Origin of the sequence: Acinetobacter sp. AOR14_HL (assembly GCF_027855175.1) — a bacterium.
GTDB classification, from domain to species: Bacteria; Pseudomonadota; Gammaproteobacteria; order Pseudomonadales; family Moraxellaceae; genus Acinetobacter; species Acinetobacter calcoaceticus.
In genome coordinates this window covers 1-57,671 of record NZ_JAKTII010000015.1, presented here as the reverse complement: position 1 = coordinate 57,671, position 57,671 = coordinate 1, and the positions used below count along the sequence as shown (strand labels likewise).

The window sequence follows — 57,671 nt, the reverse complement described above, 5'->3', positions numbered from 1 at the left end:
TATCAATCAGTTCAGCACATGGTCACCTATCATCAAGGTACTGGTACCTGAGTATGTAGAGTCACTGGCCAAAATTACTTCCTCAGTGCTTGGGTCGCGTTTTTTCTTAAGAAATGCATATGCTGATGGAATGTACCAGAAAGCTTTCAGAGATCATCTGATCGTTAGTGTATTTGACGGCAGTAGTACCGTCTGTCTAGACAGCTTAAGTTTTCAGCTCAAATCTGCCAATAAAGGGCGTAGCAAAAAAGCCGACCATCTCGACCAAGCCGAAGCTAAAGCACGCTATCGCCAGTTGTATGACTTGCAGGTGGAAACCGATGCTATTGATTTCCGCGAGCTTGAGATTTTCAACCGAGATGGTGACTTGGTGATGGAGTCACTGGGAACGATCATCGAGATGCTCAACGATGCTGACGTTACAGGAGGGCTGGCTACTGAGACCCTGTCCACGCTACGTGAGCGTGCTGATCAGCTTCTTATCGAGCAGCGCACGCTAGATCAAAAAATTCAGGATTATTTCTCAAGTTCAGAGGCGGCCAAAGAGTTTGAAACTTTGCGTTTTAGTCTCGCTCGAGGCTACGCAGAACTGTTTGCCCGCATTGCTGTGCTGGGTTTTTGGGTCTTTAACCGTCATGGCTTAAGACCTGCTTTGCAGGATGGTGCATGGCTGATCATTTTCCTAAATGCTGCTGAAGGGCAGACGTCCCCTCCAATGACATCACTACGTGAAAACACATTGGCAGATCTGCTAGACCGAATTTCAAACAACCATATGTTATCTGTCATCGATTTTGCACTGGCACCGCGTGATGCCAAACCGGTTAAAGAGGATATTACCCCATGAATAAAGATAAAGCTTACTGGAGCGAAATCATTCGTACGCTAGTAGCTAAAGAAATGCGTGTCGAGCCCCAGACTCTTGATCCACAGCAAAAATTTACCAGTTACGGTCTTGATTCTATCGTCGCTTTATCGGTGTCTGGGGATCTAGAGGATCTAACACAACTGGAACTTGAGCCGACACTACTATGGGATTACCCAACCATTAATGCGTTGGCTGAATATATTGTTTCTCAGTTGGAGCAGGGAGTTGCTTCGTGAACAACCTTGTACGACTGGAACCTGCAATTCTATCGCGCCATGCGATTTCTGCAGAACAGCTCGGCATCTGGTACATCCAGCGGCTTGAGTCAACTTGCAGTGCCTACAATATGGTGGTGGCCTTTGATGTCAAGGTCAACCAACCGTTGGGCAATAAGCCGATGGAGATTCTAGAGGCGGTAATGCATGATTATCCGCTGCTGCGTGTAAGCATGCCTGCCAATGATCAGGGTATTGAGCAACTTATCTGGGATCGTATCTATCCTAATATTATCGTGTCGGATGCCCGCCATGTCGATGCATCTGATTTGACGCAATTAGTCGAGCAGGATACGAAGCAGCCCTTTGATCTGACCCAGCCACCGCTGTGGCGTATTCATTGCTATGAGCGCGGTCAAAATCACTATGTGATTGCGGTTGTGATTCATCATGCCTTAATGGATTTCTGGTCGATTGGTCTCTTATTGCGTGATGTCTGCAAACGTTTTGGACTAGTTACAGAGTCAGACGTAGTGAACGGAATCGAGTTCGCACAGTATGCAGATAAGCAGCAGAGTACTGCGATTGACGATGCTGATGAGAGTCTACTTTTCTGGAAAAATGCGTTACAACATGCACCACACGTGCATAGCATTCCGCTTGATTATCCTCGTCCGGCTGTGCAGCAACATAAAGGCAGCTCACAGGTTTTCCGTGTGCCTGAGTCAGTGTCATCTGGTCTTGTGAACTTGGCGAAAGATTATGAGATCACGCTGTTTGGACTCGTACTATCTGGCTTTTATATCCTGCTACACAAGCTATCGAATGAAAATGATCTTGTTATTGCCACACCAGTAGCTGGTCGACTTGAACGTTCTCTGCGCAATGCACTGGGGCAGTTTGTCAATACGATTGCTATTCACATGAACATCGATGCTGATCAGACTTTACGTCAGTTTACACAGCAGGTGCAGGAACAATTAAGACAAAGTCTCAAGCATCAAAAAGTTGCCTTTTCCAGAGTGGTTGAGGCTGTTTCACCAAAGCGTGATGGCAGTATTAATCCATTGGCACAGGTGGGAATGTTCTGGGAACGTCTAGGTGGTATGGATGAGTTTAAAGAATTACTCTTACCAATCCAGACCCCAGCGACTTTGGTTGGTCAAGAGCTGACGTTAGGAAGTTTTCCGGTTCGCCAGCAAGAAGGTCAATTGGATCTTACGCTGGAAATGGGCGGTGAATATCAAGGCGAACTCGTTGGCGTACTGAAATACAACTCCGAGCTATTTTCTGCACAATCTGCCGATAATATGGTGCAACTGCTGCAAGCTGTACTATCAGAAATGGTGGCTCATCCTGAGCGTAAGATCGTTGAGTTAGATATCGCACCTGATTATAAGGATGGTATCCAGTTCGATGCCCTACGTGGACAGGCTACTGATTATCCTCAACATGATCTATTGGGAATGATTCTAAAGCAGATCGATGAGCGTGGTGATCATCATGCTCTGACCTCGAAGGATCATGCGGTTAGCTATCGTGAGTTAGGTCAACATATCGCTGGTATTGCTGAATATTTGCGTGCGCACGACGTTACCCGTGGTGATCGTGTAGGTCTGATGTTAGACCGCACAGCTTTATTGCCAGCAGCAATCCTCGGGATCTGGGCGGCAGGAGCAGCTTATGTACCGCTAGATCCTAATTTCCCAAGTGAACGTCTACATAACATCATCGAAGATGCTGAACCTAAAGTCATCTTGACTCAAACCGAGTTGATGGATGCTCTTAACGTTTCTGTACCGCGTTTAGATATCAATCAAGCTGGCGTTGTGCCCCTTGAGCAAGTGCGCGAGACGCTGGCCTTTGGTGAAACCGCTTATGTGATGTACACCTCTGGCTCGACAGGTAAGCCTAAAGGTGTGCGTATTGGGCATCCTTCAATCATCAATTTCTTGCTATCTATGAATGATAGATTGCAAGTAACGACTGAGACTCAGTTGTTAGCAATCACCACTTATGCATTTGATATTTCAATTCTTGAGTTACTGATTCCGCTGATGTACGGCGGTGTTGTACATGTTTGCCCACGTGAGGTATCACAAGACGGCAATCAATTGGTGGATTATCTAAATACTAAGTCTATCAATGTTTTGCAGGCAACACCGGCTTCTTGGAAAATGCTCTTAGACAGTGAGTGGAGCGGCAATGTAGGGTTGACTGCACTCTGTGGCGGCGAAGCACTAGATACTATTCTAGCAGAAAAACTGCTGGGTAAAGTTGGCTGTCTCTGGAATGTTTATGGCCCGACTGAAACTACGGTATGGTCAAGTGCGGCTCGTATCACTGATGCAAAATTTATTGATTTAGGCGAACCACTGGCGAACACCCAGCTTTATGTCCTTGATGAACAGCAGCGTTTAGTCCCGCCAGGCGTTATGGGAGAGCTTTGGATTGGAGGTGATGGTCTGGCAGTCGATTACTGGCATCGACCTGAACTGACAGATGCGCAATTTAGAACTTTGCCATCTCTACCAAATGCCGGTCGACTCTATCGCACCGGAGATAAAGTCTGTCTGCGTACGGATGGACATTTAACTCATCATGGACGTCTAGATTTCCAAGTCAAGATTCGTGGATTCCGTATTGAACTAGGCGAAATCGAGAATGTTCTCAAACAGATCGACGGTATCACAGACGCAGTTGTGTTGGTTAAGACGACTACCAGCAATGATCAGAAACTGGTGGCCTATTTAATTGGACATGAGATTGACATTGCTAATCTGAAAAAGACGATGCAAATCCATCTACCAGCTTACATGGTGCCAAATACGTTTATTACATTGGACCAGTTTCCAATGACGGCTAACAATAAGCTAGATCGTAAAGCGTTTCCTGAGCCTGTGTTTGAGCAAAGTAACGATTATGTTGCGCCACGTGATCCGATTGAAATTGAACTCTGTACTACCTTTGAGCAGATTTTGTCGGTTAAACGGGTTGGTATACATGATGACTTCTTTGACTTGGGTGGACATTCATTACTGGCTGTGAAGCTTGTTAATCACCTCAAAAAAGCTTTTGGTACTGAACTATCAGTTGCTTTGCTGGCCCAATATTCCACTGTGGCGAGTCTGGGCGAGATCATTCGTGAAAATAAAGAAATTAAGCCTTCCATCGTAATTGAACTGCGCCGTGGAACTTACGAGCAACCTTTGTGGCTCTTCCATCCAATTGGTGGCAGTACCTTCTGTTATATGGAACTTTCGCGTCATCTTAATCCGAAACGTACCTTGTGTGCTATTCAGTCTCCTGGACTAATTGAAGCAGATGCTGCAGAAGTGGCAATCGAAGATATGGCGACGCTCTATATTGCTGAAATGCAAAAGACGCAGCCTGAGGGACCTTATTTCCTCGGTGGCTGGTGCTTTGGCGGTGCGATTGCATACGAGATCAGTCATCAGTTGCGTCAAATGGGGCAGCAGGTCACAGGGATTGTCATGATCGATACCCGAGCTCCAATTACAGAGAATGTGCCTGAAGATGCCGACGATGCGATGCTTTTGTCTTGGTTTGCCCGTGATCTGGCTGCGCCTTATGGTAAGAAGTTGACGATACCAGCGCAATACTTGCGTGAATTGAGTCCAGATCACATGTTTGATCATGTGCTTAAAGAAGCCAAGGCCATCAATGTGCTACCTCTAGATGCAGACCCATCAGATTTCCGACTTTACTTTGATACCTATTTGGCGAATGGCATCGCACTCCAGACCTATTTCCCAGAGCCTGAAGATTTTCCGATCCTCTTGGTTAAGGCTAAAGATGAGCTGGAAGATTTTGGCGAAAGTCTAGGCTGGGACCAACTGGTCAAAGACACATTTACACAGGTGGATCTGCCTGGTGACCATTCATCAATTATGTACGCTGAGAATGTCGTGGCTGTTGCCCAGACAATTGATCAGATGTATCCAATTCCCGCATAAGAAATACAAGAAGGTAGAACCACTATGGTGACCATAGAACATGCTTTCCTCATACCGGCCGAGATTGACAAGGTTTTCAACTATCTTGCAAACCCGGCCAATGATGCAGGCTGGCAATTGTCGTGTAAGCATTCTGAACTGCTAGACAATACTCCGCGTGTGGGCAGCAAGTACGAAATCGGTTTTAGCTTTATTGGACGTGAGATGTCCTTTAAAGGTGAAATCACCCATCTAGTACCGAACGAATTGTATGCGTTTAAAGTAGTGGAAGGACCTTTCCACTACACAGGTACTTACCGCTTCAAACCACATCCAGAAGGTACATGGATTGAGTGGGTATTTGAGGCAGAGCCAGGTAGCTTTTTTGGTGTATTGCCCCCAGCGCTGCTAAAAAAAATGGTCCTCGCCCAGTTCAAGAAAGACGTTGCTAATCTTGAAGCATTGGCTCAGAAGGGCGAAGCCTATGAGTCGGTTGGTAAGCAGACGCACGAGACCAATAAACCACGCCGCAAGACTCATCAGGTGATGGAACAATATGCGCGTTGGATTCTCAAACATCGCCGTATCGTACTGACGGTGGTGATGCTTTTGACGATTGCACTGGCGTATCTCGCATCTGGCGTGAAAATTATTATTGACCCAGATGCGCTTGCGCCCAAAGGACATCCTTATATCACCTCGACCAAGCTGATAGAAAAGAAATTCGGCTCTAAGTATATGGTCGTGATTGGTATTACACCGAAGCAGGGTGATATTTATCAGCCGCAAGTGTTAGAAAAAGTCAAACGCATTACCGAAGAAGTGGATAATGCACCGGGTGTGGTTCGATCTACTCTGATGAGTCTGGCTGCACGTCAGGCCAAAGGGATCACCGCCAATTCGGATGGCTTTGATGCCAAGAAATTACTGCCGAACAGTTCTGTGACCGAAGGTGATGTCGATCACCTGAAAAAACTGTTGGCGCTGAATCCAATCTATATGAATTCAGTCGTATCTAAAGATCAGAAAACTGCTGCTATTTTGCTTGAGCTTGAGGAAAGTCCAGAGGGCTTCCAAAAGATGATGGGCCCAATCAACAAAATCGTAGCGGCTGAACAGTCTAAGGATATGACTATCAGTGTCGGCGGCAATCCTGTTTATTTGGATAAAGCCGAAGATTACTCTAAACGGATCAATATCTTGTTCCCGATTGCCATACTGGTCATTGGGTTATTGCACTTCGAAGCATTCCGCAGTAAGCAGGGTTTGATCCTTCCACTAGTTACAGCTTTACTGGCTGTGGCATGGGGTATGGGTATGATGGGTCTGTTCAAACAGCCAATGGATATCTTTAACTCTCCTACACCTATTCTGATTCTGGCCATTGCGGCAGGGCATGCCGTGCAGTTGCTCAAGCGATACTATGAAGACTTTGATCGACTGACTGCCCAAGGTATGGAACCTAAAGCTGCGAATAGCGAAGCCGTGGTGCAGTCTATGGTTCGTGTTGGTCCGGTTATGATATTGGCTGGCGGAATTGCAGCGGCTGGATTCTTCTCGCTGTTGACCTTTAATATTCCGACCATCCGTTCATTCGGTATTTTTACAGGAATCGGGATCATCAGTACGCTGATTATTGAGATGACTTTTATTCCTGTACTTCGCTCGATGCTACCACCGCCTTCGGTTACCAAGGTCGCACGCAAAGGTTTACCGATCTGGGACTGGATTCCAAAACGCATTGGCGATGTCATTTTGTCAGTTCGTCCGCGAATGATGCTAATGACTGTGATTGCAGTACTGGGTGTTTTTCTTGCTATTGGCACAAGCCGTATTGTGGTAGATAACGATAGCCGAAACTTCTTCTCGCGCGACCTACCAATGCAGCAAGATGACAGATTTCTGAATCAGTCTCTTGGCGGTACAAACAGTCTCTACATCATGGTCGATACTAAGGTTCGTGATGGTATTGAAAATCCAGAAATCCTAAAAGCGATTGATAATACAGAAAAGTTCGCGAATTCAATTCCAGAGGTCGGTAAAACTATCTCTATCGTGGACTATATCAAGAGAATGAATCAGGCAATGAATGCCGATCAGCCACAGGCATTTCAGGTTCCAGCAACCAAAGATGTCGTTGCTCAGTATCTGCTGTTGTACTCAATGTCTGGTGAGCCGACTGATTTTGAATCTTACATTGATACGACTCAGCGCTATGCCAAGATCACGATTCTGCTGAAAACGGGTAGTAATCACCGCATCAAAGAAATCCTTGAGTCGCTAAAAACGTATATGGCGGGTCAGTTGGGCGATAAAGCTGTCGTAAGTTTTGGTGGTGATGTGACTCAGACCATTGCTTTGACTGAAACAATGGTTCACGGCAAGCTCATGAATATTCTACAGATTTCATTTGCTGTATTCTTTATCTCAGCGCTGGTTTTCCGCTCACTTTCAGCGGGACTAATTGTCCTGACACCACTTCTATTCTCGATTCTTGCAATCTTTGGTGTGATGGGCTGGCTCGACATTCCGCTCAATATTCCGAACTCCCTCATCTCGGCCATGGCTGTCGGTATTGGTGCAGATTATGCCATTTACTTCCTCTATCGCTTGCGTGAAATCTTGCGCGAAGAAGGGGGCGATATCAAAGATGCTATTCGTAAAACTTTAAGTACTGCTGGTAAGGCTTCACTTTTTGTCGCGACTGCGGTTGCTGGTGGTTACGGTGTGCTGTCCTTGTCGCAAGGCTTCCACGTCCATCAATGGCTAGCGATGTTTATTGTGATTGCGATGCTTTTCAGTGTATTTGCAACCTTAATTATGGTACCTACAATGATTCTAATGTTGAAACCTCGTTTTATCTTTCCCTCAAATAAAAAGAACATTACCGTTGCACAAACTGTTGTGACAAGTCTTTTGTTGGGTACTGCACTCACCATGTCGATGCCTAAAACATCTTATGCAGATGAAGTTCAAGACATTGTTAATCGTAGTGATGATGCCTCTAAGTTCTTGTCTTCAAGTGCTAGTGCTAAATTTGTGCTGACGTCTAAAAGCGGCGAGCAACGCGTGCGTCTGACTAAAAATATGACTAAGCTTGCTGGAAATACTCAGAACAATATGCGTTTGACTGAATTCATCTCACCAGCAGATGTACAAGGTACCACGACGCTGTTGATTGAGAACTCAAAAGGCAGTGATAGCATGTTTGTCTATTTGCCTGCATTGAAAAAAGTGCGCCGTCTGGCATCGGCGAATAAGGGCGATGCTTTTATTGGTACGGACTTTAGTTATGGTGATGTACTTGGCTATAAGCTAAGTGACTGGAAATACACGAAACTGGCAGATGGCAAATTTAATGGCAAAGATTGCTACATGATTGAAGCAACGCCAATCAATAATACTGTGAAGAGTGACTTTGGTTATAGCAAACGTCGCATGTGCATACTCAAAGACAACTTTGTTACAGCAACCATCGACATTTGGGATACAGCAGGTAAGCCGTTAAAACATATTGAGTTCACGGATATCCGTCCTTACGGCAAAGTGAAACCAAGATGGCAGGCCATGAAATCTATGGCAAAGAATCTGCAAACTCAGCATATGACACAAGTTATCGTCAGTGATTTTGTCGCAGAAAAAACCTTATCTGATAAGATTTTCTCACCGCAGAGCCTTGAAAAATGACGCAAGGTGCCTATTGGGTATTTGCATGCTGCAGTAGCTTTATGCTACTGCAGCATGCTTATGCAGATGACAGCGAAATTAGTTTTGTGAGCCAGAACTCAGCCAGATTAGATGTGTGGTCATCGGATCGTGATCTAAGCTCGTTAAAAAACATTGGGCAAGCAAGTTTCTGGTCCAATGGTACGCTCAAGTTTAACCCTGAGTTTAAGATCCATTACGACATAAATATTGGAGACGAAACGGACCATACTGTAAACCCAGATCAGGTAAGTAAGGTGAATCGCAACTTACGTGAGTTGTACGCATCTTATAACTGGGATCAGACGGTTTATCTCGACTTTGGTCGCCAGATTGTAGTCTGGGGGAGAGCTGACGGGATTAACCCAACAGATAACCTATCGCCCCGTGACTATACGCGTCTAGTGCCAGATGAGACAGATCAACGTCTTGGAAATGATGCTCTCAAATTGACGTATATTCCTGAATCTGGAACCAATAAATGGACGGCATTGTGGTATCCGCGTAGTCGTTCAGATGTGATTCCATTACGTCAAATTGCTGGTGTTCAGTATGACATAGACCGTAAGAGCCGTCCTGCGTTTGCAATGCGTTGGGATTATTCCGTAGATGGTCTAGATGTTGGGGCATCGTATTTCTCAGGTTTGGATCACATGCCCGATCTGTCAGTTCTTTCAGCGTCTCCAACAGGGGAGGCAACATTGCAACTGAAAAATAATCCTATGTCCGTCTATGGCTTTGATTTCAGTTATAACCATAACGATCTCGTGTGGCGAGGTGAAGCTGCGTATACAAAGACAGACTCGGATGGTAGTGAAGATCTTACGCACAAAAAAAATAATCTGACCGTGGTCATGGGTCCAGAATTAGCATTGAAGAATTCCACGCTAAGTTTAGTAGGCGTGTACAAACATACGGAGGACTTTAGATCTGCCGACAGTCTAACAAATCCATTATTGAGAGAAGTTTACCGTTATCAGCAAACAATCAGTGACCAATATGAGCAGGATCAGTATGGAGCTATGCTGCGCTATGCACTTAACTTGCTGAACGATAATCTAAAGCTGGAAGTAACAGGATTCTATTTTGCACCAGAGCCTAATGAATTGTTGAGAGTACGTATTAATTACAGCCTCAATGATCACTGGCAGTTGAATGCAGGTGGAGATCGCTTCTGGGGTAAAAATGATACGGTGTTAGGACAATTTAGAGATAACAGTCTGGTGTATGCCCAGATTCGATATAATTTTTAAGATAATTCGCTCCAAAACAATGCTGGAGTGCCCAGTCCCTAATAAGGTGATTTATGGATAATTTAAATAACGCAAAAAAAGATAATTTTTCACGGAAGACCATATTAGTAACAGGTGCAGCAGGTTTTATTGGCAGCAGACTGATCGTTGAACTTTTACGTGAAGGTCATCAGGTGATTGCTGCGCTGCGTAATGCCGCAACCAAGAAAGATAAGCTGTTAGGTTTCATTGCAACGCAAGGGCTAGTTGATCCATCTATTTCGTTTGTTGAATATGATTTAAGCCGTGACTTTAAGCTGGACTCTCTGCTAGCGGATGCTCAGGCAAAGATCCATGTTGTCTATCATCTTGCTGCTTCATTTAATTGGGGCATTAGCAAAGCTGAAGCTGAGCGTACGAACATTAAATCAGGACTTGCCTTAATTGAATGGGCTGCAACATTGAAGCAGCTTGAGCGATTTATCTGGATTGGCGGATATCGTGTGGCTGCTCCACCGCAAGAATCGGCTGATGAGTTGTATTGCAAACATGGTGGCTATGAGGCTTCGAAAATTTTGGGTTATCAAGCCTTCATTGAGGCCTGTAAGCGTTTAAATGTGCCATGGACTGCAATAAATCCAGCGACAGTCATTGATGGTTTCTATACATATGGCGATATGCAGTATATAGGTGTCGCCGACATGATTGATAAGCTATATCAGGGCCGCTTGCTGGCATTGCCAGGTGGGCGTGACACATTCCTGCCGCTGTGCAATATGCAGTATATCGTGAGCTTTCTGATCCGAACGATGTCTTATCCTGAGACCATTGCTCAGGAGTATATGCTGCTTGATCCTGCGACACCGAAATTTCATAGCCTAGTTCACCTAGCTGCTGAGCACTTAGGAGTCAGCTCACCACATTTACAAGTACCCAAAGGTCTACTCGAGAAATTACCTGAGGTATTGCTTGACGGTTCTAAAGAACAACTCTCTTTCATTTCTACCGAGCACTATCATGTTGCTGGGGCAGAGGCGATGGCAGCGAAGATGGGTATCGCTGACCTGATCAATATCAGTCCTTATTTCTCGCGCTGGATTGATCGCTTGGTTCTTACACGTTTTGGTCGCATGCAAGTACCTACACCTAGTGGTTTTGGCTATCAGAATCGATATTGGACAGAAATTTATACTAAACAGCCAGTTAAATCAGAAAAATCATCTGCATTATTTTTACATGGGATTCCATTCGATAGTGCATGCTGGTCTCCAATCATCAATAAAATCACATACGATCAAGTCGCTATGATGGACTTGCCGGGACTTGGGCGTTCAGGCAGTTATGAGGTGGTGGAGGATAACAACCGTCAGTTTATCGACACTGCTGCAAAGCTTTTAGCGCCAAATAGTGTTGTTATTGCACACTCGCTAGGGTGTCTCTTTGCATTGAATTTTGCAAAGAAATATCCAGATAAAGTTGCACGCCTTATCCTCATATCGCCTTATTTTGTTCAGGCGCAGGCTGCTAAAATGTTTCAGATACAAGCCATATCTAAACTAATTTTCCGTTTTGTACCGAAAGATATGATTGCTAAAGATCTACATCCAGATGGACAGCAAAATCCGTCTGTTGGTTATGCGATGGATTCATTACGTCGGGTGTCTGTAGCCAAGCATATTAGTGAGTATATGCATCGCATTAGTTTGCCGCAGCAGCGTGCAACTCAAACAGCTTTGTTAAATGAGCTTGGATCTAAAGTTGAAATCGTTGTGGGAGATAAAGACCCAATTGTTACTACAATAAGCTCAGATATCCCTGTACATATCATAGCTGGTACAGGCCATAATCCACACGTCACACATGTAGAGGCAGTTTCTGACTATCTCGCACCTGTTCTGACGAAATACAGCAGCACTACAGCTTCCTAATGTCTGATAGTGCCCAAGTACAGGTTTATGTCTGCCCAGTTTCACGGGTACCACAAGACCATTTGGTATTGAGTCATTATCTCGGCTTTCTCAGTTCGGCAGAGAAGCTGAGATATGATCAATATCATCCTAAGGCGGCTCGTCTTTTCTTAATCTCTCGCGTATTAGTGAAGACTGTCTTGGCAGATAAGCTAGGTATCTCGCCCCATGAAGTTAATATTGAATTACATCCCAATGGTAAGCCTTTTGTAGAAGGTAGCAAGGCTGTGTATTTTAATCTTACTCACTCAGCGGACGTTATTATTCTTGCTGTGACTGAAGAAGGGGAAATAGGAGTTGATATTGAAGAAGTGGATCGTGAGTTCGAGTGGATGCGTGTCGATAGTGTGTTAGCACCGACTGAAATTGAATGGATTAAAGAGAATGAACTCACTGATCCATTCAGTGTATTTCAGCGGTTTTTTCAAATATGGACATTAAAAGAGGCTTATATTAAATGTACTGGCGATGGAATGAGTCGTCATTTAAAGATGCTCAACTTTCATGTGTTGTCCGAATGTATACAGTTTCTCGACTCAACCAATAATGCTCAAAAAACAGAAGAGTATTATTTTGAAAGTTATATATATGATTCTAACTTCATCTTTTCTATCTGTTTACAACAAAGCCATAACCTAGAAAGATTTAATTTGGACTGTTTTCAATTATTACCCTTTATATCTACGCATCGAATAACTCCAACGCCTTGTACATATAACTAGATTGAATCGTTATAACTGACGATTTAAAAATGTGAATCTAGTAGTGAAATGTTTAGCTTTGAGCTTGAGCCATTCTCAATGAATTACGCTGTGAATAGATAGACCGTAAAAAATTATGAATCAATGAAAAGAAAAAGGCCCCAGTCTTTCGACTAGGGCCTTTTAAATTTGGAGCGGGAAACGAGACTCGAACTCGCGACCCCAACCTTGGCAAGGTTATGCTCTACCAACTGAGCTATTCCCGCATATATAAGCAGTTTTTACGAAAACTTTCTCAAAAAAAACCAATTTGGAGCGGGAAACGAGACTCGAACTCGCGACCCCAACCTTGGCAAGGTTATGCTCTACCAACTGAGCTATTCCCGCGTGCCGCTTATAATACATTAAGCGAAACATGGGTCAACAACTTTATGCAAATAAATATGCTGATTGCATAAAATAAAAACAGAAATGAGTATTTAGAAGTATTTTTATCGATAAGTTGCCGAATAAATAGACATTTTGTTTGAAGCTAAAGCGTACAAGAGCAACTTTTGTTTGTATGCAGACAGGGTATACTAGGTTCAAATATACGAATAATCGTAAAAGGAAAAGCTATGAGCCTTGAACAACAATTGATTGAACGGTTACAGACCCTTGCACCCAGCCATTTGGAAGTCATCAATGAATCTGCCGGACACGGTGGTTATTTCCCGGGTAAAGAATCACATTTTAAAGTGATTGTGGTGAGTGATGAATTTAATGGATTACGTTTGGTTCAACGTCATCAAAAAGTTTATGCCTTAGCTTCAGACTTAATGAATCCAGGGCAAATTCATGCTTTAGCAATTCATGCTTATTTACCAAGTGAGTGGCAAGGTCAGGCACCTGCTAGCCCAGAATGTGCACATGCACCTAAAAGCTAAGGGTTAATTCCATGGATGCACATTTACTGACTAAAATTATTCACATGACCGCGGTGGCTGCCGCCCTTATGGTTTTTGTATTACGCGCTTCGACTTTGTTTGTGGGTGTGCAAGGCGAACAACCAAATCCGACGGGACGTAAAATATTAGTTGCCTTACAACATCTATCCTTTACCGTAGTTTTTATTACTGGCGCAATTTTATTGGTCATGAAAGACTTTCAGGTACAGCCGTGGTTTTACGCTAAAATTATTCTATTTTTAGTCTTATTATCTTCCCTTATGAAAGCCTTTAAAAAAGATGACACTCTTTTATTGGCGCAACGTAGGGCCGGTTTAATGATTAGCGCTATCGCATTTATTGCTATTATTATTTTAGTGATTGTGAAGCCTGTTTTTGCTTAATTGTTCTACATTCTTTGCCTTTTTGCTTAAGCTCTAGGTTAAACTGCGTACAGTAAAAAAATATGCAGAGGGAAACATGTTAACTCGTGTGGTGTTTAACCAAAAAGGCGGTGTAGGGAAATCAAGTATTACTGTAAATTTGGCCGCAATTAGTGCCAAGCATGGCTTAAGGACATTGGTCATTGATCTTGATCCTCAAGCCAACTCTAGTCAGTACCTTTTAGGGGATGACGCAACTTATTCTGCTGAAAAATCAATTATAGAACCAAATATCGAAAATTTCTTTGATGATGTGTTGGGAAACAATCAACAAAAGGGTTTAATCGGTAATGCGTTAGGTTCGATTTTAAAAGCCCCGCGAAATAAAGATATTGATAGCTTTGTACACTCAACTCCTTTTGCAAAATTAGACGTGCTTCCTGCCAGCCCAACACTTGGTGCTCTTGAACATGCACTTGAAAGTAAACATAAAATTTATAAATTACGTGATTCGATTCAAAACTTAATTGGACGATATGATCGTATCTATATAGATACACCACCTGCATTTAACTTTTTTACTTTGTCAGCACTGATAGCAGCAGATAAAGTCTTAATTCCCTTCGATTGTGATGTCTTTTCAAAGCGCGCGTTACAAACATTGATTGAAAATGTTCTCGAAACGCAAGATGATCATAATGATCGCTTGGAAATTGAAGGAATTGTCGTCAACCAATTTCAAGCTCAAGCAAAATTACCTCGGGAAGTGGTTCAGCAGTTGAAAGATGAAGGGTTACCTGTACTTAATAGCATGTTACCGCCTTCGGTTTTAATGAAAGAATCGCATCAGAAAAATTTACCTTTGGCTCATTTGGCACCAGAACATAAATTGACTCAAGCTTATGAGACATTGTTTGGTGAGATTGAACCAAAACGATAAGAGAAAAATGATGAAAGGCTTATATATTGCGCCTTTGGTGGCAGCCACTTTATTACTAGGCGCTTGTGCGACGACGGTAAAACCGACTTACGTGTCTCCGACACAATATCAATCTTTGGGCTGCCAACAGCTGCAAAGTGAATATAACCGTATTCAACAATATATCGATAATGGAGTACAAACTCCGAAAAGTACCGGTATGGGTGTTGGACTTGGACTCGGTGGTGGCTGGGGACGAGGCGGTTGGGGATTCGGTCCATCCATCTCTGTAAATATGGGACAATCTTCTTCAACCAAGAACACCGAACTTTCACGTGTTTTAGGTCAGCAAGAAGCAATAGTTCAGGCTGCTCAATTCAAAAACTGTCCGATTATTGTTCGAAAAAAGACGAATTAATAGTCAATTTCGCATCACAATATGCTAGTTAAAGCATATTGTGATGAATAAAGTTTAGCAAAATGTTTCATAATAAAATGAATATAAATCAATATATTTTAAATTTTCGAGCTTAATAACTGCTGTATTTTATATAATCAAAAGACTTCATCAACTTGCTATATTTTGCCTATATCGTTTAAGGTGGCCCCATCTTGGATGTTGTGGAAACTTTATGATTGAGAGTTGGTTTTTTGTATTGGCAATGTTGGCTGTTTTGCTCATTCCGGGGCCGACAAATGCTTTACTTGCAACCGCTGCTCATTCTCAGGGTTTATCTAAAGCATTCTGGCTTATTCCAATGGAATGGTTAGGCTATGCCTACGGGATTAGCTTTTGGGCTGTATTTATTCATTTAGCCGCTCCAATTTGGCCAGCACTGCTACTCATTTTGCATATTACGAGTGTGTTCTATGTATTTTGGCTTGCTTTTCACTTATGGAAGAACACCCATTTACAACAGTTCAGTCAAAGTCACCGTAATATTCGCCCCCGTCAATTATTCTTATCTACCTTAAAAAACCCTAAAGCTTTGTTGTTTGCAGCGGGGATTTTTCCTGCTGAAGCATGGAATTCGCCTGAAAATTTTCTTATCGTATTTGGTGTTTTTACATTAATCCTAATTCCGGCTGCAAGTTTCTGGATGATTTTTGGACGGGCATTGTTAACGGGTCCAATAAAAAAAATAAAAGCCGATCATTTATATAAAGGATCGGCCATGTTACTTATTTTATGTATGCTTCCAGTAGTATTCCGGTTTTTCTAAATTAATCTCAAACGTTGGTTTTTCGATTTTTTAGCTTTTGGCGTATAAAACCAATGATTCCCGGTAGAACACTAATAATGATGATGCCAAAAATAAGATGGGTAAAATTATCTTTAACGATTGGCATATTTCCAAATAAGTAGCCTAAAGTTACAAAAGAAGCGACCCAACAGAAGGCGCCAATAATGTTATAAGTTAGGAAAAACTTATAGTTCATGCTACCAGCCCCCGCAACAAAAGGTGCAAAGGTGCGGGCAAATGGTATGAAACGAGCAAAGATAATGGTTTTGCCGCCATGGCGAGCAAAGAATTCTTGAGTTTTAACTAAGTGCTGTTTATTAATGAATCGAGAGTTCATTTCAAACACACGTGGACCAATAAAACGTCCAATATGGTAGTTTACCGTGTCACCTAAAACAGCAGCAATGAAGAGTAGAGTACCTAATACCCATGGATCCATCGCACCTGTAGATGCAGCTAAAGCACCTGCCGCGAATAGCAAACTATCTCCCGGTAAGAAGGGCATAACCACTAAACCGGTTTCAACAAAAATAATTAAAAATAAAATGCCATAAATCCACGTCCCGTAATTTATAATAAATTCGGCGAGATGCTGATCAACGTGTAGAATAAAATCAAGAAGTTCCATGATAAGAGCAAGTGGTAAACCGTGCTCAAATCCTAGCAGTGAGCCTATAGAAAGTCAGTATAAAACATCAAAAAAATACAAATTGATCATCTCGTTTATGCAACGATATATATGGATTTTGAGTATTTAATTATCAATGTCCCAAACCTAGAATGAGCTCATCAATAAATAAGCATTTAAATAAAGGTGGCAATATGTTTAATCCAAATGTAGTGGTCAAAAATATCGTAACGCAATCAGGCGCAGACAGTTTCATTAGCCTTGTTGCGCGTCTTCTTATCGCCTATATCTTCCTTGTTGCGGGTTGGGGGAAAATTACCGGTTATGCAGCAACTGCTGGATATATGGAAGCAATGGGGGTTCCAGCTGGAATTCTTCCTTTAGTTATCTTGGTTGAGTTCGGTGGTGGTTTAGCCTTGTTATTTGGTTTCCAAGCACGTTTTGCAGCTTTTGGGCTTGGGATCTTTAGTATTCTTACTGCTTTTTTATTCCACCAAGGCGGTGCTGATGCAGCGGCGCAATATAACAATGGTATCCATTTTATGAAAAACCTTGCAATGGCAGGTGGTTTATTCTTCTTGATGCTTCATGGTGCTGGCCGTATTAGTCTGGATCATGCAATCGAGAAGTAATATTTAAGACAACAATAAAAAACCGGATGATCAATTCATCCGGTTTTTTTATTTCTATGATTTGAAAATTAGAGCATGAACTGAATTTGTAATTCCCCAACAACAAAACCAAGTACTGCACCAACTGCAATGAGTGCCCACTCATCTTCTTTAAATGCAGGGCGTAACATGCCTTCAAATTCAGAAGGCGTTAATTTCTGCATGCGTTCAATTAAAGTACTACGAATATTCATGGCATCTTCTGCATAAGACTCTACGTATTTCATAGTCTCTGGAAGCCGTTGCATAATGCGTTCAGCAACTTGCGATTTCATATTCTGATATTTTTCTCCGCCAATTGCATATACAACCAATGGGCGAATAACACCAGCTTGCATATCAATTTCTTGTTTTACATGACGGTTAACCAGATCAATAACACGATCAGAATGTGTACCAGAAAATAATTCTTCCATCATATGACGTGAAGTCAGAAGCTGTTTAGAAATGAGCGCAGCATAATCGGCCGCAACTTCATTTTGACGTTTGATAAATAAACCTTGCCATGTATAACCAAAGATTTTTTTAGGATAAAGAGGTCTAAACATCATTTGCAGTGCAATCCAGTCACTGAAAAACCCCACAAAGCCGCCAAACATTGGAAGCATCCACGGGTATTTTCCTTGCGTGACGATCCAGCAAAACATTTGGATCACACCAATACCAAAACCGAAGAAAAATCCGACATTACTGAAAAATTTAAATTCTTGTTTGCCCACTCGTTTAAAAATGTTGTTGAGTAGGCGTTTATCTTTAAGCAAGTTGCTAATAACCAGATGTTTAATATCAAAATATCGGTTCACATCACGTTGTACTTCACCCATGATATGTTCAACAATCTCGGGTGCTTTTGATTGCACACGGCGAATCAGTCTTTGGCGAGCAAACTCTGGCATGCCTTCCCATAACCCAGGCTGATATTCTTGCGCAACATCACGGGTAATATCTTCAGCTGCGGCCAGCAATGGCTTTTCTATTTCTTTAGCAATACGTTTAGGATCTAGGCGGGCAAAAATTTCTTCAGGTTTAATGAGCTTGGCTGTCATCAGTTCAACAGCGATTGTTGCCATTTTCTCGGCTTTGCGTGGCACGATGCCTTGCCAACCTAGAAATGGTTTAATGCCTTTAAATTCAAGTGGCGAAAACATCATCTGAATGGCAATCACCTTGGTGATGTAGCCAATTAAACCACTCATAAAAGGAATAGAGATATACAACCAAAAATGTTGCTGGAAATCTGCAATCATAGTTTGAAGCATTGTTGTTCCTTGGATTTCTATTGATTTTGATAGGGGGCAACAAGCCATAAAAATGGATAATTGTTTAAGCACAGACAAATATCGCTTATGGTATTTACCTTTCCATGGTAATGCCTGTTTTATCGGGTCATCTTAACATCAAATTCATGGCGATGCTGCATAGAATGTGATGAATTTATCAATACGTATGAAGTTTTTAAGATTAACTCAGATTATTGATAAATATAAGTAAATATTGATTTATGCCAGAGAATCTAGCTATAGAAATGATTCAGAAATGAAAAAAATAAGATATATGATGATTTGCGGTGCGCCGAAGCGTGAAAAATGTTAAAATGGCGCGCTTAATTCTTTTGCCATTTAGTGGTTTGTCATGACTACCAATACTCAAATTACTGAAGATCGTATCCTGATTCTGGATTTCGGCTCTCAATATAGCCAGCTCATTGCACGTCGTGTACGTGAAGCCGGTGTTTACTCTGAAATGTATGCTTTTGATATGTCTGAAGAAGACATTCGCGCTTTTAAGCCAAATGGCATTATTTTGTCAGGTGGACCTGAGAGTGTGCATGAAGAAGGCAGCCCACGTGCACCGCAAGTGGTGTTTGAGTTGGGTGTTCCAGTATTGGGTATTTGCTATGGTTTGCAAACCATGTCTGAACAGTTAGGCGGTAAAGTTGAGCCGGGTACTGTACATGAGTTTGGTTATGCCGAAGTTGATATCGTTAAACGTGACCAACTGATTGGCAACCTACAAGACCGTGAAGACCAACTTCATGTCTGGATGAGCCATGGCGACAAAGTGAGCCAAATTCCAGAAGGTTTTAGCATTACTGCAAGCACGCCAAGTTGTCCAGTTGCTGCTGTAAGTGACGAAACACGCCGTTTCTATGGTGTGCAATTCCACCCAGAAGTAACGCACACGGCAAAAGGTGAAGAATTACTTGCAAATTTTGTTCATAAAATTTGTGGATGTGGTGGCCTTTGGACACCTGAACACATCATTGATTTACGTGTAGAGCAGTTACGTAAGCAAATTGGTGATGAAAAAGTTCTTTTAGGTCTTTCAGGTGGTGTTGACTCATCTGTAGTTGCTGCGCTTTTACACAAAGCAATTGGCGACCAGTTAACATGTGTATTTGTTGATAACGGTTTACTTCGTTTGAACGAAGGCGACCAAGTAATGCAAATGTTTGCTGAAAACATGGGTATCCGTGTAATTCGTGCAGATGCTGAAGAACGTTTCTTAACTGCATTAGCTGGTGAAGTTGATCCAGAGAAAAAACGTAAAATCATTGGTCGTGAGTTTATTGAAGTTTTTGCTGAAGAAGCACGTAAACTTGATGGCGTGAAATTCTTGGCGCAAGGTACGATTTATCCAGATGTGATCGAATCTGCTGCAAGCAAACAAGGTAAAGCACACGTCATTAAATCTCACCACAACGTGGGTGGTTTACCAGACGATTTAGAATTTGAATTGGTTGAGCCTTTACGTGACTTGTTTAAAGATGAGGTTCGTAAATTAGGTACGACACTTGGCTTACCACACAGCATGATTTACCGTCACCCATTCCCAGGCCCAGGCTTAGGTGTTCGTATTTTGGGTGAAGTGAAAAAAGAATATGCAGATATTCTTCGTCTTGCTGATGACATCTTTATGCAAGAGCTTCGCGATAGCGGTTGGTATGACAAAACAGCTCAAGCATTTGCTGTGTTCCAACCAGTTAAGTCTGTTGGTGTAGTAGGTGATGGCCGTCGTTATGCATGGGTTATTGCACTTCGCGCAGTTGAAACAGTTGACTTTATGACAGCTCGTTTTGCACATTTACCATACGAATTAGTTGATAAAATCTCAACGCGTATTATGAATGAAATTAAAGATGTATCACGTGTTGTATACGACGTGTCATCTAAACCACCAGCAACGATTGAGTGGGAGTAAAATCGGAGTTTCAAAATGCAATGCATTTTGCCGATTTTACGCCAAGAGCTATGCTCGCGACAGAGGGTTTTCTAAAAGCAGTAGCTTTTAGCTAAATTTATGCCATGAATGAACTTAAAACATTGTTTTAAGTGAAGTGCAAGATGCCTACGGCAGTGTGGTATTTCTAGAATAGATTAATAAAAAGCCGACTTGGAAAAGTCGGCTTTTTCCATCTTGTAACCAAGTTAGAGTCTTAGTAATAGATTTCTATTAAAGGCTCTAATTTTTTCATATAAGCGGCACTATGCTGTTAATTTTATAGATAATTGAAAACCAAGAAATATGAGGGTAAATGGGCCTATCAAAATGCTTTTATAGGTACAATTTTTTAAGAGAAAAATTAATTTATTATTAATAAGTAGCTTTAAGCTGAAGAAATAACTTTATGAAAAAAATATTAATAGCCTTCTCAAGTGTAGATGGACAAACATTTAAAATTTGCAATGCAATTAGACATATATTAGCTAATGATGGGTACCAAATTGACATCGTCTCTATTAATGAGTGTTCTAAAATTAAAGAGGGCTATGCATTTATTCTTATTGGTGCCAGCATTCGATATGGAAATTATCATAAATCCGTTTATAAATTCATTGAGGATAATTTACGTACAATAGAGCAAACAGCTAATGGTTTTCTTTCGGTGAGTGCAACTGCTAGAAAAGTTGGTCGAGATGATCCTTTAGTAGACAGATATGTTCAAAAACTTAAGAAAAGAACAGGTTGGACTCCTTTTCTTGTTAAAATTATAGCAGGAGCAATTGATTACCCTAAATATAAGCTTTTTGATCGTTTTATGATTCAAATGATTATGTTAATAACTGATGGACCTATAGATACTTCTGCGAGATTTGAATTTACTAATTGGCATAAAGTGAGGCTATTTAGTCTTGAAATATCTAATAAATTAAAAAGTTAAATATAATTGGGTATTATCTAAATTTAAAAATTATTCTTGTTTTTTAGTTATATATTTATCAAATCTATAGAAAACAAAAGATATTAGAGATACACATTTATTGGATATTACCAGTAGAAAGAGTGCATAAGTACTTTTCCTACTGCTTAGGTTTTGTAATAGAAAAGTTATAGAGCTTATTAAATATGAATATCAAATCCTAAGTTTACATCACAAGCCGCTTGTCCTCCGCGTATCCCCCAATTTTCTGTGGGTAGTTCGCGAATAAGAATTTTTATATGGTCATCTGGTATATCTAGTGTGGATAAGTTTTTAACGATTGACTGATATAAAATTCTCTTGGTTTCTATTGTGCGGCCAGCAAAGCAGTCAATCTGAATTAAAGTAAAGCATTCTGGTTTCGTCAAATTTGGCGGGCAGAGAAATAAATGTGGCTCATGTATGTTTAAGCGTATATCTCTATCATAATCAGGTAACTTTAATGCCTGTTTACATGCGATATAAACAGCATTTATAAGTTGTTCCTCAAACTGAGATGAATATTTATTTCTAATATCAATACTTATTGTAGGCATAATTTTTAGTGCTTTTATAATATTAAGAGCACAATAGTACATCGATTAGATAACACTTTCTTTCTAATTTTATATTAGGTAGGAAAATAGAAAATTATCTATTAAGAAAAGATAGTTATTTTTAGAATTTATGGTAATAGCTAAAATTTTGTAAGAAGTATAGAGGGAAATAAGGTTATGCCACTATTAAATGAACTAAGAACCAAAATTGAAAATGATTTCCATAGACAACTACCTTACATATATTTTCAGTTATTAGAATTTTCGGATGGTTTTTTATTTGAAAGTGGCGTAGTTATTTATTCTTCTGATGAGGTTTTTGAAAGAAATCAAACTTTTGAAGTTCAAAAATATGCAGGAGACTATTTGGCTATTGGTGATGATAGTGGTGGAATATCTATTCTTATACCATTTCTAGGGACAGGTGTTTTTGTAGTAGATCAGGGGAGTATGGATCCTAATGATATGAGTAAAATTAGTGATTCCTTAATGAACTGGTTTAAAGCTGGGTGCCAAATTTAGCTTTTGGCGAATGAATTTTAAATGAGATAAATAAACCAGGATTGGTTGGATGAGAATAGTTGTTAATAGTGCTTAAGCACTCTTTTTTATTACTTGAATTTTAATAAATATCAAAACAATAGATCTGATCTTATTACTTACACTTGATAAAAGATATATTAAGATATATCTTAATAAACATAAATTAAACATATTAGAGAAACTTTAAAGATGAGACAGCAATCAGAACATCATCATGATGAACACCACGAACATCATGGCGGTCATCACCGTTCAGGGCGTCGTGGGAGGCTTTTTGAAGCGGGTAGAATGAAACTTTTAGTACTTCATCTCATTCAGCAAAGGCCAAAGCATGGTTATGAAATTATTAAAGAAATAAGTGACTTGGTGGGCGACGGCTATACCCCGAGTGCAGGTACCATTTACCCAACTTTAACTAGTCTGGAAGAAATGAATTTCATTACTTTGTTAGACGTGGAACGTAAGCAGTATCAAATCACAGAATTGGGTAAAGCTTACTTAACCGAACAACAAGACAAGCTGACTGAGCTATTAGAAAAATTACGACTTAGACGTGAAATTCACAGTAATGATGAACTAATTGAAATTCACCGTGCGATGGAAAACCTAAAAACAGCCTTACGTTTGAAGTTGAACTCGGCGAGTCTACAGCAAGAGCAGATTTATCAAATTGCCGAAAAAATTGATCAAGCTGCGGTTTCGATTGGGCGATTATAAGTTGGAAATAGAAATGTTAGAGCTACAGCATAAAATCAAAGAAACGGGCCTAAAAGTCACTCATCCAAGACTTGCTGTTTTGTCTTTAATTCAACAGCAAGCAGAAGATCTAACTGTCAAACAGATTTACCAAAAGTTATATGCCCAAAAACAGAAATTAAGTTTAGCCACAGTTTATCGGGTAGTGAACGACTTGGCGAGAGCGGGTTTAATTTCAAATCGTCAACCGCAACGGGATGAAGCTAAATTTAACTTACCAACAGTCGAGAATAATCAATTATTGCAAATTCGCTGTACAGATCTAACAGTCGCTAAACAAGAGCAATTTTTAGCATCTTTACAGTCAGTATTTACACAATTTCAAATCGATCTTAAACAGGTCGAAATCATCCAAAGTCATTAAATTTCTAATAGAGAATTTATATATGAAACAACATCAATATCATGTCACTGTGCAACATTTAAAGAATGCAAAAGGAGAGGCCTCTACATATACCGAGCGTCTTGAGTTCTATACGGGTAATCATGACGATATCTTTGAAATTGTTGAGCGCTTAAAAAGAGCAGATTTTTTTGATGATGAAACTACAAAATCTTTTGGGGTTGGACTAAAACTTTTTAGTGAAGTTATGTTGGAAAATCGAGACCACCCTCTATTTCAAGAGTTTTTCCCACAATTTGGATTGTTCATGAAAAATCTGAAACAACTCGTTAAAACACAATCATCGTAAGCATGCATCATGCAGCTTTAATTTTTCTATAATTAAAAATGGATTGTCCCATTCATATCACCCTGTGTATTACTAAAAGACTATATTGAATAATGAGTGTATTGTTAAGATCACTATAACAACTCATTGCAAAAGCATAGGTAAAAGAGAGTAATATCATGAGCAATAACAATGATTACGATATTTCTGATTCAAACGATTGCGAAAAATTTGCCAATCAGTTTATTCAGGAATTTCCAATTCGCTCTGCTGAAATTGGACAGGGGACAGTGATTAAACGGGCTTTGCCTAGCAGACAAAAAAGAATGATTGGTGCGTGGTGTTTTCTAGATCATGCAGGCCCAGTGTCTTTTCCTGCAGGAGATGGTTTAGATGTTGGCCCTCATCCTCATATTGGTTTGCAAACCTTCACTTGGATGATTGAAGGGACCATGATGCATACTGATAGCTTAGGTTCAAAACAACTTATTCGTCCTAAGCAAGTGAACTTAATGACAGCAGGTCACGGCATTTCTCATACAGAAGTTGCACCTGATACAGAAACTCAAATGCACGCTGCGCAGCTTTGGATTGCTTTGCCAGATCAAAAGCGCAACATGGATCCGAAATTTGAACATTATCCTGAGTTGCCTGTTGTTGAAAAGGACGGTCTAGAATTTACTGTTCTTGTGGGCGAATATCTGGCAACTACTTCTCCAGTAGTGGTACATACACCTTTGGTTGGTGTTGACTTAATTGCTACCGAAGATACGAAAACCCGTATTCCATTAAATCCTAATTATGAATATGGTTTTATGGCATTAGAAGGTATTGCCCATGTGAATGGCCATGAGTTAACTGCTGATAACATGGTTGTTTTGGATATTGGACTGAGTGAAATTGAGATTGAAGTAAAAAAAGGCAATCGTGTTCTTTTAATTGGTGGTGAACCGTTTGAAACGCCAATTTTGCTCTGGTGGAATTTTGTTGCACGTACAATGGATGATTTAAAAGAAGCCCGTGAGCAATGGATTAATCATGATGCGCGTTTTGGTGAAATCCCAGATTATGTTGGTGCACGCTTAGAAGCCCCTGTTCTTCCAGATCAAATGAGAGCATCAAAATGACAGCAGTAATCGCAAGTAGTAAAGCAAAGCCCCTTGCCGAGCAATGGAAGGGTGAGATTACCAGTGGTCGCCATCAATATTTTTGTGATGAGCCTGAAAAGCTAGAAGGGCAAGATCAAGGCCCAGCGCCTTATGATTTGCTTACTGGAAGTTTGGCAGCTTGTACACTCATTACTTTAAGAATGTATGCGAAGCATAAAGGTTATGATTTTGGTGAGTTCTCAATTGAAATTGATTTTCATACCAATAGAGAGCATGAAGAACATATAGAACGTCGTATTGTTTTTAAAGACTTACCAGATGAAGAACTTCAGCAAAAAATCTTAGCGGTATGTGGTAAAACACCAGTCACTAAAACTTTGTTACGTAGTTTAGACATTCATACTGTGCTTATTACAGTGTAAAAATGCTATTTTGTGGAGGTGGATGATTTTATATCCATCCCACAAATGGAATAAAACAGCATGTTCACATGCTGTTTTTTATGTAAAAAGAAAAATAAAAGCAGGCAATAACATGATTAGTTTACACCACCTGGAATGCTCGCGATCGTTTCGAATTTTATGGGCTTTAGAAGAATTAGGCTTAGATTATGATATTCATTATTATCAGCGCTTACCTAACTATTCCGCTCCAGAAACATTGAAATGTATTCATCCTTTGGGTAAGGCTCCAATTTTGACAGATGATGAGCAAGTCATCGCAGAATCTGCTGTGATCTTGGAATATCTACAGCAACATTATGATCAGAAGCAGCAATTTAAACCTACGCAAGCTCAAAATTTACAGCAGTATATTTATTGGATGCACTATGCAGAAGGCTCACTCATGCCACTCTTAGTCATGACTTTGGTCATGAATAGTGTAAATAAGCATGTGCCGTGGTTAATTCAACCAGTAGCAAAAAAAATCACGGAAGGGGTGAAGGCAAATTTTGTCCGCCCACGTATGAAAGATCATATTAGTTTTTTAGAAAACTATTTGGCAGAGCATGAATATTTTGCAGGTGATTTTTCATTTGCTGATATTCAAATGAGTTTTCCTCTAGAAGCTTTGCAATCACGCTTACAAGGGAAATACCCTAATATTCAGGCTTTTTTACATCGTATTCGGCGAAGGGTAGCGTTTCAAAAAGCGAAAAAAAAGGGAATTGGTTCTAATGAAAGGAATTGTGCTGATATTTAAAAGAAAAGGAACAAATATTTGTTCCTTTTTTATTTGTATTTTACTTGCGTTTGATCACGATAGAGTCAATGCCGCTGTGTTGTAAAGTCTGTTGAGCAGCCAATGCAGCGTCTTGAGTGTCATAAGGTCCAGAAATAACACGGTACCATATTTGCCCATTTTCAGTACTCTTAACTACATCTGCAGATAAGCCATTTAAAATGATTTCTGCACGGCGAGCATCAGCTTGATCTGGGTCATTATAGCTGCGAACCTGTAAAATATAAGTAGGTTGCTGAGGAGCGGTGGCTGATGGATTCGTATCAATTCCTACACTTTCTGAAGCAGCTGGTTGAGTTGCACTTGGTGCCTCAACAATCATGGCTGTGCCTTGATTTTTGCTTTCAGGAATCGCTTGTTCCGGAATAGGTGTTACTTGCTGTTGGGGTAATAGATCGTAGAAACGATAGTCTTTATTCGTATCTTCTTCTTGATAATGTTCAGAGGTAATCTGATTTTTTGCAGGAACAGGTTGCCAAGGTTTCCAAAGCATAAGCATTACAGCGATACATAAGACCGCCAAAATAGCAACAAGTGTCCCTAACCATTTGGGAATTAGGGGCTTTTTAGGCTTGTTAGGTCTTTCAGATACACCGCGTTGCGTTTTGCCAAACACGTGGATTATTCCTCTGTATTTTGATTGTTTTAATTCGAGTTTGATTCTCGTATTACGATGCTAAAAACAGTGGCTTGTATAAGCTATTTTAACTCTACAAACCACTGCTTACTATATGTTGCATGACCTGCCATGCAATATAATTTTTACATAGAGTCTGGTGCAGATACACCAAGTAATTCTAAACCATTATGCAACACTTGTTGTACATTGATTGAAAGCAATAAACGTGCTTGTGTAAGCTCAGCATCATCGCCTAATACTTTATGTTCATTGTACCAAGCGTGGAACAAGGCAGCTAATTCTTTTAAGTAGTTACCCACCTGATGTGGTTCATACGCATTTGCAGCACGCAACACTGCATCTGGATAAGCTGCCAGTTTAGCAAGAATCTCAGTTTCAGCATCAAGAGATAGGCGAGTAGCATGTGTACGTGCAGCATTTACATCGAATTGTAAGCCTGTGCTTAACGCTTTTTCTAACATACGGCAAATACGTGCATGTGCATATTGAATGTAATACACAGCATTGTCTTTACTTTGTGACACAGCAAGGTCAAGGTCGAAGTCAATGTGTTGTTCACTCTTACGCATCACGTAGTAGAAACGAGCCGCGTCGTTGCCCACTTCTTTACGCAAGTCACGTAAAGTCACGAACTGACCTGAACGAGATGACATTTGAACCATCTCTCCGCCACGCCATAAACTTACAAACTGAACCAAAAGCACAGTCAATTTTTTAGAGTCGTAACCCATTGCATCAATTGCCGCTTTTACGCGAGAGATATAGCCGTGGTGATCAGAACCCCAGATATCAATCAGGTCGGTATAACCACGTTGTAATTTATTTAAGTGGTAAGCAATGTCTGATGCAAAGTAGGTGGTTTGACCGTTACGACGCTTAACAACACGGTCTTTTTCATCGCCAAATTCAGTCGATTTAAACCAGATGTTGCCATCTTTTTCATAAAGGAAGCCACGTTGATCAAGTGTTTCTAAAGCTTCGTCAATTTTTGCGCTAAGTGATGCTTCGCTAAACCATTGGTTGAACGTTACACCAAAGTCAGCAAGGTCATCTTTAATGTCATCTAAAATGGCATGTAGTGCTGCTTGATGGAATACGCGGTAGCCTTCACCCAGTAATTGTTGAGAGTTGGCAATAAGACCATCAATATGTTTTTCTTTGTCGCCAGATAAAACGACTTTATTGCCGTCGCTATCTAGTTCTTCAGCATACTGTACATCTTCTGGTACATCTTTATAGACATTAGCCACTTCACGAAGATATGCGTCGCCATCTTTATCAATAATAGTCTGTGCTATTTCTTTAACGTAATCGCCTTGATAAGCATTTTTTGGGAATACAAGGTTTTGACCTAGTAATTCTAAATAACGTAAATAAGTAGATGTCGCCAAAATATCCATTTGACGGCCAGCATCATTTACATAGTATTCGCGGTCAACTTTAGCACCTGTTGCTTCAAGTAATTTGGCAACAGTCATACCATATGCAGCACCACGACCATGACCTACATGTAGACTAGACGTTGGGTTTGCAGAAACGAATTCTACTTGGATCTTTTTCGCTGCATTTGCCTGACTGCGACCAAAAAATTCTTTTTGTGCTTGAATCTGGTCAAGAATAGCAAAGCGCTGGTCTGCATTTAAAAAGAAGTTAATAAAACCAGGTCCTGCGATTTCAGCTTTGCTGATATCTGCAACTTCTGGTAATGCAGCTAGAACTTTCTCAGCTAAATCACGTGGTTTCATACCAGCAGCTTTCGAGCCGATCATGGCAATATTAGAAGCAAAGTCGCCATGGCTTCGGTCTTTGGTGCGTGTTAAGTTGCTTGTGTTATTCCAGTCGGAAGGAAGCACCCCTTCTTGTTGAAGAGTTTGCACTGCATGGTCGAGAGCTGCTTGTATTGCCGTATTCATATCAATCGAAAATAGATGTCGCAGAAAAACGTCAAATATAGCAAATTTCCTATGAGTTAGGGGAGTGGATTTAATATTCCAGTAATTCTTTTTGTGCAATTTACTGAGGATTATTTTTTAAATGAATATTGCAGGGTGAATCACTTCACTATTCTAAAAACAAACAAATACAAGCCTTCTAAGAAATTTTAAAAAGTAGATTAGCTTTTAATCTCACCATTATTTCTTATAAAAATGGCTATGTAAGTAAAAATATATATTAAAAGCTTTTTAAATTAGATAAATAAAAGAATTTTTAAAAATATAAAATTATTAAGATATTGATATTTATTAATTATTTTTAAACATGTTTTAACTAAATAGTCTTCAATTTTAACATCACGGTTTAAAATATCTATTTTGAACGAATTAGGCTTAAGCTTATACGCACAAAGAGTTTTAGAGACCATACAAAACGTGTTTTTCTCTACTCTAAGCTGGAAAATGAGATAGGCAATGATATCAGGACACCCAAGTAAACATCCCCTTTATATCCCATATGCAGGTTTTACACTTTTAGAGTTACCACTTTTAAATAAAGGTTCGGCTTTCACTGAAGAAGAAAGAAGTAACTTTAACTTACACGGTTTACTCCCCCATATTATTGAAACTATTGAAGAGCAAAGCCAGCGCTCTTATCAGCAATATTGCGCTTTCACTGATGATATCAATCGACATATCTATTTGCGTAATATCCAAGATACCAACGAAACCTTGTTCTATCATTTAATCGAAAATCATCTCGAAGAAATGATGCCGATTATTTACACCCCAACCGTAGGTGAGGCATGTCAGCGTTTCTCTGATATCTATCGTCGTCACCGCGGTATCTTTATTTCATATCCAGATCGTGATGTGATTGATGATATTTTGCAAAACGTAAATAAAAACAATGTAAAAGTTATCGTGATTACGGATGGTGAACGTATTTTAGGTCTTGGTGATCAAGGTATTGGCGGAATGGGAATCCCGATTGGGAAACTTTCACTCTATACGGCTTGTGGTGGTATTAGCCCAGCCTATACATTGCCAATTACAATTGATGTTGGTACGAATAATCCACAATTGTTAAATGATCCGATCTATATGGGTTGGCGTCAGCCACGTATTAGTGGCGATGAATATTACGCATTTGTAGATATGGTAATTGAAGCTGTGAAGCGTCGTTGGCCAAAAGCATTAATTCAGTTTGAAGATTTCGCACAAAAAAATGCGATGCCACTTTTGGAAAAATATCGCGATAAAATTTGCTGTTTTAATGATGATATTCAAGGAACAGCAGCGGTATCTGTAGGTAGCTTGATTGCTGCAAGTCGTGCCGCAGGCAAGCAATTAAAAGATCAAAAAATTGCTTTCTTAGGTGCGGGTTCGGCAGGTTGTGGTATTGCAGAACAAATTGTTGCACAAATGATTGCAGAAGGTTTAACCGATGCAGAAGCGCGTGCTCGCGTTTATATGGTAGACCGTTTTGGTTTGATTACTGAAAATCAACCAAACTTGCTCGACTTCCAGCGTAAGTTAGCACAAAAAGCTGAGGTGGTTGATCAGTGGGGCAATATCGAAGAAGTCATTTCACTACTCGATGTTGTTAAAAATGCTAAGCCTACAGTGTTAATTGGTGTTTCTGGACAGCCTGGCTTGTTCACAGAAGAAATTATTAGGACTTTGGCAGCAAATTGTGAACGACCAATTGTAATGCCATTATCTAATCCGACTTCACGTGTTGAAGCTGTACCTGCTGATATTGTGGAGTGGACTGAAGGTAAAGCATTAATTGCAACAGGTAGTCCGTTTGCTCCTGTGAATCATCACGGCAAACTTTACAATATTTCGCAGTGTAATAACTCGTACATTTTCCCAGGCATTGGTTTAGGTGTTGTGGCATCGGGCGCTAAGCGGGTTACAGAAAATATGTTAATGGCATCAAGTAGTGCTTTAGCAAATTGCTCTCCATTGCTTAAAGATCCACAAGCTGATTTATTGCCGCCATTGGGTGAGATTCAACAAGTTTCTAAAGTTATTGCGTTCGAAGTTGCAAAAGCTGCTATGGCTGATGGTGTCGCTGTAACAATTAGTGATGATTTGTTGAAACAGAAAATTGATCAGTCATTCTGGAAACCTGAATACCGTAAATATAAGCGTATTCCTTTCTAAGAATGAGAATGTAAAAAGAGGAGCTTAAGCTCCTCTTTTTTATTTTAGTCTTCTAGAATTTCTTCTAGCAACTCTTCACTAGGTGCAAAGTAATAAGCGCCATCAAGTGGGGTCACGAAATGCAATAAACGGTCGTGGATACCATCTCCACTTGTACCGAACATGCGCTTTAACATAGCGTCAATAATGGTCAAGTCTTTGGTGTAGGCAATGAAAAATAGGCCTTGATCACCTCGACCATCTCCATAAGGTAGGCTATGACGTAGAATTTCCATTTCTTCGCCTTCATCATCTTCAACAACAGTGCGGGCAACATGGGCATTTTCTGGTTTAACGTCATCATCTAATTCAATAGATTCAAGTTTGGTGCGGCCCATAACATTTTCTTGCGCATCAACTTTCAATTTTTTCCACTTTTCTAAATCATGGGCATAGCGCTGCGCGAAAATGAAACTGCCATCTGCAAATACCCCAGCACTTTCTGGTAAGAGCGCTGTCTCAGCTCGGTCGTCTGGAAATTGAGGATTTTCGGTTCCGTCTATGAAGCCAGTCATATCTCGGCCATCGAAATAACGGAAGCATACACGCTCATCAAGAACCTCAACTTTATCTTGAATACCTTCAAAAAATGCTTGGCTCAATGCAAAACAAATATCAGAACGCATGCTGGCAATATGAATGAGAACATCAGCTGGTACAACGGGCATGTTGAATGCACCTTGTTCAGGCGCAAGTTGCTTAAAGCCTACAGGAGTTTGAGAATATAGTTGTTTCCATAGTTCAGGGCCAAAAGCGACTGCTGTTTTGATTTGGGCATCTGAATGTTGAGTAATAAGGCGGTCACGTGCTTCAAATAAAGCATTAAGTTGGTTTTTTAATTCATCAATAGTTAAGTCTTTTAAACGAAGAACAATAAAGCGTGCATGGTCTGATGGCAACGGCAAAATGACAGATTGAGCACTCATTGGAAGGAATCTCCTCGATTATAATTTGATATGAGTTTTAATTATTGTGCCTGATGCGCAGAGCTGTTAGTAGTCTATTTCTTGATTTTATTGTTTGAATTCTCATCAAGATAGTTTTATAAAACAGTATAATTCCACTTTTATAGTTTATTTTTCGCTATGTCTCTGCAAGTTTGGTTCGCTTATATGTTGGCCTGTTGGGTAATTAGTATCTCACCAGGTGCGGGAGCAATTGCTTCAATGTCGAGTGGTTTAAACTATGGTTTTAGGCATGGCTATTGGAATGCAATCGGTTTACAAATTGCTTTGCTCCTTCAAATTATGGTGGTGGCAGCGGGTGTTGGGGTTTTATTTGCAACGACACCTTTGGCTTTTCAGTTTGTGAAATGGTTTGGTGTGATTTACTTGTTATATCTTGCTTATTTACAATGGACAGCACCTATAAAAGATATAGAAATTCAACAAGAAAAAAGAGATAAATCTGTATTTGCGCTATTGCTAAATGGCTTTGTGGTCAATATTAGTAATCCCAAAGCGATTGTATTTCTATTGGCTGTGCTGCCGCAGTTTTTAGATTTGAGTAAGCCTCAATGGATACAGTACCTGATTATGGCTGTGACTATGATTAGTATTGATTTGGTTGTCATGGCTGGATATACAGGGCTGGCATCAAAGGTTCTAAGATTACTTCGTTCGCCTAAACAGCAAAAATATTTGAATAGGGGGTTTGCTGTTATGTTTAGCTGTGCGGCTTTATTATTAAGTACAGTTCATCAGGCGTCCTGATTCAGGCCGCCTGTGTTTGATTTTTTAGCTTTTGAGTTATAAAAATAATGGCAAAAGTTAACGCCATACATAAAACAATACTCAAGCCTGTAGAGATATTCAGTGCTGCGCTTGACCATAGGCCGACACTCACACCAAGCTGGGCTAACACGAATGCCCAAATAACCATTTGCTTTGGTGAGTTTGCCAGTAAGCGAGCGCTTAAAGCAGGTATTACGAGTAATGCACCCATAAGTAAGGAACCTACAGCACGCAAAGCTAAGACAGTAAATAAAGCCAATAAAAGCATAAAAATAAGACGTTGCCAGTTCGCATTTACCCCTTCACTGACTGCAATGTCTGGATCAATTGCAAACTGTATTTGCGGCTGCCAAAAGCGGTAAAGAATTACGAGTGATATCGCAATAACTAAAGTGAAAACTGGTAAGTCGGGCCAGTCAATACTCAGTAAATCACCAAATAAATAACTTAATAGCTCTGGTCTTAAACTTGGTACATGTTGAATAAACAATAAACCACTACAGAGTAATGTCGCTGAGCATAAGGCTAAGAGAGCATCATTGGGTAAGCGATTGTCATGTAGCGCCCATAAAATTGCGACTAATAAAATGGCAGTGCCTGCAACACCAAGCCAAAGAGGAAGGCTTAAAGCACCTGCGATAGCGACCCCAAGTAGGGTGCCATGTGCCATGGTGTCAGCAAAAAAAGACATTCGTCTCCACAGCATTAGACAACCAAGAGGCGCGGTCAAAAAGACCAGTAAGGTTCCCATAATCCATGCGGGCAACAATAATTGTAACCATTCCATCATGGCTTAAGCTTCCGGTTCTGGGTGGATGTGAGGGCGGTCATTATGAGGGCAGGGGTGTGCAGCATCACCGTGAGCACAGTGATCATGATGATGTTGATAGAAAACCCGTTGAGTTCCAAATATAGCCTGATATTCAGGATGTTGTTGAATGTTCTCGGGTAGTCCACTACAGCAAATATGTTTATTTAAACACACTACACGGTGTGTTCCTTCCATCACCCATTGTAAGTCATGGGAAACAATTAAAATTGCACAGTTATATCGTTCCGGCAAACTGCGGACATACTCATAAAGTTCAGCCTCAGACTGAATATCTAAGCCTTGCATCGGTTCATCAAGAACCAAAATATCTGGCTGGCGAAGTAAGGCACGCGCTAGTAGTACTCGTTGGCGCTCTCCACCAGAAAGTTGTTGTACTTTTGATTGTTGTAACTTGGAAATGCCTGTGTCTTGAATAATTTCTTGACGCAGGGCAGGGTTGCATTTTTCTAAATCAAGTAAATCCTGAACACGCAAAGGTAGGCTGTGTGAAGGATTGAACTTTTGTGGCACATAAGCCATTTTAAGCTTTTTATGATGGATAACTCGGCCACTACTTGGCTGGAGAATACCGAGTAGAACTTTAATAAGTGTTGATTTACCTGCACCATTGGGACCAATCAAAGACACAATTTCATTTTGATGTAGAGCAAAATCAACTTTTTTTAAAATATCCCGATTATCGCGATGAACAGAAACCTGCTCAAGCTGAATTAATACAGGATTTAAGGAGTTGTGCGGCACTGTTGGCATTTCCCCGAAATTTCAATAATGCTGTGTTGAGCCACGAACTCATCTGACGCTGCAAGTTGGTCAAGCTGGTGAGTTAAACCTTGAGAAGAGGCTTCTTTAACCATGTGGCATTCGGTACAAATCAAGAATGCTGCTTGATGGCCTTCACGAGGGTGGCAACAGGGAATATAGGCATTAATAGAAGTTAGGCGATGGATCAAACCTTTTTCTAATAAAAAATCTAAAGTTCTATATACAGTTGGAGGAGCAGCGGGGCGATCAGTTTGACTTTTTATACGTGCGAGTAAGTCATATGCACCCATTGGACCCGAAGCGTTTAAAATGAGTTCCAAAACTTCTTTGCGCAAAGGCGTAAGTCGTGCGCCAGTCGCAGAACATAAATTTTCTGCTTCAGCTAAACGGTTTGCGACATTATGGTGATCATGCACACCATGCAAAGAATCATGATGTTCATGCGAGCAGGAACTCATAGAAATAACCTCGAATTTTTAACGGAATATTAGCATGAAGCGATGCTTCATTCGATTAATCTTAGGTATTTTTGTAACTTTGTTATATTATAACATGCTTCGAGCTAATTTAAATTGATGGTCTAGCATGTTCCGTTTTTTTGTTTTCAGTATGTTCTCGCTTTTGAGTACGTTAGGGTGGAGTCAGGGTTTGGTGGTTTCTACACACCCGATTTATCTGATTGCAAAAGAAATCACTCAGGGTGTTGAAGAACCTCAGCTTTTGCTTAAAGGTCAGACCGGTCATGACGTACAGCTGACTCCGGCTCACCGTAAAGCAATTAATGATGCATCTTTAGTGATCTGGTTGGGTAAGGCTCATGAAGCCCCTCTAAATAAATTGTTAGGTAATAATAAAAAAGCGATTGCCTTATTAGATAGTGGCATAGTCTCTGTTTTACCCCTGCGTAGTACACGCGGCGTGGCTTTACCTAATACAGTAGACACCCATGTGTGGTTAGAACCAAACAATGCAGTTCGAATCGGTTTCTTTATTGCTGCTTTACGTTCTCAGCAGCATCCTGAAAACAAGGCTAAATATTGGAATAATGCCAATATGTTTGCCCGTAAGATGTTTCAGGCTGCACAAGTTTACGATAGTACAAGTAATGGTAAGCCATATTGGTCATATCATGATGCCTATCAATATTTAGAGCGCTCGTTAAACTTAAAGTTCGCAGGTGCTTTGACGGATGATCCGCATGTTGCACCAACAGCAGCTCAAATTAAGTATCTTAATGATAATCGACCGAAAAATCAGATGTGTTTGCTCGCAGAAAGTTTTACCACTAAAAGTCAGTATCAAAAATTAGGTAACATTACTTTTCAGCCAGTAGACGAGAGCATGAATAACGAGGATGATTTCGTCACTGCATGGAAGAAACTGGCTATAAAAACAGATAAATGTGTATTAAGTACGCAAAAGTAAGATAAAAAATAAACAAAGGCTGACTGTAGCGTCAGCACCACCGGTCATGAAAAAGCCCGACTAAAGTCGGGAAAAGATTGCATGTTCAGGGGTGTAACTCTATAATGCCTGCGATTAAAAGCGATCATCAGCTAAACTTGTCAAGCATTTATGCTGTGAGTGGATAAATAATGAGCCGAACTAGTCGCTTGATTGACCGACGATTAGCAAAAGCTTTGGTCTTCTTACAAGCATGTATGATCCCTGTTTCCGCCCTCGTGGCGTGGAGCATAAAAGACATGACAGCAGCATTAAGTGCGGCACTTGGTGCACTGGTTTGCTGGCTTGCTATGAGTTATTTCTCATGGCAATCCTTCAGAACAGCAGGTGCGAGAGCATCAAAACAAGTGCTGTCTAACATGTATAGGGGCATGTTAGGCAAATTTGCAATCATGATCGTTGGATTTATTTTGATTTTGAGCAATGTTAAACCTTTATCACCGTTAGCATTGCTGTTTGGTTTTATTCTCGTTCAGGCAATGTCGTGGGTCGCTCCGTTTTGGGTGTCACGTCTAGAAAAACGGGTATAGAAACAAGAAGAATTGAAGATTTTTTGGAGGGTGGCGAGATATCGACAGTACGCCGATGTTCGTAACCCTTCTTTTTAGTAATTGACATTGACCAGGTGTGATTTATGGCTGCTGAAGAACATGCCCTCACTTCGACAGAGTATATCAAGCATCACTTGACCAATATGACCTATGGCAAAATGCCAGACGGTACATGGAAATTGGCTGAGACTGCTGAAGAAGCTCATTCGATGGGGTTCACTGCAATTCACTTGGATTCAATGGGTTGGTCAATTGGCCTTGGTGTGATTTTCTGTTTGATGTTCTGGATCGTTGCGAAAGCTGCAAATGCAGGTGTTCCAACTAAATTCCAGTCAGCAATCGAAATGATCATTGAGTTTGTTGACTCAAGTGTCCGTGATACTTTTCATGGCAAATCACGTTTAATCGCTCCGCTTGCATTAACTATTTTCGTGTGGATTTTCCTCATGAACTTAATGGACTTGTTCCCAGTTGACTGGATTCCTCAAGTTGCAGCGTTTGTAGGTGCAAACGTATTTGGTATGGACCCTCACCACGTTTACTTCAAGATCGTTCCATCTACAGATCCAAACATTACTTTAGGTATGTCTTTATCTGTATTTGTACTTATCTTGTTCTACAGCATCCGTGAAAAGGGTGTTGGCGGTTTCGTTGGCGAGTTGGCACTTAACCCATTTAACCCAAGTAATCCAGTTGCAAAAGCGTTGCTTATTCCAGTGAACTTGATTTTGGAATTGGTAACATTCCTTGCTCGTCCGATTTCATTAGCTCTCCGACTATTCGGTAACATGTATGCCGGTGAGTTGATCTTTATCCTAATTGCTTTATTGCCGTTTTGGATTCAATGGGCGTTGTCTGTGCCTTGGGCGATCTTCCACATTCTTGTAATCACGTTGCAGGCATTCATCTTTATGATGCTTACCATCGTTTACTTGAGCATGGCAAGCGAAAAACATTAATGGTATTGCCTAACTATCAAACGATGGTTGGGCTGAATTTTTTTAATTTAATTTGGTAATAACCTAACCTCTGAGGAATTTTTCATGGAACTCACTTTAGGTCTAGTTGCAATTGCATCTGCTATCTTGATCGCTTTCGGTGCTTTAGGTACTGCGATTGGTTTTGGTCTTTTGGGTGGTCGCTTTCTAGAAGCTGTTGCTCGTCAACCAGAATTGGCTCCACAACTTCAAACTCGTATGTTCTTAATCGCGGGTCTTCTTGATGCTGTGCCTATGATCGGTGTTGGTATTGGCTTGTTCTTCATCTTCGCTAATCCATTTGTAGGTTAATCATCTTAATTCCTAAATCCACTATTTGAGGAATTGCAATGAATATCAACCTCACATTGATTGGTCAAGCGATTGCGTTTGCATTCTTTGTTGCATTCTGCATGAAGTTTGTTTGGCCACCACTAATCAATGCGATTAGTGAGCGTCAGCGTAAAATTGCTGATGGCTTAAATGCAGCAGAAAAAGCGAAAGCTGAACTTGCCGATGCACAATCGCAAGTAAAGCAAGAGCTTGATGCAGCTAAAGCACAAGCGGCTCAATTGATCGAACAAGCGAACCGTCGTGCAGCACAATTGATCGAAGAATCTCGTACTCAAGCTGCGGCTGAAGGTGAGCGTATTCGTCAACAGGCTAAAGAAGCTGTTGATCAAGAAATCAATTCTGCTCGCGAAGAATTACGTCAACAAGTAGCTGCTTTGGCAGTAACTGGCGCAGAAAAAATCCTGAACCAGCAAGTTGACGCAGAAGCTCATAACGCCATGCTGTCTCAGCTGGCTGCTAAACTTTAAGAGAGGCGAATCATGGCTGAACTCTTGACGTTGGCACGTCCGTATGCCAAAGCAGCATTTGCTTATGCTTCTGAGCAAGGTGCAACAGACAATTGGTCGAATGCGTTACAAGTGCTCAGTGCTGCGGTGCAAGACGAAGCATTTTCCGCTTATTTAAATCGCCCTGAACTTACTCCTGTGGAGCAAGTGAAGCTTTTTGCTAAAGTTTTAGGTGAAGATCAGTCTCAAGCAGTGTCTAACTTTTTGACACTTCTTGCAGATAACGATCGTTTAATGTTGTTACCTGAAATTGAAGCAGAATATGAACAGCTTAAATCACAGAATAACAACAATGTGGATGTCGTGATTGAATCGGCTTTCCCATTAACTGCTGAGCAAGAGCAATTGTTGAAATCTGCTTTAGAAAAGCGTTTTAACAGTACTGTAACTGTTTCAGTTGAAGTTAAACCTGAGCTTATTGCAGGTGTTGTGATTCGTGCAGGCGATCAAGTGATAGATGATTCTGCGCTTAACAAGCTTGAAAAAATGCGTACTCGTCTTCTTGCATAATGCAAATGATGAAGACTGAACTATTAAAAGATTGAGGAATAGCGCAATGCAACAACTGAATCCATCCGAGATCAGTGCGCTCATTAAACAGCGTATCAGCGATCTGGACACCAGCGCGACCGCTAAAAACGAAGGTACCATTGTTATGGTATCCGACGGTATCGTGCGCATTCACGGTCTTGCTGATGCAATGTACGGTGAAATGATCGAATTTGACGGCGGCTTATTTGGTATGGCACTGAACCTAGAACAGGATTCAGTGGGTGCCGTTGTCTTAGGTAACTACTTAAGCCTTCAAGAAGGTCAAAAAGCTCGTTGTACAGGTCGTGTACTTGAAGTTCCAGTTGGTCCGGAACTTCTTGGCCGTGTTGTCGACGCTTTAGGTAACCCAATTGATGGTAAAGGCCCAATTGATGCAAAATTAACTGATGCTGTTGAAAAAGTAGCACCAGGCGTAATTTGGCGTCAGTCTGTAGACGAACCTGTTCAAACTGGTTATAAATCAGTTGATACCATGATTCCTGTGGGTCGTGGGCAGCGTGAGTTGATTATTGGTGACCGTCAAACTGGTAAAACAGCGATGGCGATCGATGCGATTATCGCTCAGAAAAATTCTGGCATTAAATGCGTATACGTTGCGATTGGTCAAAAACAATCAACAATTGCAAACGTTGTACGTAAGCTAGAAGAAACTGGCGCTATGGCGTATACAACTGTTGTCGCTGCTGCGGCTGCTGATCCTGCTGCAATGCAGTACTTAGCTCCGTACTCTGGCTGTACAATGGGTGAATACTTCCGTGACCGCGGTGAAGACGCTCTTATTATTTATGATGATTTGTCTAAGCAAGCAGTTGCTTACCGTCAAATTTCATTGCTTTTACGTCGTCCACCAGGCCGTGAAGCATATCCGGGTGACGTATTCTATCTTCACTCACGTCTTCTTGAACGTGCTTCTCGTGTATCTGCTGACTACGTTGAGAAATTCACTAATGGCGCAGTAACTGGTAAAACTGGTTCTTTAACTGCATTGCCAATTATTGAAACTCAAGCAGGTGACGTATCTGCATTCGTACCAACGAACGTAATTTCGATTACTGACGGTCAGATCTTCTTAGAAACATCATTATTCAACGCAGGTATTCGTCCTGCTGTGAACGCGGGTATCTCTGTATCTCGTGTTGGTGGTTCTGCTCAAACTAAGATCATCAAAAAATTGTCTGGTGGTATCCGTACTGCTTTAGCACAATACCGTGAATTGGCTGCGTTTGCTCAGTTCGCTTCTGACCTTGACGAAGCAACTCGTAAGCAACTTGAACATGGTCAACGTGTAACTGAGTTAATGAAGCAAAAGCAATATGCTCCTTACTCAATTGCTGACCAAGCTGTTTCTGTTTATGCATCTAACGAAGGCTATATGGCTGACGTAGAAGTTAAGAAAATCGTAGACTTTGATGCTGCGTTAATTTCTTACTTCCGCTCAGAATATGCTCCGTTGATGAAACAAATCGATGAAACTGGTGATTACAACAAAGACATCGAAGCAGCAATCAAAGCAGGTATTGAAAGCTTTAAAGCGACTCAAACTTACTAAGTTTAGTTTTAGTTAAGTTTGGTTCACGGATCAACCTTCGGAAGCTCGAAAGGGCTTTCGAATACTAGGTTAAGCGTATGGCAAATTTAAAAGAAATTCGCGCCAAAGTAGCTAGTATCAAGAGCACGCAAAAGATTACTCGCGCGATGCAAATGGTAGCTGCTTCTAAAATGCGTCGTGCGCAAGAGCGCATGGCTCAGGGCCGTCCGTATGCCGATAATATGCGCCGTGTAATTGCTCACTTGGTTCAAGCAAACCCTGAATACAAACACCGTTATATGGTTGACCGCCCTGTTAAGCGCGTTGGCTATATCGTAGTGTCTTCAGATCGTGGTTTGGCCGGTGGCTTGAACATTAACTTGTTCAAGAAAGTTGTGCAGCATGTCAAAGCACAACAACAGCAGTCAATTGAAGTTGAATTTGCTTTAATTGGTCAAAAAGCGGTTTCGTTTTTTAAGAATTACGGCGGTAAAGTGCTTGGTGCAACTACCCAACTTGGCGATGCGCCGAGTTTGGAACAGTTAACTGGCTCAGTCCAAGTTATGCTTGATGCATTTGATAAGGGCGAATTAGATCGTATCTACCTCGTATCAAATGGCTTCATTAATGCAATGACTCAGCAGCCTAAAGTTGAACAACTTGTTCCTTTAGCACCAGCAGAAGAAGGCGATGATCTCAACCGTACTTATGGTTGGGACTATATCTACGAACCAGAAGCAGAACAATTGTTAAATGGTTTGTTGGTTCGCTATATCGAGTCTATGGTTTATCAAGGTGTGATTGAAAACGTTGCATGTGAGCAGTCAGCTCGTATGGTCGCGATGAAAGCAGCGACAGACAACGCAGGACAACTGATTAAAGACCTACAACTCATTTACAACAAGCTGCGTCAAGCCGCGATTACTCAGGAAATTTCTGAGATCGTTGGCGGTGCCGCTGCCGTTTAACATTATTAAGTTTGAATTGAGGAGACAGCAATGAGTAGCGGTCGTATCATTCAGATCATCGGCGCGGTTATCGACGTCGAGTTTGAGCGCAATAGCGTTCCTAAGATCTATGACGCTCTCCAAGTTGACGGTACTGAAACTACATTAGAAGTTCAGCAACAGCTTGGCGATGGTGTTGTTCGTACCATCGCAATGGGTTCTACAGAAGGTCTTAAACGTGGCCTTAATGTAACTAGCACAAATGCACCGATTTCTGTTCCAGTAGGTCCAGCTACGCTTGGTCGTATCATGGACGTTTTGGGCCGCCCAATTGATGAAGCTGGTCCAGTTGCAACTGAAGAACGTTTGCCAATTCACCGTCAAGCGCCTTCTTATGCTGAACAAGCTGCTTCTACTGACCTTTTAGAAACTGGTATTAAAGTAATTGACTTACTTTGCCCGTTTGCAAAAGGTGGTAAAGTTGGTTTATTCGGTGGTGCTGGTGTTGGTAAAACCGTTAACATGATGGAGTTGATCAACAACATCGCGAAAGCTCACTCAGGTTTATCTGTGTTTGCTGGTGTTGGTGAGCGTACTCGTGAAGGTAATGACTTCTACCACGAGATGAAAGATTCTAACGTTCTTGACAAAGTAGCAATGGTCTACGGTCAGATGAATGAGCCACCAGGTAACCGTTTACGCGTAGCGTTAACTGGTTTGACTATGGCTGAATACTTCCGTGATCAAAAAGACGAAAATGGTAAAGGTCGTGACGTATTATTATTCGTCGACAACATCTACCGTTATACTCTTGCAGGTACTGAAGTATCAGCATTGTTAGGTCGTATGCCATCTGCGGTAGGTTACCAACCTACACTTGCAGAAGAAATGGGTGTTCTTCAAGAGCGTATTACGTCTACTAAATCTGGTTCGATCACATCGATCCAAGCAGTATACGTACCTGCCGATGACTTAACAGATCCATCGCCTGCAACTACATTTGCTCACTTAGATGCAACAGTAGTATTGAGCCGTGACATCGCATCTTCTGGTATCTATCCAGCGATCGATCCACTTGACTCAACTTCACGTCAGTTAGACCCATTAGTTGTTGGTCAAGAGCATTATGAAATTGCACGTTCTGTACAGAACATTTTGCAACGTTATAAAGAGCTTAAAGACATCATCGCAATCTTGGGTATGGATGAGTTAGCTGAAGAAGATAAATTGGTTGTTTACCGTGCGCGTAAAATCCAACGTTTCTTCTCTCAACCATTCCACGTAGCTGAAGTGTTTACTGGTGCTCCTGGTAAATTAGTATCGCTTAAAGAAACGATTCGTGGCTTTAAAGGTCTATTAGCTGGTGAATACGATCACATCCCAGAACAAGCGTTCTATATGGTTGGTGGTATTGACGAAGTGATTGCTAAAGCTGAGAAACTCTAATTTAAGGAGATCATCTCATGGCGACTATGCAATGTGATGTCGTAAGTGTTAAAGAGTCTATTTACTCTGGCGCAGTAACGATGTTAATCGCGAAAGGCGCAGGTGGTGAACTTGGTATTTTGCCAGGACACGCACCACTTGTGACTTTGCTTCAACCGGGCCCGATTCGTGTTCAGTTGGAAAATGGTACAGAAGAAATCGTCTATGTATCTGGCGGTGTTTTAGAGGTTCAACCTCATGTTGTAACGGTTCTTGCAGATACTGCAATCCGTGCTGACAACTTGGATGAAGCTGCAATTTTAGAAGCACGTAAAAATGCTGAACAATTGCTTGCGAACCAAAAGAGTGATTTGGACTCAGCTGCTGCATTGGCATCTCTATCAGAGATTTCAGGTCAGCTTGAAACTATCCGTAAGATGAAGAACCGCGCATTATAATTTGTGCAGTGTTCATCAAAAAAAGCCACCGTAAGGTGGCTTTTTTATTATTTGGATATAACTTAAGAATCAGTTTTTGAGTCTGGCTTCTCATCTCCAGCCATAATCATAGCTGCGAGTTTAACCATATCCATTTGAATGGTATTAAGCTGTTTTTCAATTTGGTCAAAATTGATTTGATCTAATTTCCCGTTCAGTAAAGGCATGCTTAGAGCTTGTTGATTTGCATGTAATAAACTTTGGCGAATATTCTCAATTTCCTGACTTTTGATATCTAAGGTGAGAAGAGCTTGATTTAAACCTTGTAATTGCTGTTTTAAAGTTGAAACAGTTGTTTTTAATTCATTTTGATTTTTATCTTGAATAGCTTGTTCAACATCAAGTTGAGTGTCTTTAAGTTGTTCAACATAATCTCCAGCTTTAAGCTGTAAATTAGCAGCATCTCGAACCATATAAAAAATATTGCCGCTTTTAAGTTCAGTTTTGCTTGGAGCAATATCTGACTCTTGTCGTTCAATAGCTTGATCAGATGCCTGTTCAGTTATTTCAGTATTTTCTTGTTCAGTAGCATGGTCTTGTGCCTGATCACACCCGAGTAAAAGCATGCCTGAGGCAAAAATTACAAAAGGAAGAAATGCACCCTGTAAAACTTTTTTCATAACTACAAACAACATCAAATAAAGCAAATAGGTACTATAGGCATAAAATATGGAGAAAGATTGTATTTTTGCAAACAAACAACATTTTGACTAGATAATAAAAAAGAGCGTAGAAAACGCCCTTTTTTACGTTTTTTTAACGTTATTTTGCTAACTCTGCTTCAACTGCTTTAACGATTTGTTCATCATCCGCAGTTAGGTTTGGAGCAAAACGAGCAACTACTTCGCCATTTTTACTAATTAAAAATTTCTCGAAGTTCCATAAAACTTCTGGAGCTGGATTAGTTGGAATACCTAAGCCTTCTAAACGCTCACGGAAAGGTCCTTCACCAGTACGTTCTGGTTGAGCTGCTGTCAAAGTTTGATAAAGTGGATGCTTATCTTCACCGACAACAGATACTTTAGAGAATAAAGGGAAGTGAACATCATAATTTAATGAACAGAATTGTTGAATTTCTTCATCTGAACCTGGTTCTTGCTCTTTAAAGTTGTTTGCTGGAAAACCTAAAATTTCAAGACCTTGATCTTTTTTTGCTTGATAAAGCTTTTCTAAGCCTTCGTATTGTGGAGTTAAGCCACATTTAGAAGCAGTATTTACAATAAGTAAAACCTTGCCTTTATATTGTTCAAGGTCAACCGTTTCGCCTGAAATAGCTTTTACTGGAATATGATATACAGATTGTGTCATGAGTATTTCCTAAAGATTGTAGTTGATATCAAGTAACGCATTTGTTTTAACTGCTATTGAGGGGTAGTGCAATAATATTCGTGTTCAAAAAAGAAAAAGATTTTAAAAGATAAACTGAATTCTAGTTATTTCTAATTTGAATAGGTGTTTGCCCAGTATAACGTTTAAAAAACTCAATAAAACTTGAGCTATGTTGATAACCTAAATCATATGCTAAACGCTTAATGGGTGTTCCTTGTCGTATTTGATGAATTGCATAAACAATTTTGGCTCGATTTCGCCATTCCGATAAAGAGAGTTGTAGCTCTTGTTGACTCAAACGTAACAGATGACGGTCACTTACCGAAAAATTTTGGAGTAACTGTTGTAAAGAGTGATCAAAAAGTAATGGGTCGGAAAGCTTTTCTAAAATAGGCAATAAAACTGGATGTCGCGTTTGAGGCAAATAATGCGAATAGGCTGGGGCTTGTTGTAACTGGTCGAATAAGACTTGTAAAAGATGTTCTAAATATTCAGGCTTTTTATTCTGCTTCTGTTGTTCCAGAATTTGGAGGACCAACGTCCGAAAAAAGGGCTGGATACTAAAACACTGACAGACATCTCCTAAAACAGAGCATAGGCGGGGATGTAGACGAATACAGATATAGTGAATTTCGTGATCAATATCAGTCGATTGATGAACCGTTTGAGGTGGAATCCAAAGTCCATAACTAGGTGGAGACAGATATAGCTGTTCTTCCACCTGCATTTCTAAAATGCCATTTAAGCTGAAATTAAAATCTCCCCAGAGCGAGGCATGAGGACGAACAATATCTTCTTTTTGATATAGAAATTCATGAACCTCTATACTGTTCAATAAAGAAAATTGTTGGTCCTCATTATTCATCTTTGTACTCAGACTAATATTTTAATTTTCACAGGTCGCTTTAGGGTTGTTTAAGCCTTTTGCTAGGGTAAAAGTACTTACGAGTGCTAAAGCAACAAAACTTAATACGCCATAAATTAAGGTATTTTCATTGAAATGATCAACCACATAACCGCCTAATAATGAACCTGTGGCAATCATGACCTGAAACATACCTACAAAAAGAGGCATACCTTTTTCAACTGCATGTGGCGCATGTACAAACATCCAAATATTGGCTGAGGTAGGAAAAGCACCAAATGCGAAGCCCCATAAAGCAGTTAAGACAATAGCACCAAATTCATGAATGGCAAAAAGTGGGAATCCAAAAAATACAATTGCAAAGCAAGCACTAACAAAGGCAAGTGTATATCGGACATTCAAATTACCACTATATCCAGCAAATGCATTTCCGAAAATACCTGCAATTCCATAGAGCAATAATAATGAACTAATCGTTGTACCATTAAAGCCTGCAATATTCTTAAAGAAAGGCGCTAAATAGCTATATGCACAAAAATGAGCAAGGCCGATAAGCAAGACAATCAGCATGCCGCTACGTGCTTTAGGCGTGCGTAATAATGCTGGTAAGTCCCTCATATGGATTGGCGAGTCTGGAACAAGTTTAGGTAAAAAGATTAATTGTAAGATTAAAACAATTAAGCCAATTCCTGCTGTAATTCCAAAAGCACTGCGCCAGCCATAAAATTCACTTAACCATGTTCCAATAGGAACACCCAAAACTGTCGCAAAAGTTACACCTGCCATTACAACAGCAGTTGCTTTAGCAATAGGGAGATGAGTGGGAGCTAATTTTCCACTTAAAGCGATTGCTGTGGCCCAGAACCCGCCAATTGAGATTCCTAAAATTAAGCGACTAAGTAATAAAATATGAAAGTTTTCAGCAAAAGCAGTAATGGTATTGGCAATAACCATAATTGCTGTCAGTAAAATGAGAACATAGCGTCGATCAAGTTGTTTCACTGAAACTGGTAATAAGGGGGCAGCAATCGCGGCCATAATGCCGGGTACAGTAATAATAAGACCGGCTGTACCTACAGAAATATTTAAATCTGTTGCAACACTATTTAAAACACCAACAGGTAAAAATTCACTTGTTACTAATGCAAATGCTGCAATGGCAACGGCCAAAATGGCAAACCAGCTTCCCTGTGGGGAGGTCGTGGGCCGCGCTTTAGAGATAGAAGATTGGTCCATAGGAAATCCTTACTTGGCTAAATTTGGAGTGAGGAACGGCAATTTATTATTTAACTAACGATCATTATGAAAATAAAATAGTTGATAAAAAATCGAACGTCAATTAATTTAATAACGATTGTTATAAAAATAGATGTGATCTTTATGACAAATACGCATGAAACGAATTTGATCGCTGCTGAAGACACGCTGAAAAAAAAGCGTGGGCGGCCTAAATGCTTTGATGAACAGCAGGTTTTGCAAAAAGCAATGTTGCTTTTTTGGGAGCATGGCTATGAAGCAACGTCGATCAGTGATTTAACACAGGCTTTGGAAATTACAGCACCAAGTTTATACAGTGCGTTTGGAGATAAGGCTGGGCTGTTTTATCAAAGTATTGATTACTACTTGGCTCATGAAGCATGCCCTATTGAAACCATCTTTTTAGAAGCAAAAACAGCAAAAATCGCTTTTGAACTTTATCTATACGATAACGTTAAAAGACTCGTCCAGCCAAATAAGCCCGCTGGTTGTATGCTCGTCGTTGCAGCTATGAATTGTTCTGACGCTACTCAGAATGTACAGCAGAATCTTCTCGATAAACGAATAAAGACCAAAGAAAAATTATTCAAACGTCTTCAACAAGGTGTAGAGCAGGGTGATTTGTCTTCGAATGCGCCGTTACAGGAAATGACAGACTTTTATGCAACTGTCATTCAAGGGTTAACGATTCAAGCAAGAGATGGGGCGAGTACCGAGCAATTACACAAAGTTGTGGAACATGCCATGAAGACTTGGACATTATTCTAAAAAATGGATGATGTCCTAAGTTCAATATCAATGTCGGAAATACGATATTTCAATTTATTAAGACATTCTTCAAAATAAACTCTCTTTTGTAGATGGCGTATTACTATGAGTCAGGTCATGAAATATCATAAATGGGCATTTATATTCCCCATTTTGGCAGTACTGATTTGGTCTTTAAATATTGTAGTTACCCGCTATGTTTCTGATTATATCTCTCCTGTCAGTATCAGTTTTTATCGGTGGTTAATCGCCTTTATTATTTTAACCCCATTTATGTTGCTACCAGTTTGGAAACAGCGACACTTATTAAAACAATATTTGCCTAAATTAGCAGTATTAAGTGCATTTGGAATGGTGCTTTATCAAGGACTTGCTTATACGGCTGCCCATTATACTAGTGCAACTAATATGGGAATTGTGAATGCATTTATTCCGATCTTTACTATTTTTGTTTCTCTTGCCATTTTAAAAGATGTACCTAATCGCTTTGCAGTTTTTGGCAGTATTTTGTCTTTTGCAGGTTTGCTCTATGTCATGTCCCAAGGAGATATTGGCCACTTATTAAGTTCTGGTGGACATCTTGGTGATGCCTTAATGATTATCGCTGTGTTCTTTTATGCATTTTATGGTGTTTTTCTTAAAAAATGGCAGTTGCCACTCCCAATCATGACGAGCTTATATGTCCAGATTGGTTTTTCTGTAATATTTCACCTTCCTTTGATTTTCTGGTTCGGACTGGATGCTTTAAATGCACAAAATGCTCCGAGTGCTATTTATGCAGGGGTATTTGCTTCACTCATTGCGCCTTTAGTTTGGATGTTGGCTGTTCAGCAATTAGGTCCTAATAGAACAAGTATCTTTATGAACTTAGTTCCTGTGTTTACAGCAATTATTGCGAGTGTCTGGTTATCTGAGCAGTGGACCATTTATCACACACTAGGTGGTGTAATAATTTTAATTGGTATCATCATGGCTCAAAAGAAGGTCAGTTCCAAAAAGAGTGAGCTGATACAAGAGCAAAACTAAGACCACTAAAAAAACTATGGCATATTTTGAAAAAAATTAATGAAAATATGCCATTTTTTTATTAGTTAAAGCTTTTCTATATGATTTATAAATAGATTATAAAACTAGGTTGAAATATAAATATTAAAAAAGCCGAATAAAAATATTAATATAATTTTAATTTTTAAGCGAAAAACCGTAAATTCCCTACACTTTTCATGCTTTTTTTAGAGAAATTATATATTTCTCTCATTTAGTCTATTGCCACATAATAGCGACCACTACGAAAGACGCTCTTTTTGGCAAATTATCTTTCGTTGCAGAGATATCCAAACCCTCTGGATGCGGTATATACCCATCCTTTTTTATGCTCAGTTATCCCTATATAACTGAGCTTTTTTTTGTCTGAAATTAGGCGCGGATAATCTCGCCTGTGAGAGCATTAATAATTCTACTTGGCTGCTGACTTTGGCCTAAATCACCATTGAGATAGTTCAATTGTGAACCAAAGTATTGGCAGGCATCTTGTAGTGAATGAGCAGGTTCTTGCCCACTTGGATTAGCGCTAGTTGAGACAATAAAACCATGAAAAGCATTGCATAATGCTACACACAAAGGATGTGTGGTAACTCGAACAGCGACAAGTGGATGTTCACCTTTAATCCATGAAGGAATATGTTCACCAGCTGGCAAGAGCCAAGTTGTGGCTCTTTCTGAGGGTTGGTGATTCGTCCAACAATCAATAATTTCTTGTTGGGTTGTTTGAGGTAAAGAGGTTAACAGGTGCTCAACTTGGCTAATATGGCCGGCTAATAAAATGACACCCTTCTCAATAGGTCTTTGTTTCAGCTCTAGAATTTTTTGAAAAGCTTGTTCGTTAAAAGGGTCGCAACCTAGCCCCCAAACTGCCTCAGTTGGATACGCCAAGACTTGACCTTGATGTAAACTTTCGGCTGCTTCGGTAACTGAGGTGGTAATCATGGTAATACTCTTCCTTTCAATCAGACAGAATTGCTATTGTGCGCTCCAGTACTAAGAGCGACAACGTAAATACAACCCTGATTGTTGCATACATAAACCAAGTAGTTCTAGTTCCATGAGTGAAGAGGTGAGTTCAGCAACGGGTTGTGAATGGTGCACAACAAGCTGATCGATATCTTGGCCGACCCAGTCTAAAGATTGATATAGTTTAATTAAATGTTCAGGAATTTCTGGCGCGCCAGTTTCAGCTGTCTCACTTTGACTTTGTTGCTGACTCTGCCATTGGGTTGGAAGAGCAAGGTCCTCAATAATCTGTTCAGGATGATCGACTAAGATTGCGCCTTCACGAATAAGCTGATGGCAGCCCTGATGAAATTCACTATAAATATGACCAGGAATAGCAAACACCGTTTTACCTTGCTCAGCAGCTTTGTTGGCAGTAATCAGAGAGCCACTTTTTAAAGTTGCTTCGACGACAAGTACTCCTAAACTCAAACCACTAACAATTCGGTTCCTACGTGGAAAATGCTGTTGTAATGGTGGCGTACCGGGTAGAAACTCAGTAATGATGGCGCCGTTTTGAGCCAAGATCTGTTCTGCAAGTTTTTTATTCTGAGCAGGGTAGGTGCTGTCTAGACCTGTTCCGGTTACAGCAATAGTTCGTTGATGTACTGAAGCTCCTTGATGAGCGGCTTCATCAATGCCATATGCCAAACCACTACTTATATAAAATCCTTTTTCACTTAAGTAATAGGCAAAGTCATAAGCAACCTGACGACCATGCGGGCTTGGTTTTCGACTACCCACAATAGCAATTTGTGGCTGTAGCAAAGCTTGAGCTTGGCCTTTTCCAAAAATGATGGGCGGATGATCTGTGTAAGGTAGCAATTGCGTAGGATAACCAGAGTCATCGGGCGTTAAAATAAAGTCGGTATATTGCTGGATCTGCTCAATCAGTTTTTCAAAATGAGCCTGACCTTGAGCAGTTTGAAATTCATCTACGCGTTTTAAATGATTGGCATGTAAACCGAGATTAGACCATTGGGCTAACCCAGCAGGTTGGACAGCTGTTTCACAGCTACCGAAATAGTCGACAATTTTTTTAAAGCTAACTAAAGAGTGCTGCACCAAATACCACACTTTAAGGGTGTGGTAATGGTGTGAAGAAAGTTGAGTAAGCATTGTAAAGTGTATATCCAGCGTTAATCGTCAAAACGAGGTGGCTGAATACTTGAACCTACTTTAATAGGTAATTCACTTTCTAATACATAGGCATAGCTAAGCTGATCAAAGGTTCTAAAAACCATCAGACTACCAATCTGTTGTCCAGGCAACTGTATTGGTTCTTTGGTTTTAGGGTCTCGAATAGTCTCACCTTTTTGATTAATATCAAAAACTTGCCCCACTTGAATCCCTTGTGCTGTACCTCGGTCTAAAGTTACGACACTATTTTTGGCAGCGCTGCCAATTGAACCCATTACACGAATGATCTTGCCGGCATCTGTAACTTGAGTGGCGTCTACCGGATAAAATAAAGTAGGTAATGTTGCTTCTTCTTCTGGCATAACCCGATCACCACGACGCACTTCGGAATCGTAGCTATCAGTTAACTCAAGCGTTGTTATGTCCTTTTCAGAAGAGATCGCAATTCCTGAGGCAACTTGTTGTAGTTCAATACCTAGACTGTGTTTTTTGCCCTTACTGTCTGTGAAATAGTAAGGTTCACCTTCACGGTAGACTGCGTAACGTTGGCCATTAACTAAGCCTTGTCCACGGGCATAAATCGTTTGGCCCTTTGCAGCAAGTACGCGCTGATCGGCAGTTCCCACTACATAGGGGGTGTGTTCAATTGCATCGGCTGGTAAAATTGTACTGTGTTCTAACCACTGTTTGATGTCTTCAAGTGGAATAACAGGCACGTTGTCGTTGAGCGACTCCACACGAACTTGGGGTTGTAAGTTTGTCATTTGGCCGGTGTAGCGACGGATAATGCCGACACAACCATCTCCCTCATCTTTACCTATCAATGGGCGACCAGCTAAACTGCATAACAATAATCGGTCACCCGGGTAAATCCAGTGTGGATTTTTGACGTGCTGATTACTTGCCCAGATTTCTGGCCAGCGCCAAGGTTTATTTAGGAAATGACCAGAAATATCCCACAGCGTATCTCCTCGTTTTACAACGTAGACATGTGGTGCATTACTTTTTAGAGAGGGTGGATTATGGTTCGGACTAGCAGCATGAACCTCTGCTACTGTACCCATTGCAACCCCTGTAAAAAGTGCGAAAGCAAGTAAATGCTTTTTTATCCCCAAAGCATGAAATTCAACCATGCCGTTAAAAACCTTTTTCATTATGATAATTCCTAAAAATTATGTGTGCAGATGCGTTATAATAGGCGGCTTACACACAATTTTTCGATGAAGTATTTCCTTCATTTGGTTTTTCAATCAATGGCATAAGTGAGGACGTCAGTATGGCCTTATTACCTATTTTAAGTTTTCCTGATCCCCGTCTTCGTACCATTGCTAAGCCTGTTGAAGAAGTTACTGATGAAATTCGTCAACTTGCAGCAGATATGCTTGAAACCATGTATGCCGCACCAGGTATTGGTTTAGCAGCTTCACAGGTAGATCGTCATATTCAGTTAATCGTTATAGATTTATCTGAAGCTAAAGATGAACCTTTGGTTTTTATTAACCCCAAAATCACTCCGCTGACAGAAGATAAGCAGCAGTACGAAGAAGGCTGCCTATCGGTGCCACAAATATACGACAAAGTTGAGCGCCCGTCACGTGTGAAAATTGAGGCAATTAACCTTGAAGGTCAAGCATTTGAGATAGAAGCTGATGGACTTCTCGCTGTTTGTATCCAACATGAAATGGATCACTTAAATGGCAAATTATTTGTGGATTATTTGTCGCCACTTAAACGTCAGCGTGCGCGTGAAAAAGTCGAAAAAGTTGTTCGTCAACGTGAGCGTGAAAAAGTTGCAGTAAAACGTTAAAAATTTCTATTCTTCAAATATTAATATAGTGTGGATGTGATTTTTGGTTTTTCGTAGTGGTTTACTGCTTGCATGTGCAGCAGTATTTTTACAGATTGCGGTATTTCTACAGCCGCTATTACCGAAGCAATATCAAATTGCTCCGGTCTGTGAAACTATTACCCGTGCTTTGCTGAAGCCCAAAGCACAGACGGAAGCCATGTCACATACCATGCATTCACATCATGAACATCATATTGAACAGGCTCAAGTACCTGAACACCATGACCATCATGATGCAAACCATCAATGTCAATATTGTACCGTCTATGCCAATCTGGTTTTACCACCTGAGTTTGGTGTAAAAGAAGTTTTAGTCCGCATACAAGTCCGCTTAGTTGCCTATCAACAAGCATTTCGACATGTTTACTTTGCGCTACAGCGACTTTTCCTACTCCCGCAAGGGCGCGCACCGCCTCTATTTGCATAAATAAAAGCAATTTTTTGTTGGGGTCTTAACTGACTTCAATATCACTTTATTTATGTTTTAGAGCGTATAAAAATGCCACATTCTAAATTCTTATTACAACCTCTATGGGTTGCGATGCTTGCTGTCTCTCATTCGGGTCTAGTTTTTGCTGATTCAGAAAAAAATGATGCCGATACCAAAACACTTCACTCATTAGCACCTATTGTTGTTACAGCACAGCAAGGTAATGATGCAAATGGTCTGATTGTACATGCCGACCCGAAACAACCCATTCAGCCAGTACCTGCTACAGATGGGGCAGATTATCTGCAAAGTATTATGGGTTTTAACTCAATACAAAGCGGTGGAACAAATGGTGATGTGACCTTCCGAGGCATGTTTGGCTCACGCATCAAAATTCTAACTGACGGAACCGAAAACTTAGGTGCATGCCCAAACCGTATGGATGCCCCAACTTCTTATATCTCTCCAGAAAGTTATGATCGTATTTCTGTGATTAAAGGTCCGCAAACGGTTCAATATGCCAATACGGGTTCGGCAGCGACAGTCCTTTTTGAACGTCAGCCTGAAAAGCTCACCACAGAAAAACCTTATCGTGGACAAGCGAGTGTATTGTTAGGTTCATATGGGCGTATTGACCATAATGTTGAGGCGGCAATTGGTGATGAGAAAAAATATATCCGTTTAAATGCTAATCGTTCTGAGTCCAATAGTTATCAAGATGGTGACGGCAATACTGTGCCTTCAGCATGGGAAAAATGGAATGCTGATGTAGCATTGGGTTTCACTCCAGATGAAAACACATGGGTTGAACTTACTGGTGGAAAATCTGATGGTGAATCGCTCTATGCTGGACGTTCAATGGATGGTTCTCAGTTTGCGCGTGAAAGCTTAGGACTACGTTTCGAAAAGAAAAATATCACTGATGTCATTAAGAAAATTGAAGGGCAGGTGAACTACAGCTATAACGACCATATTATGGATAACTTTAGCTTGCGTACACCGCCATTAGTTGAAATGACACATGGTGGTATGACTATGCTGATGCCGAATCCAATGGCAATGCAAGTGACGCGCCGTACATTAAACTCGCGCTTAGCCATGACTTCTGAATGGAATCAATGGAGCCTGATCACAGGTGTAGATTCTCAATTCAATAAACATGGCGGTAGCATGTCATCGCCAACGATGCCTTCTATGAATATCCCATATCGTCAAGATATGCATTTTCAATCTTATGGTGCTTTTGGTGAACTCGGTTATCAATGGAACGATCTCAACAAACTGGTTACAGGTGTGCGTTTAGACCGAGTAACAGTTGAAGATGAGCGCGCAGATTCTCAAGCAAAAAGCTTTAATACTAAACTTGAAAAGACTTTACCAAGTGCATTTGTCCGCTGGGAAAATCAACATCCTGAGCATGACCTAAAAAGCTATCTCGGTTTAGGTTATGTAGAACGTATGCCTGATTATTGGGAACTTTTTTCGCCTAAACATGGTAATGCCGGCTCAACCAATACCTTTAACGGTGTGAATCCTGAGAAAACACTACAGTTGGATCTGGGCTTTCAGCAACAGCATGGTGCTTTAAATACATGGGCTTCTGCTTATGCAGGCTTAGTCGACGACTACATTCTAATGAGTTACCACCACCACCCAAGCACGGGAATGGGTGGACATGATATGAGCCATGATATTACTGCTGGAGCCAAAAATGTCGATGCAACCATTGCAGGTGCAGAAGCTGGTATTGGCTATCAATTTACCGATCATATTCAGGCTGATTTGAGTGCGATGTATGCATGGGGTAAAAACACCACAGATGACAAACCTTTACCTCAAATTTCACCTTTAGAAGGTCGACTAAATGTTCGCTATGTGGCTGACAAATATAATTTAGGTCTCTTGTGGCGAGCTGTTGCTGAGCAAAATCGCGTGAGTCTACATCAAGGTAACATCGTGGGATATGACCTAAAACCAAGTAAAGGTTTTTCAACTCTTTCTCTAAACGGAAGTTACAACCTTCGTAAAGATATTGATGTCTCTGTCGGCATCGACAACGTATTAGATAAAACCTACACCGAACACTTAAATAAAGCGGGTAGTGCAGGCTTTGGATTTGCGAGTGAAGAGCAGTTTAACAATATCGGAAGAAACTACTGGGTTCGTATGAGCATGAAGTTTTAATAAGCTGTAGCGAATTAAATGAAATGAAAATATTAATTTAACGAGAGAAATCAAATGACAAATAAATTATCGCCTGAACAGTCTTGGTGGGGATGGAAGTTACTTATCGTGGCCTCTATCTTGAGTTTATTGTTTATGATCATTTTTTACTTGGCGATTAACAATGAGCCTGACTACATGCCAAGTCAAAAAAAGAAGCAGATGGTGGAGTCACACGAGCAAATGAATCACGCTGAAATGCATACTTCATCACCTCAATAAGTTCCTAACATTTAAGAATGGAAGTCTGATATCCAGACTTCCATTCTTTATTTTTAGGCTTGGGAAATTATTGATGCATACTCGCTAAGGTTTTTGCTTTACCTTGATTCTGATAAAGACTTAGACCAAGTTTTTGTATATTACGCCCTGATTTAGATAAGAAGTTTTCAATTCTTGGTGAAAGCTTTGCACCACTATAAAGTAATGAATTACGCAAAATCAGATAATAAGCAAACCACGAAGCAGATTGTTGAGGTAATCCGAGTAATCTCATTCTTTTCTTACCAATAAAAAATTGAGTAAGTTCTAAATGTTGTCGATAAGCAAGCTTCTGCTGCAAAGAACGTAAATGCTGATATTTTCTCTCAAAAGGTTCTTTAGATAAGCTCGACCCTAATTCAATACTGCTGTGATCGGAGCGAGGGTGAGCAAATTGCATCCAGTAAAGTAATCGCCAGCCTTGAGTTTCAGATTGAATAAGCCATTTTTCATCAATACCCATCAACCAGCCAACATAACGCCAAAAATGTAAAAAATTCTTAGTTTCCTGTTTTGTCGGCCATATTCCTAAAGCTCGAATTCCTAACAAAACCACACTGCTAAACGCCAAATTGGTCATTGCTAAATCAAACTGATTAAGAGGAATTCCCCAAACTTCGCTATTCCAACGATCAGACTTTTTCAATTGCCGGCGAACGAGTGCATGAATAAAGCGAACATAAATGGTTGAGGTAAAGCCTGAACCCAAACGAGAAAGCCCTTGAGGTTCAGTAATATCAACCCACCATTTGGTAGTCTCTGCTAAACGTGTTCCTGCTTGTTTCTTCAATGCGCCAGTTAAAATTAAAGGTTGATTAAACCCCGGATATAAATATCCCGCCATCAAAGATAAATCTCTAAGAATAAAACCATTATTTATTCCTAAACGATGAGTAAATTTAATAGCCTCATCAATTTGGTGTTGGTCTAACCATTCAGGCTTTTGTTCAATGTAATTAAAGAAATTTTCTAACTCGGTGGGCATCGGCTCAGATAGGTCATCGCGGCCTTGAAATAATATCTTCTCAAAAATCATGCGGTGATCTTTAGGATTTTGCATAACCCAATCAATTACTTTATCCATTTCAACGTCCCCTTCATAAAGAGCACGTTGTAAAGACACATATTCTGCATAGTTTGGCTGTGCTGGTTTTTCGCAACAGACATTTAAAAACTGAGTAAAGAAATTACTGTCTTGCATGTCATTAAAAGAGGCAAGTCGAGTCGGGCTGCTTGTTTGCATATTGTCACTTACTTATTGAACTGAATAATAAATAGGCTAATATGAATAATTATTCGCATTCAATTCACATTTAAAGAATAAAAAAACCAATGAGAAAAGCCCCACAGCAACAGCGTTCAAAAATTATTGTTGACCATATTTTAGAGGCGACACAGCACTGTATTGCCCAATATGGATTGCTCCATACCACGACTCCTAAAATTGCAGAGAGATCTGGAGTAAGTGTGGGTTCAATTTACCAATACTTTGAGAATAAAGATCAAATCATAGAAGAACTGTTGCGCCGTAAAAGCGAACTATTGGGGCAACAACTCAAAGAATTAGTTATGCAGCAAGGAAATATTCCTTTGGATATCCTTATCCCCTTAGCAATTGAACTAGGATTTGCTGCATTAAAAGCCGATCATGGTTTTTTTATAGAGGTACTGAAGCATTGGCATGACTATAGTCATTCGCAAGCTGCTCAGATTTTAGAAAAACATTTTTTTGAAGTTGGACTATATACATTTAGTAGAAATCCCCATCAATGGGACTTCGAACAGGTGAAGCATAAATCCTTTGTAATTATCAATAGTACGCTTTTTACAATGATGAGATATGTTAGTCAGAACAATTTTCTTATATCAGAACAACAACTTAAACAAGAATTATCGAGCATGATACTGGCTTATTTAAGTCAAAAATAAATAATTAAAATAATTATTGATATAAAACAGTATGTTAGTATAGTGTTTGATTTAAAAATGAACGCTCAAGTCATAGGTTTTTAATTTTCGCTTGCAAAGGGATCTTAATCCTCTATAATGCACATCCATCGGCGGTGATGCAGATAGAAACTTGTTGAAAAACAGTTACTTGGAATTGAGTTGGT

General features: G+C 40.4%; 57 protein-coding genes, 2 tRNA genes and 1 pseudogene (1 of these 60 running past the window's edge). 41 read left to right on the top strand and 19 right to left on the bottom strand.

The genetic code is table 11. The annotated features are described in order from the left end of the window. The 7 genes in view from MKL38_RS14660 to MKL38_RS14630 are tightly spaced (at most 53 nt apart) and all read left to right on the top strand, a layout consistent with a single transcriptional unit that may run on beyond the window. On the top strand, positions 1–847 hold the end of the coding sequence (locus MKL38_RS14660) for an acyl-CoA dehydrogenase (protein WP_270903673.1). The gene continues 929 nt to the left of window position 1, outside the view; 847 of the gene's 1,776 nt are visible here — the last part of the coding sequence; its start codon lies off the left edge, out of view; it ends in the stop codon at positions 845–847. Next, positions 844–1,104 carry an acyl carrier protein gene (locus MKL38_RS14655; RefSeq protein ID WP_056483985.1) on the top strand — a complete coding sequence of 87 codons (261 nt, stop codon included), beginning with the start codon at positions 844–846 and terminating at the stop codon, positions 1,102–1,104. The genes MKL38_RS14660 and MKL38_RS14655 overlap by 4 nt, the downstream gene beginning before the upstream one ends. Then, on the top strand, positions 1,101–5,060 hold the full coding sequence (locus MKL38_RS14650) for a non-ribosomal peptide synthetase (protein WP_270903605.1): 3,960 nt from the start codon (positions 1,101–1,103) through the stop codon (positions 5,058–5,060). The genes MKL38_RS14655 and MKL38_RS14650 overlap by 4 nt, the downstream gene beginning before the upstream one ends. A gap of 24 nt (positions 5,061–5,084) precedes the next feature. After that, a complete protein-coding gene (locus MKL38_RS14645) occupies positions 5,085–8,726 on the top strand; it encodes an outer membrane lipoprotein-sorting protein (RefSeq protein WP_270903604.1) in 3,642 nt (1,213 codons plus the stop codon). Then, positions 8,723–9,997, top strand: a complete 1,275-nt coding sequence (locus MKL38_RS14640; protein WP_270903603.1) for a porin — start codon at positions 8,723–8,725, stop codon at positions 9,995–9,997. Before MKL38_RS14645 ends, MKL38_RS14640 begins: the two co-directional genes overlap by 4 nt. Before the next feature lie 53 nt (positions 9,998–10,050). Further along, a complete protein-coding gene (locus MKL38_RS14635; protein ID WP_270903602.1) occupies positions 10,051–11,904 on the top strand; it encodes an alpha/beta fold hydrolase in 1,854 nt (617 codons plus the stop codon). After that, positions 11,904–12,665, top strand: coding sequence for a 4'-phosphopantetheinyl transferase family protein (locus tag MKL38_RS14630; protein ID WP_270903601.1), 762 nt, complete (start codon positions 11,904–11,906; stop codon positions 12,663–12,665). The genes MKL38_RS14635 and MKL38_RS14630 overlap by 1 nt, the downstream gene beginning before the upstream one ends. Positions 12,666–12,834: 169 nt before the next feature. On the opposite strand, the gene MKL38_RS14625 is transcribed toward MKL38_RS14630, so the two are convergent. After that, positions 12,835–12,910, bottom strand: a tRNA-Gly gene (locus MKL38_RS14625). 45 nt (positions 12,911–12,955) lie between these two features. Further along, positions 12,956–13,031, bottom strand: a tRNA-Gly gene (locus MKL38_RS14620). Positions 13,032–13,261: 230 nt separating this feature from the next. Here MKL38_RS14620 and MKL38_RS14615 point away from each other — a divergent pair. The 5 genes from MKL38_RS14615 (at position 13,262) to MKL38_RS14595 (ending at position 16,095) form a co-directional block, all read left to right on the top strand. Further along, positions 13,262–13,570, top strand: coding sequence for a BolA family protein (locus MKL38_RS14615; RefSeq protein WP_004640501.1), 309 nt, complete (start codon positions 13,262–13,264; stop codon positions 13,568–13,570). An 11-nt stretch (positions 13,571–13,581) separates the two neighbouring features. Then, positions 13,582–13,974, top strand: coding sequence for a SirB2 family protein (locus MKL38_RS14610; RefSeq protein WP_005037496.1), 393 nt, complete (start codon positions 13,582–13,584; stop codon positions 13,972–13,974). Between the two features lie 76 nt (positions 13,975–14,050). Further along, positions 14,051–14,893 (top strand): ParA family protein, encoded by an 843-nt coding sequence (locus MKL38_RS14605; RefSeq protein ID WP_003655596.1) that lies wholly within the window; start codon positions 14,051–14,053, stop codon positions 14,891–14,893. Positions 14,894–14,903: 10 nt separating this feature from the next. Continuing rightward, positions 14,904–15,290 carry a hypothetical protein gene (locus MKL38_RS14600; RefSeq protein ID WP_004795328.1) on the top strand — a complete coding sequence of 129 codons (387 nt, stop codon included), beginning with the start codon at positions 14,904–14,906 and terminating at the stop codon, positions 15,288–15,290. A gap of 214 nt (positions 15,291–15,504) precedes the next feature. Beyond that, the gene (locus tag MKL38_RS14595; protein WP_017391531.1) at positions 15,505–16,095 is read left to right on the top strand and encodes a LysE family translocator; all 591 of its coding nucleotides are present in this window, start codon (positions 15,505–15,507) and stop codon (positions 16,093–16,095) included. Between the two features lie 7 nt (positions 16,096–16,102). On the opposite strand, the gene MKL38_RS14590 is transcribed toward MKL38_RS14595, so the two are convergent. After that, the gene (locus tag MKL38_RS14590; protein WP_017389191.1) at positions 16,103–16,744 is read right to left on the bottom strand and encodes a DedA family protein; all 642 of its coding nucleotides are present in this window, start codon (positions 16,742–16,744) and stop codon (positions 16,103–16,105) included. 194 nt (positions 16,745–16,938) lie between these two features. Here MKL38_RS14590 and MKL38_RS14585 point away from each other — a divergent pair, with 194 nt between their 5' ends. Next, a complete protein-coding gene (locus MKL38_RS14585; protein WP_003655588.1) occupies positions 16,939–17,376 on the top strand; it encodes a DoxX family protein in 438 nt (145 codons plus the stop codon). 68 nt (positions 17,377–17,444) lie between these two features. On the opposite strand, the gene MKL38_RS14580 is transcribed toward MKL38_RS14585, so the two are convergent. Beyond that, positions 17,445–18,662, bottom strand: a complete 1,218-nt coding sequence (locus MKL38_RS14580) for a DUF445 domain-containing protein (protein WP_170834095.1) — start codon at positions 18,660–18,662, stop codon at positions 17,445–17,447. Positions 18,663–19,047: 385 nt separating this feature from the next. Between MKL38_RS14580 and guaA the strand changes: the two genes are divergently transcribed. Both guaA and hemG read left to right on the top strand, forming a co-directional pair. Continuing rightward, positions 19,048–20,616 (top strand): glutamine-hydrolyzing GMP synthase, encoded by a 1,569-nt coding sequence (guaA, locus tag MKL38_RS14575; RefSeq protein ID WP_004640513.1) that lies wholly within the window; start codon positions 19,048–19,050, stop codon positions 20,614–20,616. 427 nt (positions 20,617–21,043) lie between these two features. Continuing rightward, a complete protein-coding gene (gene hemG, locus MKL38_RS14570) occupies positions 21,044–21,577 on the top strand; it encodes a menaquinone-dependent protoporphyrinogen IX dehydrogenase (RefSeq protein ID WP_151743805.1) in 534 nt (177 codons plus the stop codon). A gap of 179 nt (positions 21,578–21,756) precedes the next feature. On the opposite strand, the gene MKL38_RS14565 is transcribed toward hemG, so the two are convergent. Continuing rightward, complete coding sequence (locus MKL38_RS14565; RefSeq protein WP_270903600.1) at positions 21,757–22,152, bottom strand: tautomerase family protein; 396 nt, start codon at positions 22,150–22,152, stop codon at positions 21,757–21,759. 177 nt (positions 22,153–22,329) lie between these two features. Here MKL38_RS14565 and MKL38_RS14560 point away from each other — a divergent pair, with 177 nt between their 5' ends. From MKL38_RS14560 to MKL38_RS14530, 7 genes are all read left to right on the top strand, one after another. Then, positions 22,330–22,674, top strand: a complete 345-nt coding sequence (locus MKL38_RS14560) for an SMI1/KNR4 family protein (RefSeq protein ID WP_151743807.1) — start codon at positions 22,330–22,332, stop codon at positions 22,672–22,674. Positions 22,675–22,884: 210 nt separating this feature from the next. After that, on the top strand, positions 22,885–23,412 hold the full coding sequence (locus MKL38_RS14555; protein ID WP_270903599.1) for a PadR family transcriptional regulator: 528 nt from the start codon (positions 22,885–22,887) through the stop codon (positions 23,410–23,412). A gap of 13 nt (positions 23,413–23,425) precedes the next feature. Continuing rightward, positions 23,426–23,815 (top strand): Fur family transcriptional regulator, encoded by a 390-nt coding sequence (locus tag MKL38_RS14550; protein ID WP_270903598.1) that lies wholly within the window; start codon positions 23,426–23,428, stop codon positions 23,813–23,815. Positions 23,816–23,837: 22 nt separating this feature from the next. Beyond that, the gene (locus MKL38_RS14545; protein ID WP_270903597.1) at positions 23,838–24,143 is read left to right on the top strand and encodes a DUF3861 domain-containing protein; all 306 of its coding nucleotides are present in this window, start codon (positions 23,838–23,840) and stop codon (positions 24,141–24,143) included. A gap of 158 nt (positions 24,144–24,301) precedes the next feature. Continuing rightward, positions 24,302–25,249 (top strand): pirin family protein, encoded by a 948-nt coding sequence (locus MKL38_RS14540; RefSeq protein WP_270903596.1) that lies wholly within the window; start codon positions 24,302–24,304, stop codon positions 25,247–25,249. Next, on the top strand, positions 25,246–25,653 hold the full coding sequence (locus MKL38_RS14535; RefSeq protein WP_270903595.1) for an OsmC family protein: 408 nt from the start codon (positions 25,246–25,248) through the stop codon (positions 25,651–25,653). The genes MKL38_RS14540 and MKL38_RS14535 overlap by 4 nt, the downstream gene beginning before the upstream one ends. A gap of 112 nt (positions 25,654–25,765) precedes the next feature. After that, positions 25,766–26,434 (top strand): glutathione S-transferase, encoded by a 669-nt coding sequence (locus MKL38_RS14530; protein ID WP_231764265.1) that lies wholly within the window; start codon positions 25,766–25,768, stop codon positions 26,432–26,434. 40 nt (positions 26,435–26,474) lie between these two features. Here MKL38_RS14530 and MKL38_RS14525 read toward each other — a convergent pair whose 3' ends face one another. Continuing rightward, positions 26,475–27,089 (bottom strand): SPOR domain-containing protein, encoded by a 615-nt coding sequence (locus MKL38_RS14525; RefSeq protein WP_045437057.1) that lies wholly within the window; start codon positions 27,087–27,089, stop codon positions 26,475–26,477. A gap of 146 nt (positions 27,090–27,235) precedes the next feature. Continuing rightward, positions 27,236–29,026 (bottom strand): arginine--tRNA ligase, encoded by a 1,791-nt coding sequence (gene argS / locus MKL38_RS14520; RefSeq protein WP_270903594.1) that lies wholly within the window; start codon positions 29,024–29,026, stop codon positions 27,236–27,238. A gap of 495 nt (positions 29,027–29,521) precedes the next feature. On the opposite strand from argS, the gene MKL38_RS14515 reads away from it, so the two are divergent. Beyond that, positions 29,522–31,219, top strand: a complete 1,698-nt coding sequence (locus tag MKL38_RS14515) for an NAD-dependent malic enzyme (RefSeq protein WP_004640531.1) — start codon at positions 29,522–29,524, stop codon at positions 31,217–31,219. Between the two features lie 44 nt (positions 31,220–31,263). Here the strand turns inward: MKL38_RS14515 and MKL38_RS14510 are convergent, their stop codons facing one another. After that, positions 31,264–32,184, bottom strand: coding sequence for a Dyp-type peroxidase (locus MKL38_RS14510; protein ID WP_151743814.1), 921 nt, complete (start codon positions 32,182–32,184; stop codon positions 31,264–31,266). Between the two features lie 159 nt (positions 32,185–32,343). Here MKL38_RS14510 and MKL38_RS14505 point away from each other — a divergent pair, with 159 nt between their 5' ends. Further along, complete coding sequence (locus MKL38_RS14505) at positions 32,344–32,970, top strand: LysE family transporter (RefSeq protein ID WP_005037459.1); 627 nt, start codon at positions 32,344–32,346, stop codon at positions 32,968–32,970. Position 32,971: 1 nt separating this feature from the next. On the opposite strand, the gene znuB is transcribed toward MKL38_RS14505, so the two are convergent. The 3 genes from znuB to MKL38_RS14490 are packed head-to-tail and all read right to left on the bottom strand — an operon-like array spanning position 32,972 to position 35,043. After that, entirely contained in the window at positions 32,972–33,781 is an 810-nt protein-coding gene (znuB, locus tag MKL38_RS14500) for a zinc ABC transporter permease subunit ZnuB (RefSeq protein ID WP_026057177.1), read from the bottom strand. Positions 33,782–33,784: 3 nt separating this feature from the next. After that, positions 33,785–34,573 (bottom strand): zinc ABC transporter ATP-binding protein ZnuC, encoded by a 789-nt coding sequence (gene znuC, locus MKL38_RS14495; RefSeq protein ID WP_080026135.1) that lies wholly within the window; start codon positions 34,571–34,573, stop codon positions 33,785–33,787. Continuing rightward, positions 34,546–35,043 carry a transcriptional repressor gene (locus MKL38_RS14490; RefSeq protein ID WP_003655556.1) on the bottom strand — a complete coding sequence of 166 codons (498 nt, stop codon included), beginning with the start codon at positions 35,041–35,043 and terminating at the stop codon, positions 34,546–34,548. Before MKL38_RS14490 ends, znuC begins: the two co-directional genes overlap by 28 nt. Positions 35,044–35,170: 127 nt before the next feature. On the opposite strand from MKL38_RS14490, the gene MKL38_RS14485 reads away from it, so the two are divergent. The 10 genes from MKL38_RS14485 (at position 35,171) to MKL38_RS14440 (ending at position 43,347) form a co-directional block, all read left to right on the top strand. Beyond that, positions 35,171–36,010: a metal ABC transporter solute-binding protein, Zn/Mn family gene (locus MKL38_RS14485; RefSeq protein ID WP_005037453.1), complete on the top strand. Its 840-nt coding sequence runs from the start codon at positions 35,171–35,173 to the stop codon at positions 36,008–36,010. A 170-nt stretch (positions 36,011–36,180) separates the two neighbouring features. Next, positions 36,181–36,579, top strand: a complete 399-nt coding sequence (locus tag MKL38_RS14480) for an ATP synthase subunit I (RefSeq protein ID WP_003655545.1) — start codon at positions 36,181–36,183, stop codon at positions 36,577–36,579. Between the two features lie 104 nt (positions 36,580–36,683). After that, positions 36,684–37,559 carry a F0F1 ATP synthase subunit A gene (gene atpB / locus MKL38_RS14475; protein WP_003655543.1) on the top strand — a complete coding sequence of 292 codons (876 nt, stop codon included), beginning with the start codon at positions 36,684–36,686 and terminating at the stop codon, positions 37,557–37,559. 84 nt (positions 37,560–37,643) lie between these two features. Beyond that, positions 37,644–37,889 (top strand): F0F1 ATP synthase subunit C, encoded by a 246-nt coding sequence (atpE, locus tag MKL38_RS14470; protein ID WP_000424060.1) that lies wholly within the window; start codon positions 37,644–37,646, stop codon positions 37,887–37,889. A 38-nt stretch (positions 37,890–37,927) separates the two neighbouring features. After that, the gene (locus MKL38_RS14465) at positions 37,928–38,398 is read left to right on the top strand and encodes a F0F1 ATP synthase subunit B (RefSeq protein ID WP_003655537.1); all 471 of its coding nucleotides are present in this window, start codon (positions 37,928–37,930) and stop codon (positions 38,396–38,398) included. A 12-nt stretch (positions 38,399–38,410) separates the two neighbouring features. Beyond that, positions 38,411–38,947, top strand: a complete 537-nt coding sequence (locus MKL38_RS14460) for a F0F1 ATP synthase subunit delta (RefSeq protein WP_003655534.1) — start codon at positions 38,411–38,413, stop codon at positions 38,945–38,947. A 46-nt stretch (positions 38,948–38,993) separates the two neighbouring features. Further along, positions 38,994–40,538, top strand: a complete 1,545-nt coding sequence (atpA, locus tag MKL38_RS14455) for a F0F1 ATP synthase subunit alpha (protein WP_005037448.1) — start codon at positions 38,994–38,996, stop codon at positions 40,536–40,538. A gap of 77 nt (positions 40,539–40,615) precedes the next feature. Further along, positions 40,616–41,485 carry a F0F1 ATP synthase subunit gamma gene (gene atpG / locus MKL38_RS14450; protein WP_003655530.1) on the top strand — a complete coding sequence of 290 codons (870 nt, stop codon included), beginning with the start codon at positions 40,616–40,618 and terminating at the stop codon, positions 41,483–41,485. Positions 41,486–41,515: 30 nt separating this feature from the next. Continuing rightward, positions 41,516–42,910, top strand: a complete 1,395-nt coding sequence (gene atpD, locus MKL38_RS14445; protein WP_003655528.1) for a F0F1 ATP synthase subunit beta — start codon at positions 41,516–41,518, stop codon at positions 42,908–42,910. A gap of 17 nt (positions 42,911–42,927) precedes the next feature. Beyond that, on the top strand, positions 42,928–43,347 hold the full coding sequence (locus MKL38_RS14440) for a F0F1 ATP synthase subunit epsilon (RefSeq protein WP_003655525.1): 420 nt from the start codon (positions 42,928–42,930) through the stop codon (positions 43,345–43,347). A 62-nt stretch (positions 43,348–43,409) separates the two neighbouring features. Here the strand turns inward: MKL38_RS14440 and MKL38_RS14435 are convergent, their stop codons facing one another. From MKL38_RS14435 to MKL38_RS14420, 4 genes are all read right to left on the bottom strand, one after another. Next, positions 43,410–44,006 (bottom strand): hypothetical protein, encoded by a 597-nt coding sequence (locus tag MKL38_RS14435; RefSeq protein ID WP_270903593.1) that lies wholly within the window; start codon positions 44,004–44,006, stop codon positions 43,410–43,412. Between the two features lie 142 nt (positions 44,007–44,148). Continuing rightward, entirely contained in the window at positions 44,149–44,694 is a 546-nt protein-coding gene (locus MKL38_RS14430; RefSeq protein WP_205470030.1) for a glutathione peroxidase, read from the bottom strand. A 121-nt stretch (positions 44,695–44,815) separates the two neighbouring features. Beyond that, the gene (locus MKL38_RS14425; protein ID WP_003655519.1) at positions 44,816–45,580 is read right to left on the bottom strand and encodes an AraC family transcriptional regulator; all 765 of its coding nucleotides are present in this window, start codon (positions 45,578–45,580) and stop codon (positions 44,816–44,818) included. Positions 45,581–45,601: 21 nt separating this feature from the next. Then, entirely contained in the window at positions 45,602–46,816 is a 1,215-nt protein-coding gene (locus tag MKL38_RS14420) for an MFS transporter (protein WP_199991067.1), read from the bottom strand. 135 nt (positions 46,817–46,951) lie between these two features. Here MKL38_RS14420 and MKL38_RS14415 point away from each other — a divergent pair, with 135 nt between their 5' ends. Then, positions 46,952–47,605, top strand: coding sequence for a TetR/AcrR family transcriptional regulator (locus tag MKL38_RS14415; protein WP_080595492.1), 654 nt, complete (start codon positions 46,952–46,954; stop codon positions 47,603–47,605). Positions 47,606–47,710: 105 nt separating this feature from the next. Next, entirely contained in the window at positions 47,711–48,631 is a 921-nt protein-coding gene (locus tag MKL38_RS14410) for a DMT family transporter (RefSeq protein ID WP_003655508.1), read from the top strand. A gap of 390 nt (positions 48,632–49,021) precedes the next feature. Here the strand turns inward: MKL38_RS14410 and MKL38_RS14405 are convergent, their stop codons facing one another. The 3 genes from MKL38_RS14405 to MKL38_RS14395 are packed head-to-tail and all read right to left on the bottom strand — an operon-like array spanning position 49,022 to position 51,948. Next, entirely contained in the window at positions 49,022–49,591 is a 570-nt protein-coding gene (locus MKL38_RS14405; protein WP_080026138.1) for an L-threonylcarbamoyladenylate synthase, read from the bottom strand. Between the two features lie 51 nt (positions 49,592–49,642). Beyond that, entirely contained in the window at positions 49,643–50,773 is a 1,131-nt protein-coding gene (gene dprA, locus MKL38_RS14400) for a DNA-processing protein DprA (protein WP_270903592.1), read from the bottom strand. Between the two features lie 20 nt (positions 50,774–50,793). Continuing rightward, positions 50,794–51,948, bottom strand: a complete 1,155-nt coding sequence (locus MKL38_RS14395; RefSeq protein WP_270903591.1) for a LysM peptidoglycan-binding domain-containing protein — start codon at positions 51,946–51,948, stop codon at positions 50,794–50,796. A gap of 122 nt (positions 51,949–52,070) precedes the next feature. On the opposite strand from MKL38_RS14395, the gene def reads away from it, so the two are divergent. The 4 genes from def to MKL38_RS14375 all read left to right on the top strand — a co-directional run bounded on the left by def (position 52,071) and on the right by MKL38_RS14375 (position 55,518). Continuing rightward, positions 52,071–52,601: a peptide deformylase gene (gene def / locus MKL38_RS14390; RefSeq protein ID WP_004795267.1), complete on the top strand. Its 531-nt coding sequence runs from the start codon at positions 52,071–52,073 to the stop codon at positions 52,599–52,601. 43 nt (positions 52,602–52,644) lie between these two features. After that, a complete protein-coding gene (locus MKL38_RS14385) occupies positions 52,645–53,070 on the top strand; it encodes a DUF2946 family protein (RefSeq protein WP_270903590.1) in 426 nt (141 codons plus the stop codon). A gap of 72 nt (positions 53,071–53,142) precedes the next feature. Beyond that, positions 53,143–55,257 (top strand): TonB-dependent copper receptor, encoded by a 2,115-nt coding sequence (locus tag MKL38_RS14380; protein ID WP_270903589.1) that lies wholly within the window; start codon positions 53,143–53,145, stop codon positions 55,255–55,257. Positions 55,258–55,311: 54 nt separating this feature from the next. Then, positions 55,312–55,518 carry a hypothetical protein gene (locus MKL38_RS14375; RefSeq protein ID WP_270903588.1) on the top strand — a complete coding sequence of 69 codons (207 nt, stop codon included), beginning with the start codon at positions 55,312–55,314 and terminating at the stop codon, positions 55,516–55,518. A 67-nt stretch (positions 55,519–55,585) separates the two neighbouring features. Here the strand turns inward: MKL38_RS14375 and MKL38_RS14370 are convergent, their stop codons facing one another. Further along, complete coding sequence (locus MKL38_RS14370) at positions 55,586–56,800, bottom strand: oxygenase MpaB family protein (protein WP_270903587.1); 1,215 nt, start codon at positions 56,798–56,800, stop codon at positions 55,586–55,588. 89 nt (positions 56,801–56,889) lie between these two features. Between MKL38_RS14370 and MKL38_RS14365 the strand changes: the two are divergent. Continuing rightward, positions 56,890–57,460: pseudogene (locus MKL38_RS14365) on the top strand (TetR/AcrR family transcriptional regulator). Positions 57,461–57,671 lie beyond the last annotated feature (211 nt).

Coding starts and splice junctions, on each gene's coding strand:
- MKL38_RS14655 (WP_056483985.1), top strand. CDS start 844: ATGAATAAAGATAAAGCTTACTGGAGCGAAATCATTCGTACGCTAGTA.
- MKL38_RS14645 (WP_270903604.1), top strand. CDS start 5,085: ATGGTGACCATAGAACATGCTTTCCTCATACCGGCCGAGATTGACAAG.
- MKL38_RS14640 (WP_270903603.1), top strand. CDS start 8,723: ATGACGCAAGGTGCCTATTGGGTATTTGCATGCTGCAGTAGCTTTATG.
- MKL38_RS14635 (WP_270903602.1), top strand. CDS start 10,051: ATGGATAATTTAAATAACGCAAAAAAAGATAATTTTTCACGGAAGACC.
- MKL38_RS14630 (WP_270903601.1), top strand. CDS start 11,904: ATGTCTGATAGTGCCCAAGTACAGGTTTATGTCTGCCCAGTTTCACGG.
- MKL38_RS14615 (WP_004640501.1), top strand. CDS start 13,262: ATGAGCCTTGAACAACAATTGATTGAACGGTTACAGACCCTTGCACCC.
- MKL38_RS14610 (WP_005037496.1), top strand. CDS start 13,582: ATGGATGCACATTTACTGACTAAAATTATTCACATGACCGCGGTGGCT.
- MKL38_RS14605 (WP_003655596.1), top strand. CDS start 14,051: ATGTTAACTCGTGTGGTGTTTAACCAAAAAGGCGGTGTAGGGAAATCA.
- MKL38_RS14600 (WP_004795328.1), top strand. CDS start 14,904: ATGAAAGGCTTATATATTGCGCCTTTGGTGGCAGCCACTTTATTACTA.
- MKL38_RS14595 (WP_017391531.1), top strand. CDS start 15,505: ATGATTGAGAGTTGGTTTTTTGTATTGGCAATGTTGGCTGTTTTGCTC.
- MKL38_RS14590 (WP_017389191.1), bottom strand. CDS start 16,744: ATGGAACTTCTTGATTTTATTCTACACGTTGATCAGCATCTCGCCGAA.
- MKL38_RS14585 (WP_003655588.1), top strand. CDS start 16,939: ATGTTTAATCCAAATGTAGTGGTCAAAAATATCGTAACGCAATCAGGC.
- MKL38_RS14580 (WP_170834095.1), bottom strand. CDS start 18,662: ATGATTGCAGATTTCCAGCAACATTTTTGGTTGTATATCTCTATTCCT.
- guaA (WP_004640513.1), top strand. CDS start 19,048: ATGACTACCAATACTCAAATTACTGAAGATCGTATCCTGATTCTGGAT.
- hemG (WP_151743805.1), top strand. CDS start 21,044: ATGAAAAAAATATTAATAGCCTTCTCAAGTGTAGATGGACAAACATTT.
- MKL38_RS14565 (WP_270903600.1), bottom strand. CDS start 22,152: ATGCCTACAATAAGTATTGATATTAGAAATAAATATTCATCTCAGTTT.
- MKL38_RS14560 (WP_151743807.1), top strand. CDS start 22,330: ATGCCACTATTAAATGAACTAAGAACCAAAATTGAAAATGATTTCCAT.
- MKL38_RS14555 (WP_270903599.1), top strand. CDS start 22,885: ATGAGACAGCAATCAGAACATCATCATGATGAACACCACGAACATCAT.
- MKL38_RS14550 (WP_270903598.1), top strand. CDS start 23,426: ATGTTAGAGCTACAGCATAAAATCAAAGAAACGGGCCTAAAAGTCACT.
- MKL38_RS14545 (WP_270903597.1), top strand. CDS start 23,838: ATGAAACAACATCAATATCATGTCACTGTGCAACATTTAAAGAATGCA.
- MKL38_RS14540 (WP_270903596.1), top strand. CDS start 24,302: ATGAGCAATAACAATGATTACGATATTTCTGATTCAAACGATTGCGAA.
- MKL38_RS14535 (WP_270903595.1), top strand. CDS start 25,246: ATGACAGCAGTAATCGCAAGTAGTAAAGCAAAGCCCCTTGCCGAGCAA.
- MKL38_RS14530 (WP_231764265.1), top strand. CDS start 25,766: ATGATTAGTTTACACCACCTGGAATGCTCGCGATCGTTTCGAATTTTA.
- argS (WP_270903594.1), bottom strand. CDS start 29,026: ATGAATACGGCAATACAAGCAGCTCTCGACCATGCAGTGCAAACTCTT.
- MKL38_RS14515 (WP_004640531.1), top strand. CDS start 29,522: ATGATATCAGGACACCCAAGTAAACATCCCCTTTATATCCCATATGCA.
- MKL38_RS14510 (WP_151743814.1), bottom strand. CDS start 32,184: ATGAGTGCTCAATCTGTCATTTTGCCGTTGCCATCAGACCATGCACGC.
- MKL38_RS14505 (WP_005037459.1), top strand. CDS start 32,344: ATGTCTCTGCAAGTTTGGTTCGCTTATATGTTGGCCTGTTGGGTAATT.
- znuB (WP_026057177.1), bottom strand. CDS start 33,781: ATGATGGAATGGTTACAATTATTGTTGCCCGCATGGATTATGGGAACC.
- znuC (WP_080026135.1), bottom strand. CDS start 34,573: ATGCCAACAGTGCCGCACAACTCCTTAAATCCTGTATTAATTCAGCTT.
- MKL38_RS14490 (WP_003655556.1), bottom strand. CDS start 35,043: ATGAGTTCCTGCTCGCATGAACATCATGATTCTTTGCATGGTGTGCAT.
- MKL38_RS14485 (WP_005037453.1), top strand. CDS start 35,171: ATGTTCCGTTTTTTTGTTTTCAGTATGTTCTCGCTTTTGAGTACGTTA.
- MKL38_RS14480 (WP_003655545.1), top strand. CDS start 36,181: ATGAGCCGAACTAGTCGCTTGATTGACCGACGATTAGCAAAAGCTTTG.
- atpB (WP_003655543.1), top strand. CDS start 36,684: ATGGCTGCTGAAGAACATGCCCTCACTTCGACAGAGTATATCAAGCAT.
- atpE (WP_000424060.1), top strand. CDS start 37,644: ATGGAACTCACTTTAGGTCTAGTTGCAATTGCATCTGCTATCTTGATC.
- MKL38_RS14465 (WP_003655537.1), top strand. CDS start 37,928: ATGAATATCAACCTCACATTGATTGGTCAAGCGATTGCGTTTGCATTC.
- MKL38_RS14460 (WP_003655534.1), top strand. CDS start 38,411: ATGGCTGAACTCTTGACGTTGGCACGTCCGTATGCCAAAGCAGCATTT.
- atpA (WP_005037448.1), top strand. CDS start 38,994: ATGCAACAACTGAATCCATCCGAGATCAGTGCGCTCATTAAACAGCGT.
- atpG (WP_003655530.1), top strand. CDS start 40,616: ATGGCAAATTTAAAAGAAATTCGCGCCAAAGTAGCTAGTATCAAGAGC.
- atpD (WP_003655528.1), top strand. CDS start 41,516: ATGAGTAGCGGTCGTATCATTCAGATCATCGGCGCGGTTATCGACGTC.
- MKL38_RS14440 (WP_003655525.1), top strand. CDS start 42,928: ATGGCGACTATGCAATGTGATGTCGTAAGTGTTAAAGAGTCTATTTAC.
- MKL38_RS14435 (WP_270903593.1), bottom strand. CDS start 44,006: ATGAAAAAAGTTTTACAGGGTGCATTTCTTCCTTTTGTAATTTTTGCC.
- MKL38_RS14430 (WP_205470030.1), bottom strand. CDS start 44,694: ATGACACAATCTGTATATCATATTCCAGTAAAAGCTATTTCAGGCGAA.
- MKL38_RS14425 (WP_003655519.1), bottom strand. CDS start 45,580: ATGAATAATGAGGACCAACAATTTTCTTTATTGAACAGTATAGAGGTT.
- MKL38_RS14420 (WP_199991067.1), bottom strand. CDS start 46,816: ATGGACCAATCTTCTATCTCTAAAGCGCGGCCCACGACCTCCCCACAG.
- MKL38_RS14410 (WP_003655508.1), top strand. CDS start 47,711: ATGAGTCAGGTCATGAAATATCATAAATGGGCATTTATATTCCCCATT.
- MKL38_RS14405 (WP_080026138.1), bottom strand. CDS start 49,591: ATGATTACCACCTCAGTTACCGAAGCAGCCGAAAGTTTACATCAAGGT.
- dprA (WP_270903592.1), bottom strand. CDS start 50,773: ATGCTTACTCAACTTTCTTCACACCATTACCACACCCTTAAAGTGTGG.
- MKL38_RS14395 (WP_270903591.1), bottom strand. CDS start 51,948: ATGAAAAAGGTTTTTAACGGCATGGTTGAATTTCATGCTTTGGGGATA.
- def (WP_004795267.1), top strand. CDS start 52,071: ATGGCCTTATTACCTATTTTAAGTTTTCCTGATCCCCGTCTTCGTACC.
- MKL38_RS14380 (WP_270903589.1), top strand. CDS start 53,143: ATGCCACATTCTAAATTCTTATTACAACCTCTATGGGTTGCGATGCTT.
- MKL38_RS14375 (WP_270903588.1), top strand. CDS start 55,312: ATGACAAATAAATTATCGCCTGAACAGTCTTGGTGGGGATGGAAGTTA.
- MKL38_RS14370 (WP_270903587.1), bottom strand. CDS start 56,800: ATGCAAACAAGCAGCCCGACTCGACTTGCCTCTTTTAATGACATGCAA.